The 50483-nt window shown below is 41.0% G+C and carries 33 protein-coding genes and 1 pseudogene; 15 read left to right on the top strand and 19 right to left on the bottom strand.

From position 1 onward, the window contains the following. Window positions 1-95: 95 nt before the first annotated feature. Entirely contained in the window at window positions 96-839 is a 744-nt protein-coding gene (locus tag VB732_RS00130; protein ID WP_104905330.1) for a response regulator transcription factor, read from the bottom strand. 156 nt (window positions 840-995) lie between these two features. On the opposite strand from VB732_RS00130, the gene VB732_RS00135 reads away from it, so the two are divergent. Next, window positions 996-2060: a YheT family hydrolase gene (locus VB732_RS00135; RefSeq protein WP_323228780.1), complete on the top strand. Its 1065-nt coding sequence runs from the start codon at window positions 996-998 to the stop codon at window positions 2058-2060. 91 nt (window positions 2061-2151) lie between these two features. Here VB732_RS00135 and VB732_RS00140 read toward each other — a convergent pair whose 3' ends face one another. Both VB732_RS00140 and VB732_RS00145 read right to left on the bottom strand, forming a co-directional pair. After that, window positions 2152-2319 carry a hypothetical protein gene (locus VB732_RS00140; protein ID WP_323228781.1) on the bottom strand — a complete coding sequence of 56 codons (168 nt, stop codon included), beginning with the start codon at window positions 2317-2319 and terminating at the stop codon, window positions 2152-2154. Window positions 2320-2396: 77 nt separating this feature from the next. Continuing rightward, window positions 2397-2624 (bottom strand): hypothetical protein, encoded by a 228-nt coding sequence (locus VB732_RS00145; protein ID WP_323228782.1) that lies wholly within the window; start codon window positions 2622-2624, stop codon window positions 2397-2399. A 459-nt stretch (window positions 2625-3083) separates the two neighbouring features. Here VB732_RS00145 and hetI point away from each other — a divergent pair, with 459 nt between their 5' ends. Next, the gene (hetI, locus tag VB732_RS00150; protein WP_323228783.1) at window positions 3084-3803 is read left to right on the top strand and encodes a 4'-phosphopantetheinyl transferase HetI; all 720 of its coding nucleotides are present in this window, start codon (window positions 3084-3086) and stop codon (window positions 3801-3803) included. A 62-nt stretch (window positions 3804-3865) separates the two neighbouring features. Here the strand turns inward: hetI and VB732_RS00155 are convergent, their stop codons facing one another. From VB732_RS00155 to VB732_RS00185, 7 genes and pseudogenes are all read right to left on the bottom strand, one after another. Then, window positions 3866-4669 (bottom strand): SDR family oxidoreductase, encoded by an 804-nt coding sequence (locus VB732_RS00155; protein WP_323228784.1) that lies wholly within the window; start codon window positions 4667-4669, stop codon window positions 3866-3868. A gap of 569 nt (window positions 4670-5238) precedes the next feature. Continuing rightward, window positions 5239-6753 carry a thioester reductase domain-containing protein gene (locus VB732_RS00160; RefSeq protein WP_323228786.1) on the bottom strand — a complete coding sequence of 505 codons (1515 nt, stop codon included), beginning with the start codon at window positions 6751-6753 and terminating at the stop codon, window positions 5239-5241. 2 nt (window positions 6754-6755) lie between these two features. After that, window positions 6756-8432, bottom strand: coding sequence for a PfaD family polyunsaturated fatty acid/polyketide biosynthesis protein (locus tag VB732_RS00165; protein ID WP_323228787.1), 1677 nt, complete (start codon window positions 8430-8432; stop codon window positions 6756-6758). Between the two features lie 142 nt (window positions 8433-8574). Continuing rightward, on the bottom strand, window positions 8575-13323 hold the full coding sequence (locus VB732_RS00170) for a PfaB family protein (RefSeq protein ID WP_323228789.1): 4749 nt from the start codon (window positions 13321-13323) through the stop codon (window positions 8575-8577). 304 nt (window positions 13324-13627) lie between these two features. Next, complete coding sequence (locus tag VB732_RS00175; RefSeq protein WP_323228790.1) at window positions 13628-15355, bottom strand: SDR family NAD(P)-dependent oxidoreductase; 1728 nt, start codon at window positions 15353-15355, stop codon at window positions 13628-13630. Between the two features lie 285 nt (window positions 15356-15640). After that, window positions 15641-21055 carry a polyketide synthase gene (locus VB732_RS00180; protein ID WP_323228792.1) on the bottom strand — a complete coding sequence of 1805 codons (5415 nt, stop codon included), beginning with the start codon at window positions 21053-21055 and terminating at the stop codon, window positions 15641-15643. A 223-nt stretch (window positions 21056-21278) separates the two neighbouring features. Then, window positions 21279-21558: pseudogene (locus VB732_RS00185) on the bottom strand (hypothetical protein). 1426 nt (window positions 21559-22984) lie between these two features. On the opposite strand from VB732_RS00185, the gene VB732_RS00190 reads away from it, so the two are divergent. The 7 genes from VB732_RS00190 to VB732_RS00220 all read left to right on the top strand — a co-directional run bounded on the left by VB732_RS00190 (window position 22985) and on the right by VB732_RS00220 (window position 31630). Continuing rightward, a complete protein-coding gene (locus VB732_RS00190) occupies window positions 22985-24193 on the top strand; it encodes an ABC exporter membrane fusion protein (RefSeq protein WP_323228793.1) in 1209 nt (402 codons plus the stop codon). A gap of 68 nt (window positions 24194-24261) precedes the next feature. After that, on the top strand, window positions 24262-25440 hold the full coding sequence (gene devC / locus VB732_RS00195) for an ABC transporter permease DevC (protein WP_323228794.1): 1179 nt from the start codon (window positions 24262-24264) through the stop codon (window positions 25438-25440). A gap of 169 nt (window positions 25441-25609) precedes the next feature. Then, a complete protein-coding gene (locus tag VB732_RS00200) occupies window positions 25610-26614 on the top strand; it encodes an NAD(P)-dependent oxidoreductase (RefSeq protein ID WP_323228795.1) in 1005 nt (334 codons plus the stop codon). Window positions 26615-26845: 231 nt separating this feature from the next. Next, a complete protein-coding gene (locus VB732_RS00205) occupies window positions 26846-27859 on the top strand; it encodes a glycosyltransferase family 2 protein (protein WP_323228796.1) in 1014 nt (337 codons plus the stop codon). A 50-nt stretch (window positions 27860-27909) separates the two neighbouring features. Next, complete coding sequence (locus tag VB732_RS00210) at window positions 27910-28374, top strand: DUF2141 domain-containing protein (protein ID WP_323228798.1); 465 nt, start codon at window positions 27910-27912, stop codon at window positions 28372-28374. Between the two features lie 161 nt (window positions 28375-28535). Then, window positions 28536-29795 (top strand): glycosyltransferase family 2 protein, encoded by a 1260-nt coding sequence (locus VB732_RS00215; protein ID WP_323228799.1) that lies wholly within the window; start codon window positions 28536-28538, stop codon window positions 29793-29795. A gap of 557 nt (window positions 29796-30352) precedes the next feature. Beyond that, window positions 30353-31630 carry a glycosyltransferase gene (locus VB732_RS00220; protein ID WP_323228800.1) on the top strand — a complete coding sequence of 426 codons (1278 nt, stop codon included), beginning with the start codon at window positions 30353-30355 and terminating at the stop codon, window positions 31628-31630. A 428-nt stretch (window positions 31631-32058) separates the two neighbouring features. Here VB732_RS00220 and VB732_RS00225 read toward each other — a convergent pair whose 3' ends face one another. Then, window positions 32059-32706, bottom strand: coding sequence for a response regulator transcription factor (locus VB732_RS00225; protein ID WP_323228802.1), 648 nt, complete (start codon window positions 32704-32706; stop codon window positions 32059-32061). Between the two features lie 287 nt (window positions 32707-32993). Next, window positions 32994-34367: a sensor histidine kinase gene (locus VB732_RS00230; RefSeq protein ID WP_323228803.1), complete on the bottom strand. Its 1374-nt coding sequence runs from the start codon at window positions 34365-34367 to the stop codon at window positions 32994-32996. A gap of 434 nt (window positions 34368-34801) precedes the next feature. Here VB732_RS00230 and VB732_RS00235 point away from each other — a divergent pair, with 434 nt between their 5' ends. The 3 genes from VB732_RS00235 (at window position 34802) to VB732_RS00245 (ending at window position 36170) form a co-directional block, all read left to right on the top strand. Next, a complete protein-coding gene (locus VB732_RS00235) occupies window positions 34802-35374 on the top strand; it encodes a CAP family protein (protein WP_323228805.1) in 573 nt (190 codons plus the stop codon). Window positions 35375-35485: 111 nt separating this feature from the next. Continuing rightward, entirely contained in the window at window positions 35486-35683 is a 198-nt protein-coding gene (locus tag VB732_RS00240; protein ID WP_323228807.1) for a hypothetical protein, read from the top strand. A 118-nt stretch (window positions 35684-35801) separates the two neighbouring features. Beyond that, on the top strand, window positions 35802-36170 hold the full coding sequence (locus VB732_RS00245) for a hypothetical protein (RefSeq protein WP_323228808.1): 369 nt from the start codon (window positions 35802-35804) through the stop codon (window positions 36168-36170). Window positions 36171-36295: 125 nt separating this feature from the next. Here the strand turns inward: VB732_RS00245 and VB732_RS00250 are convergent, their stop codons facing one another. The 5 genes from VB732_RS00250 to VB732_RS00270 all read right to left on the bottom strand — a co-directional run bounded on the left by VB732_RS00250 (window position 36296) and on the right by VB732_RS00270 (window position 39594). Further along, on the bottom strand, window positions 36296-36433 hold the full coding sequence (locus tag VB732_RS00250; RefSeq protein ID WP_323228810.1) for a hypothetical protein: 138 nt from the start codon (window positions 36431-36433) through the stop codon (window positions 36296-36298). Window positions 36434-36479: 46 nt separating this feature from the next. Continuing rightward, complete coding sequence (locus VB732_RS00255) at window positions 36480-37817, bottom strand: ferric reductase-like transmembrane domain-containing protein (protein ID WP_323228812.1); 1338 nt, start codon at window positions 37815-37817, stop codon at window positions 36480-36482. 162 nt (window positions 37818-37979) lie between these two features. Next, the gene (locus tag VB732_RS00260; protein WP_323228814.1) at window positions 37980-38786 is read right to left on the bottom strand and encodes a superoxide dismutase; all 807 of its coding nucleotides are present in this window, start codon (window positions 38784-38786) and stop codon (window positions 37980-37982) included. A gap of 61 nt (window positions 38787-38847) precedes the next feature. Then, a complete protein-coding gene (locus tag VB732_RS00265; RefSeq protein WP_323228815.1) occupies window positions 38848-39201 on the bottom strand; it encodes a phage holin family protein in 354 nt (117 codons plus the stop codon). Between the two features lie 27 nt (window positions 39202-39228). After that, entirely contained in the window at window positions 39229-39594 is a 366-nt protein-coding gene (locus tag VB732_RS00270) for a hypothetical protein (RefSeq protein WP_323228816.1), read from the bottom strand. Between the two features lie 450 nt (window positions 39595-40044). Here VB732_RS00270 and VB732_RS00275 point away from each other — a divergent pair, with 450 nt between their 5' ends. Further along, window positions 40045-40713: a hypothetical protein gene (locus tag VB732_RS00275; RefSeq protein WP_323228817.1), complete on the top strand. Its 669-nt coding sequence runs from the start codon at window positions 40045-40047 to the stop codon at window positions 40711-40713. Window positions 40714-40782: 69 nt separating this feature from the next. Here the strand turns inward: VB732_RS00275 and VB732_RS00280 are convergent, their stop codons facing one another. Beyond that, complete coding sequence (locus VB732_RS00280) at window positions 40783-41307, bottom strand: DUF2085 domain-containing protein (RefSeq protein ID WP_323228818.1); 525 nt, start codon at window positions 41305-41307, stop codon at window positions 40783-40785. A 40-nt stretch (window positions 41308-41347) separates the two neighbouring features. Next, the gene (locus VB732_RS00285; RefSeq protein ID WP_323228819.1) at window positions 41348-43459 is read right to left on the bottom strand and encodes a TIGR00300 family protein; all 2112 of its coding nucleotides are present in this window, start codon (window positions 43457-43459) and stop codon (window positions 41348-41350) included. A gap of 1103 nt (window positions 43460-44562) precedes the next feature. On the opposite strand from VB732_RS00285, the gene VB732_RS00290 reads away from it, so the two are divergent. Together VB732_RS00290 and VB732_RS00295 are read left to right on the top strand one after the other, a co-directional pair. After that, window positions 44563-46182 carry a glycosyltransferase family 39 protein gene (locus tag VB732_RS00290; RefSeq protein WP_323228820.1) on the top strand — a complete coding sequence of 540 codons (1620 nt, stop codon included), beginning with the start codon at window positions 44563-44565 and terminating at the stop codon, window positions 46180-46182. Between the two features lie 151 nt (window positions 46183-46333). Further along, window positions 46334-50317 carry a DUF2157 domain-containing protein gene (locus VB732_RS00295; RefSeq protein ID WP_323228821.1) on the top strand — a complete coding sequence of 1328 codons (3984 nt, stop codon included), beginning with the start codon at window positions 46334-46336 and terminating at the stop codon, window positions 50315-50317. Window positions 50318-50483: the final 166 nt, after the last annotated feature.

Raw genomic sequence — 50483 nt, forward strand, 5'->3', positions numbered from 1 at the left:
GATATGACTCCTGAATTCTGTTTGATAAAATTTGTAGGCTAGCACAGCTGCCTACAAACGTGGACACTCACCACTCAGTACTGCTTGGGTGATTTCTATTCAACGACTGTTACTGAAGCTCCTTCATTTGATGGAGGGATACCGGGTAACTCAAGACAGTATCCAGCACCATATACTGTTTTGATATAGCGGGGGTGGCGAGGATCTGGTTCTAGCTTAGTTCTCAAGTGGCGAATATGCACTCGAATCGTTTCTATGTCATCATCAGGATCATAGCCCCAAACTTCTCTGAGGATTTCGCTAGGAGAAACTGTTTGACCGTGGCGTTGTAGTAAGCAGTGAAGTAGCTCAAATTCCAAGTGAGTCAATTTCACCGTTTCATTGAACCATATTGCCTCAAATCTTTCGGGAACGAGGGTTAATGAGCCATAGTTGAGAATTTCACTGTGCTTTGCGGCTTGGGGAATCCGGTCAGTCCGCCGCAAAAGTGCCCGCACCCGCGCCAGGAGTTCTTCAACTTCAAAAGGCTTGGTGAGGTAGTCATCTGCGCCAGCATTGAAGCCTTCCACCTTATCCTGAGTTTGGCTCAAAGCCGTCAACATCAACACGGGAATCTCAGAAGTGCGATCGTCGCGGCGCAGGCGTTGGCAAACGGTAAACCCATCTACTCTGGGCAACATTAAATCGAGCATGATCAAGTCTGGTTGCAGCTGGAGAGCCAGCGCTTGACCTTTGATGCCGTCTTCAGCTTGACTAACATCGTAGCCAGCCATTTCCAAGTTGACGGCAACTAGTTCTGAAATCGCTGGGTCATCGTCTATGACAAGAATCCTCGGCATTCTTAAAAATTATTACTACTTATTAAGGATAATTAACAACCTTTGATAGATACAAAGATTTTTGAATCAATGATGAAAAAGTTTTTAAATCTTACATAAATATTAAGATTAAATGACTGTGAAATCAAGACTCAATTACACGAAATCTTATAGTCTATGATGTGTTATACTCCCCCCTACAATCCGTCTTGGTTTTTACAAAACGGTCTGATCATGACTGTATACACCGCTTTGTGGGGAAAGCGCCACTGGGAAAGTACTACTAAAGACCCAGAACCGTCTTATCACGAAAAAATATTCATTGGTGGTCAAGGTGTGCCAATTTTTGGCTTGGTTGCCATCCCGGAAAATGCTCACAGTACGATTATCGGTACTTATGGCATTACTGGAGAGCTAGAGACTGAATGGTTTTTGAGGGTGCTGGGACGTAAGGCTTACGCTCAAGGGTATGCGATTGTGTTATTTGATTGGCGAGCCCACGGCAAAACGGCCGAATTGTCCCCAACTCTAACTTCTGATGGTTTGTATGAGGGGGAAGATTTTGTTCGCATCGCTGCTGCTGCTAAGGAAATGGGATGTCCGGGTAAATTTTGGTTTACAGGGTATTCTTTAGGAGGGCAATTAGCACTATGGGCGGTGAAGGTTGCTGGTGAGGTGATTAAGGAGAATGAAGATTTAGGATTAGAAGATAGCGATATTGGCGGTGGTATGGTGATTTGTCCGAGTTTGGATTCGGAGCGATCGCTATCTTATCTAGTTAAACAGCCCTTTGGCAGATATTTGGAAGCAGGAATTGCAAAAAATTTAAAAAAACTGGCATGGCGGATTCATGATGCTCATCCTGGAAGCCTTGACTTTGCAGCAATTGAACGGGCAAATAGCATTTGGGGTTTTGACAATGAACTGGTAATTAAGCGACTAGGTTTTCCTTCCGTGGAAGCATATTACCAAGCTAGTAGTGCTTTACAAATATTGCCGCAAATCTCGAAACCGACTTTGATTTTATATGCTGCCGATGATCCACTTTTTGACCCAAGTATCATACCGGAATTAGAAGAAGCTTGCGATCGCAATTCCGCAATAGATTTGTTACTCACTCAGTACGGCGGCCATGTTGGCTATTTGAGCAGCAAAGAGTGCCAGCGTCAAGTAAACGATTCTGATCTTTGGTGGGCATGGAATCGGGTTTTACAATGGTTGGAGGAAAAGCGAATAGGGTAAGCGAGAAAATATTCTAGTTGCTAGGATACTCGACGGATGAAGTCGTATTGTTTGGAAGTCCAAAATAGAGAAAATAGCATTGGCTAAGAATTTACCACAATATTATTGGTAAACCAGCAATGACAGAAGCAATACCTGTCCAAAGAGTAAAGCGCTCAATATCTACTTCATCCAAAGCAACGCTCATTTCCTTAATTGCTAATACAAGCGCTGTCAGTAGCAGCACAAAGAAGGCAAGGTACTCAAAATTAATTATCATTCATCCTCGCTATCTCTAGAAAAAAGTAGTTCTAATAGGTTTTTAACAAGCTTTGGCAAGGGTTTTTTGTTTCGGATTTAACAATTCTGGCTAAAAATTATTGAAGAGATATCTACTTCAGATAGCCAAATCATAGTTTCATAGCCAACCCTACCCATTTCTGGCTCTGGCCCCATAGGCATCTCCACCAAATATTCCCATCTATCTGACTCAAATCGGTAGTTGTTGATGACACCTTCCCCACCCATAAACCTTACTGTTTGACCTTTGCAAAGCTTAGGTACTGACAAAATACTTGCAGACATTGCTCGTAATTCCTTGGAGTAATACTGTAATAGCTAATGTTCTAGCCAAAAGAAAATTTCTTATTCTCTGTCAAGGGTTTTAATGTATTCTATTTCAGAGGGTTTAGCCTTGAGTTAATGCTCATACATCTAAAGTAATAAAAATGGCACGTAAATCACGTAAATATAAAGCAATTCTATTTGAGTTGTGAAAAATATAGATTAGGAAACGAACCGCCAAGGACGCAAAGCAAAGAAAGAAGAAAGAGATATAATTTTCACGAATGATTTAGGACTGCTATAGAGCAATAAATCACGATATTAGTCAGCAAAAGCGATAAGCCTGACGGCATGGCTACGCTTACCGCGTTGGTCTGGCGCATAGTATAGTAGCGCTAAAGAATCAAACCAGATCCACCGATAATAATTGTCGTAATTAAACAAACTACTAGATTAAAATTCCCTTGACTTTTTGACTCAATGACCGCTTCTAATGATATTTGGCTACCTGCACCGACAGATTTAACTTTGTTACCGGATGAGATTCATGTCTGGCGCATAGAACTTGACCAACCAGAAGTACAGCTGCAAAATTTAGCAGCGACTCTTTCCAATGACGAAAAGGCTCGTGCTGAACGGTTCTATTTTCAGGAACATCGACAGCGTTTCATTGCTGGTCGTGGTATCCTACGAACAATATTAGGTCGCTATTTAAGTATCCAGCCTTTACAAGTGCAGTTTAATTATCAACAGCGTGGCAAACCAGTATTAGCAGATACATTTGCCGATAGTGGACTGGCGTTTAACTTGTCTCATTCCCAAGGGTTGGGTTTGTGTGCGGTGAATTGTACCCACCCAATTGGTGTAGACCTAGAATATATTCGCCCGATGTCTGATATTGAAGCTCTTGCCAAACGGTTCTTTTTACCGAGAGAATATGAGATGTTGCGATCGCTATCTCCCAACCAACAGCAAGAGGTATTTTTCCGTTACTGGACTTGTAAGGAAGCTTATTTAAAAGCAACCGGAGACGGACTATCCCAGTTAGAGCAAATTGAAGTATCGCTAACTCCCACAGAACCAGCCAAGTTACAGATAACTGAAGACTGGAGTCTTTTTGAACTAGTACCTGCAAACAATTATGTTGCTGCCGTTGCGGTAGAGAATTTTGGCTGGGATTTGAAGTGTTGGCAATACTGATGTTGACTAAGCTCATCTCCTGCATGAAACAAGAGAGATATTGTGGACAAATGACAACCAGCTTACTTATCCTCCTGCATATTTCGCACAATTTTTGTCACTAAGTTTCTAGGTACAAATCTGACGCTTTTTGCAAGTATTGCATTGAGCAAACCAGGAATGACGATGGTTTGACCCTTCATTAAGGCACGAAAACCAACTTCAGCTACTGTTCGTGCATCCATCATCCTCTTACCCTTGAGCAGCTTAGAGTCAGCCATTCCAGTTCTTTCATGAAAGCCAGATTCTGTTGAGCCTGGGCAAAGAACTGTCACAGTGACACCAGTACCTTCTAATTCATTAGCGATCGCTTCCGAAAAGGATAAGATATAAGCTTTAGTAGCAAAATAAACCGCCATCAAAGGCCCTGGTTGAAAAGCAGCAGCCGAAGAAACATTCAATATTTTACCTTCACCTTGCTTTACCATGTGCTTTACAAATAGCTTGGTTAAATGGGTGAGACACACCAAATTTACCTGTAGCATTTCCAATTCAGCAGCTAAGTCTGTTTCGTGAAATAATCCATAGATACCAAATCCAGCATTATTTACCAGTACATCAACATTAATATTGGCGAGTTGCAACTCCGTGAAAATTTCTTCAGGAGCAGTTGATATAGATAAATCCTTAACAATAGTTTTGACAAGATTTCCAAATTCTTTTTGGAATTTAGCTGCAATTTCTACTAGCTTTGGCCCGTTTCTGTCTACTAAGACTAGATTGTAATCATGAGTGGCAAAAATACAGGCTAATTCGTAGCCAATTCCACCGGCTGCCCCAGTAATAAGAGCAGTTTTTTTGCTCTGACTTTGATGTGTTTTGTTCATGTAAAAATATTGGTGAATTCAACTTGATGAAGCTGCCTTGCATTTACAGTGGTTCTCGTTCTACAATTAAGTACGCGTAATATTTGAACCGACAATAACTGTCTTAAGTTATTACCCTTTCAAATGCTTGTGTAATGCCTTGGATAAATGTAACAGTCCAAACGTAAATTTAGGACTTATACATCAAATAAGTGGAGCATTAAAATTGTTCGGTGATTTCAAACTACTAGCACTGGCTTTTGATTAATCACAGCAGCCAGCAGATAAAATCAAACTGTTATGCCCAACACTAACCATTCTATCCTCAATTGCTTCTGTCAAGGGGTGAATCCTGAAAGTTTACATTATTGAGCATAAAAAAACAGGGCAATTATATTGCCACTGTTGGTATATAAGTTGTTGCTGGCATTTGAAATATTAACTATTCAGCAGTACTGAGTTTTAAAAAAATCGACTAAATAAACTTGTTTTGTTGTAGTTGTAGGGTGTGTTACGGCTTCCGTAACGCACCGAAAGTATCCGGGATAGTGCGTTACGTTCCTAACACATCCTACGCAAGTTGTGAACTCCTAAGCGAGATTCAAGAAACCACTTTGAATCAAGTAGGCGGTATAAGTCATAAACAATTGAGAGTCAATTGGAGGACAAGCAATAGAACTACCTGCCAATGCGTGAAGAGTATCTTGGCAGCTAATATGAGGTCTTCTAGCTTGTAAATACAAATCAGGAATAGTTAGTTGTTCATCAGACCAACGTTCCAGCAAAAATGGTCGCAGAGTGTACAAAGGATTGTCAGCAGAAGTCACATTATTGATTAACTCAGATTGCCATTTTTCATAAGGAATCATTTCAACTGAATAACCAAAAGAGCGTATCCACTCAACTAGCATTTTCAAAGCGGCAGGTTGGGGATGTTGTAAATTGAAAGCTTTCCCGATGGATTCTTTCTGCCGTGATAGATAAACAATCGCTTTACTTACATAGTCCACAGGTGACATATCCAACATATAATCTACATCAGGGAAATATCCCATTTGTAGACAACCTTTGGTCATCAGATTGATAAAGTCGTGTGTGTTACAAATACCTGTTTTGCTATCACCAGAAATCAGTGGTGGTCTATGGATAGTTACAGGCAGTCCACGGTCACGAGCAATTTTAACTAACTTTTCAGCTACCCATTTTGTTTGTGAGTAACCAAGATAAATACCTTCCCAATGATTGAATTCATCCTGCTCTTTGACAACCTTGCCAGCATAAGCAGTGGATTCAAAAACAGCAACACTAGAAACGTAATGTACAGGTTTGACTTTAACTTGACAAGCTAATCTCAAAACTTCTTGAGTGCCTAAAACATTGGCTGCTTTCAGTGCTGAGTATGGGAAAACATAATTCAACAAAGCAGCACTATGATAAATGGTATCAATATTTGCAGCTAAGACTTGAAACTGTTCCGAAGCAATACCTAATAATGGCTGAGATAAATCGCCGACAATCGGAATAATTCTGGATGTAAATTCTTCCTGCCAAATAGCATACTGTTCCAGATTTTTTTGGAGTTTGCTTTTGCCTTCTTCGGCATTAGCAGCACGCACTAAACAATAGATATCCGCATTAGTTTCTTGTAGCAATTCCCGGATGATAAAAGCTCCTAAAAAGCCTGTTCCTCCAGTTAAAAAGATATTCTTAGGTTCACCCACAAGCACATTAGATGCAGCGCCGGGATGGATGGTGGGGTCAAGAACAGCCTCAGCACCTAAATCTAGAACAGTGGGTGCAGCGTTGGCATTAGAGGCTACTACCTTTGTATCTTGAACTGGTGAACCTTCTTGCACTTCTTCAGCTAAACGCTGTGAAAGAGCTTCAATATTTGGGTAATGCCACAGAAGCAATGGAGACGGTTGAAATCCTAGTAATTTTTCTAAGTTACTTACTAGAATCATTGCTTGGGCTGAATCCAACCCATAGTTTTCTAAATGTTCTTTGATATCTATTTCATCAGTTGCTACTCCTAGCAACTTAGCTAAGTTAGATACCAAAAATATTTGAATATCTTCTGCTGTGAAAGACTGTTTTATAGTCATTTTTAAATCTCCAACAATGATGTAGAACGAACAGGGTGATACTGACTGTAATAATCGGAAGCTTGCAGTCCTTGAATTTTCAAATTTTGGACACGGTACAAAAAGGCTGCACCAGTCATAATTTGATTAGCAACATCAACTACACCACGATTATTTGGTTCAGACAGATAGGAACCGCGTACCCAGTCATTGAAACCGCCCATCGCTGGGCCACACCAAATTTGATAATCGACTTCTCTACCTTTTTCACCAGAACTAGACCAGCGAGAAGATAATCCTAAATACCAACGGAAAATCAACGCCATTTTCAGTTTAGGATTATTGACTGCTTTCCCAAGTTTCTCAGGGTTCTTTTGGGACAGATAAGCCGCAGTTCCTTCCCATACTTCAGCAATAGTTTTGCGAAAAACTTGTTTTTCTAATTTCTGTCTTTCTGCCAAAGGAATCTCTTCGATGGAATCATAAGCGCGGTAGAGTTCAAATAATTTTTGCGCTCGCATGGGGAACATTGTACCCCGTTTGAGAACTTGCAATTTGACTCCCATTTCAAACATATCTGCTGCTGGGGCCATAATCATATCAGCCATTTCAGCTTGGGCTAGTAACTTTTTGGTATGTTCACAAGCCCCAGATTCAACGCATGACTGATTAATAGAACCGGTCATTATATAAGCAGCACCCATCATGAAAGCTGCTAATGCTGATTGTGGTGTCCCAATTCCCCCTGCAACGCCAATTCTAATGGGTGTTTGGTAATGATATTGTGCTTGAATTTCATCCCGCAAGGCAATAATAGAAGGTAACACACAAACTAGGGGACGGTTATCTGTATGACCTCCAGAATCAGCCTCGACGGTAATATCATCAGCCATCGGAACTTTGGCTGCAAGGGTTGCTTGTAACTCAGTAATTAATCCTTGTTCAAGGAGTTCTTTGATTATTCTGGCTGGTGCTGGTTGCAGAAATTTAGTCGCAACTTCTCGGCGAGAAATTTTGGCAATGATTTTATTTTTGATTTCAATTTGATTGGTGCTATTCAATCCCAATCCAGCAACACGGTAATAAACAATGTTGGGGGTCAAGTCGAGAAATGCAGATGCTTCTACTGTTCTCACTTGATATTTGAGATATAAATCCACTGCGCGGCGTTCAATCGCAGGTTCGTTGGGGCTGTGAATTAAATTAAATGCGTAAGGCCCTTGAGGTAAAGCTTCTTGAATGCGATTTATGGCTGCTTCCAAACGTTCTGGAGTTAAACCACCTGCACCAAAGGAACTCAAAATTTGTTCTTTTCCGAGTGCAATGACCATTTCTTCGGAAGCAATTCCGCCAGCCATTGCGCCGGTAACGTAGGCATATTTCACTCCATAAGAGGAGAGAAAATTCGGATCTCCAAATTGTTGAATGCGGATTGGGGCTGCAAATGTTAGCAGTTCTACTTGTGCTGTTGTGCCATTATCACCAGGGGATAAATAACCCTCATTAGTGACACCGATTTTTCCGGCAACTTTCACGATGTAGCAGGGTTTATTTAACACCATCAATTTATCTTTGATGGTTTGTTTCTCAAAAGATACTGTTTCTAAAGAACCTTTCCAAACTTGGTTTTTGTTATGCGACCAAGTGGAGAAGTTAAGACCATTATCGTGTTTACTTAGTACCGTATCTACGGTTGTCACGGTAGTTATCCCTCGGATTACAATTATTAAATAAGGGGAGTAGGGAGTGGGGAATAGGGAATGGGAAAGAAATATTTTCCTTTTATCAGTTCACCTTTCCCCTTACCCAAGGTTATTGACGGTTGAAGTATGTAGACTTATGTCAAGATTCTTCGTTAAGCAAGTTTTGGGCGCAAGCTAGTTGCAATTGAATGATTTCGCTCATTTGCTGACTGTAATCTTGTCTAGCTTGTAAGAAGGCTGTGTGTGCTTTAGTTATCTTTGAATTATTAGCATTGAGCTTTTGATACTGGGTCTTATTTAAATCGAACATGCTGATGATGCTACTAATTTTTTGAGTTCTGACGGGTGAGAAAGAAACAGGAATTGGCTGTCTTATTGCGCTTGACTCAGAAGATTGTAATTGTTCTCTCGCTTCAAAAACGTTATCAATGATATTTTTCGGTTTTACTTCTTCTGGCTGAGGCAAGATGTTAGGGGAATGACTTTCTTGTTGAGTTATGTGGTTGGAAGTGTGAAGAGAATCTGTAATTTCAGATTGTTGGAGATTAGGTATCTTTGGATGCTGTATTTTGAAGCGATCGCTCCTAAGATCCCCAGCAAAATCTTCAACAAGTTTACGATTTTCTTCGCTCAAAATTGTAGCTGCGATCGCTTTTCCACCCAAGGTAACTGTTCTCAATGTTGCTTTACTTGAATTAGCACTTTCTTGAGCTTTGTTGTACAACGGTGATAAATCCACATTCACCTGATGACTGAGTAGTTTTGCTAATGCTTTAACCATCGAAGCATGGTCATCCATTCCCCTACGATTCAGAGAAACTGTGATATGTTCTTTGTTGCCGAGAATTTTGTCAATCCATCGTGAACAGACACTACCGGCACCTGCTTCTAAAAATATTTTGACCCCATCACCGTAGACACGATTAACTAATTGCGGAAAATCAAGTTCTTGGCACAATCCTTTGGCGATATTATGCGCTATGGTATCGCTATCAAGTGCAACTGGTTGATAATCGGCGGCAGAATAAAACACAATCCCAGGAAGATTTTGCGATGGTAAGCTATTTACCTTCTTAATTTCCTCGAACTGCGATCGCATCGCCTCACAATGTATCACATGGTCGAAGGGAGCGGGGAAAGAATTACAACCTAAAGTTGCAATCACTCGCTTACAGGCTGCATCCTCACCAGCAATTAATACTTCTTCTGGTGTGTTGATTTGAGTTAAGTAGACGTGATTCTCATGTTTCAGACATTCTCTAACTTGAGATGGAGTAGCCATGAGAACATAAGTATTCCAAAAATTGTTGTTTGGTGAATCTGTTAATCCCCAATATTCACGCACAGCATTTTTTGGCCCAGATAACTTATCACCAAATAGAGGTGATGAGTTTAAGGTGTTACTTCCACCCTCAAAATCACTCCAAACTCCTTGGGCAACCATCATACTAGTTTCACCCAAGCTATACCCAAATACAGATTGCGGCTTGACTTTAAAATCATCTCGGAAAATTGCCGTCATGTATCTAGCAAAGGCGATTTCACTTTCAAACATTGCTAGGGAGTCATCTAACAATTGCTTTTCGAGAGTTTCTAGTTGCCTGGTTGTCAATTTAGGTAAGCTTCTGGGATAAACCAGCTTTTCAACATCGGCAGCCCGATTGTAGAGATTGTTACTTTTTAAGTCCTCGAAGACTTTCGGAAATAACCGGAAGACAGTTCGACCAATGCCGATATAAGAATTGACTGCTGCGGGGTAAACATAAGCAACTGCTCCAGTTTTACCCAATGGTTTCGCTGTGAAATAACTTCCTATTGGTGTTTGCCAATCTGTCCCTTTCTCAAAGGCATTATTTACACCTTTGCGGGCAGATTCAATTTCTTTGAGTAGTTCTTTTGTGTTACGTCCTGCGATTGATAAGACATATTTTGCATCGGATTGCTGCTCAAAGGTAGCAAATGTTTCGCTGGCGGTAGCTGATAAAGAAGAACTAGCTTCTATGGATTTTTGGAGATGGTTTAGGATATCGGGTATAGTGGAGCGATCGCTAACTGCGATAGGAAACAGATGAAAAGGCATTTGTTGCAAATATCTGTTGTCGCGCTCCTCTTGGCTGGGTTCCTCCGATAAGATTAAATGGGCGTAACTGCCATCTATACCCATGCTATTAATTGCTGCTATTCTGCGTGTGCCGCCTTTATCGACAAACCAAGGTCTTGATTCCATCGCCACATAGAAAGGACTACCTTCCCATACTTGCGGTGTTTTGACACCAGACCATTTGGGGGTGGCGGGAATATACCTGTAATAAAGACAGAGAGCGGTTTTGATTAAGCTAGCAATTCCCGATGCTGTATAGGTGTGGCCGATATTGGATTTAACGCTACCTAACGCACAATGCAAACCATTGCCCACTTTCGGATAAGCTTGCAGTAAACCTGTGATTTCGGCTTCATCCTCCTGGGGAACGCCGCTACCGAAGACTTCTACATAGTTAACCTCTGTGGGTTGAATCTCCGCCATCTCGAAAGCTTGTTTGCAGACATCACTGATAGCTGAAGCATCAGGTTTTACCAAAGCGTCACTCAAAGTAGAATTACCTTGTGCAAAACTCATGGCATCAATTACTGCATAGATGCGTTCATTATTTTCCTTAGCAGCTTCGTAGCGCTTGAGGACGACAGCACCCGCACCTTCGCCAACCGTCCAGCCATTAGCTTGTTGGTCAAAACCCAACGTGTTGACACCCGTATTAATTGGTGCAAATTGGCTGCGGAACAAGACGTTTTCCACACCGCCGGCTAAATCTACCGCACCCACAACGACTGCATCAACTTCACCCGTAGCGAGTAGCATTTGGGCAACTTCCAACGCTTTGAGGGCAGAATTTTCGCCAGCGCTGACGGTGAATGCAGGGCCAGTGAAATTCCATAAAGCAGAAATCCGACTTGCCATGATGTTGGCGATGTGACTCACATATTCGCCGATTTCTACTGGTTGGTGAATGCTATCTTTGACAATGGTTTCTAGTTGCGCCAGCTGTTCAGCAGGTAGAGAAATTCCTTGGTTGAGTAAGCCGTCTTTAACTTGCCAAGATAGATTCCATCTTTGCTGTAGCTGATGTACGGAAAATTCTGTCTCGGCGGCGACTATAACCGCTACATTGCCACCCTCCTGTAGTTTCGCATCTTTGACGGCGCGATCGCTAACCTTCAGGAGCAATAATTGTTGTGGGTTTAACTTTTCGATTTCATTCGGTGGGATTTTGCACGATAAAGTATCGATTTCAAAATCTTTGATGTATGCTCCTACTGGTGCTTTCCCGTCTGTTAAACCGTACTCTTTCAGGACACTTTCTTGATTTTCTATACCATGCCATCTTTGAGGCGGTAAAGAAGTAAAATGCTGTGTTCCATCATAAATACTGCGTTCAAAAGCATCTAAGCCATTGCAGTTACCAAAAAAGGCATCCATGCCGACAATGGCGACTTTAGTAGGTGGAACAGGTGGAGTTGATTCAACTGATTCTGCTGTATTTCCTTGTTCTAAAATCAGATGAGAATTAGTGCCGCCAAAACCAAAAGCGCTAATAGCTGCCCGTTTTATTGGTGCGTGATTATTAGGCCATGCTGTAGCTGTTCTAACAATTTTGTCGGCAGAAATCGTACCTTTTTCTGAAGTCAAAGGTTCCGAAACATTCATGGTTGCTGGAATTACACCATGAGACATACTCAAAATCACTTTAGTCAAGCCAACCATGCCAGCAGCAGTTAGCAAGTGACCTGTATTTGCCTTAGCAGAACCTACCAGAGGCGCAGCTTGATTTTGACCAAAAAATGTTTCGATAGAGTTGAATTCGGTTGTATCCCCTAGCAATGTGCCAGTGGCGTGACACTCTAGATAATCGATGCTTTTCGGACTAAATTTCGCCTCATTGTATGCTCGTTCAAAAGCTAAAACTTGTCCTTTAGGATTCGGACTCAGTAAGTGCTTACCTTTGCCATCATTCGAGAGTCCATTACCGCAGATAGTGGCGAGAATATTATCACCATCTCTAACGGCATCAGAATATCTTTTCAGCATCACCATCCCAACACCATCGGCGGGGATTAATCCTCTAGATGACTTATCTAAGGGACGGCTGATGCCGTTTTCTGCATACCCTTGAACACCGGAAAATAACATCCGCACAAATAGCGAATCTGCACAACTTATGGCTCCAGCTAACATGACATCAGCTTTGTGTGACCATAAGTAATGAGATGCTAGTTTAATCGCATAAAATGAGGAAGAACAAGCAGCATCCAGACATAAATTAATCTGGGATAGAGATAAAGCTTGAGCAACGATAGATGCTGGTAAACCAGATATCATCGCATTGTATAAAGATGCTTTGGTTGCCCTTGGTACAGCTAAATTAAAGTCTTCATACTGCAAAAGTTCTCTGACAGCAGGATTAATAGCTTGCTGGTAAATTGGAGAGAATAATTGATTAGATAATTTTGTTGGGAATGACAAATTACCTAAAATTACGCCACATTTTGCTAGAACAGTTTGATTACCCCAATAACCACTTTGTTCAATTGCTTGTTTAGCGGCATATAATGACCATTTGAAGGTGTTATCTAAACCAGCAACAAATTCTGATGGTAGATTGTATTCAGATGGATTAAAATCGAAGTTGCGGATGTATCCGCCTTTGAGGGAATAAGTTTTGTCTGGTGTACCTTTAACTGGATTGTGAAATATTGTCGGATCTACTCCGATTTCTTCGACGGTTGCAGAGGATGTCGAATCTTTTTGATTAACAATGTTTTGCCAGTATTCTTCAGGATTCTTTGCATCGGGGAATAGGCATGATAATGCGATGATGGCTATTTTTTCCACGATTTATATGCTCCGAGTTTGGGTATTTAGCAAGAGATAATTAAAAGGCAGGATTTACGCTGTTCCCCAAACTTCAAACGAGGCAAATTATAACAATCCTAAGATTAAGCTAGCCCTGATAGTTCGTAGTAAAGACTTTAGTACTTAGCACAACATTTCATGAATTCTCTGCGAACCTTTGCGTTTCCCTTTGCGCCCCTTTGCGTTTAAAATTTAACCCTCAATTCGCCACAAGTTCACACAAATCTGTACTTATAAAACAAGGACTAAAGTCCTTACTACAAACTTTGAATTTCACAGATTACTAGCTTCTGAGCATTTTCATTGACCAAATAATGGCATGAGCGCCGAGCATTCGTGAATATATTTTACCTTGGCGGTCGTGTATGATAAAGTTTGCGATCGCACTACTTGGTGTCTTAGCTAGTACTTCACAAGAAACGTAAAATGTTTCATTATGTGGTATCATCGCAAATTGTTCAAATTTTTCTACTTTTCCAGGTAAACAACCTTCTTCATGAAAGTGTTGTGTCCAAACCCATAAGGCGTGCATACTCAAGTCAGTGGTGTAAGGATTTACCCATTGGACTGGGAATTGTCCTTGTTGCTGTGCGCTGAGTTCTGGCCAAAGACATTCTGTAGTGATTTTTTCAGGACTGATGTTTAAAACTCTTTTAATTTCTTGAAAACCAGGGCCGTGAAATAATGTAGCCCCACCATTTTGGTAAAAATCTTTTCCTGTAGCGGTGATGATATTATCTTCTTCGAGATTGAGAGATTCATAAGTGGGTACATCTGGGATTTCTCGCTGGAGATTGAGTTGAGCGCTAAAATGAAACTGGATTCTGCCTTGTGGGTTTTTACTCGAAATTTTGGCTTTAAGTTCGATTCTTTCAAGGTTAACTTTAGAAATTTCTTCTATTTCTAAAAGATGTTCATTCGCTAATGTCTCATTGAAAGTAATTCCCTTCAAAACTTTGAAATCTTGGTAATTAAACAACCGATAACCGGGATATAATTGCTCACAAGCATTGATAATCCAGGTCATTGCACAAGTTGCTGGTAAAACTGGAGAACCAGCAATCGTATGATCGTGCAAAAATGGATTAGCCTCTAATGTCATTTGGCGACGAATACGATAAGTTCGTAGTTCTGAATCTAGTTCTGTAGCCATTGGAACTAGCGGACTACCAATAACAACTTGTGCGGTTGCGTGATTGGCGTTATCCATTTCTTTAACGAGCATTTGTGCCCCGACTGCAATGGGAATTATATCAATTTTCCGCTCTTGAAAAATCTTCTTTAATTCTGCTGTCACCATCCCACTATCCCAAGCGCCCCAGTTGATAGCCACTACATGACATGAGGGATAAGTTTGCTTAAATATATGGGCTGATTTGTTCAGAATTTCATTTGCGATCGCATAATCAGATTGTCCGGGATTTCCATAAAATCCTGTGACTGAAGAAAACAAAACTAAATGCTGAAGTTGATTAGGGTTAACGCAAGTTAGCAGGTTTTCTAAACCTTGAACTTTGGCGGTGTAAACCTTTTCAAAATCCTCTTCTGTTTTCTTTTCAATTAACTTATCAGCTAAGTTTCCAGCGCCGTGGATGATTCCGGTAATTGGGCCGAGATGTTGCACAGCAGTGGCAAGTTTTTCTTGCAAAGCTGGCGTATCTGTGACATCGACGCTGATATATTCTGCTTTAGCTCCGGTTTTTTCAATTGCTGCTAGAGTCTTTTTGATTTCCCGGCTGGAGGTTATTTTGTTATATATTTTTTGTACATTCATGGGTGTAGGCTTCTCTCCTTGGGAAAGAAGATTTTCCATGATGCATTTTTTCAATGCGGATTCATCAGAATTTTGAGCATAATCTGGCTCGGTTTCTAATAGTTCGGAGCGACCGAGGAGGATGAATTTGCAGGGTTGCTGTTGAGCTAATCTGATAGTACACTCAGCCGTAATCCCTTTTGCACCGCCGCTTACAACAAAGACAGATGATGGACTAAGCTGGGCTGTTTGTGTCATAAATCCTCTTGTATTAATTCGTAATTCGTAATTAAAAGATGCTCTAGAAAACTGGTTACAAGTTGTTTCCTATCTTCTTCTCTGTCTCCTCTGCGGTTCTGTAAAAAGTTTAGTAGAGCTTTGCCTCAGTTCGTAGCGAATCGACTCAAAACTTACTTTGCGTTCCTCTGCGCTTTACTCTGCGCCCCTTTGCGTTTAAAATCAAACCCTTAATTGTCCACGAATTGAGGAAACTACGTACAAGGGAAATTTCACGCAGAGGCACAGAGGCGCAGAGAGAAGAGATTAATCGGCAATAATGGTAACTCGTCCCTGTGAACCATACCCAACTTCACTTATATAAAGGTTGGGGTCGTGAAGTTCGGCGATGATGTTTTGTACTGATTGTTTAGCATCAAGTCTGGGGCTTAGGTCGATCGCACGAGTAAACACCTTTGGCCATTCCCATCTGAGAGTTTTGGTTAAGCCGAATAAACCAGCGCCGATCGCACCGAAGTTGACTTTGTACTCTAAACCGAAGGCTCCATCAAGGTGAGCTACTGTGCAGAAACAACTACGTCCATGCTTTGCGGCTTCGTTTAGAGAGGGTTTGAGGTGTTTCGCCATCAAAAATACGTGCTTGACGATCGCCTTTTCTGATTCGTTATAAGAAATACTCCCGGTGTGATTTCCTACAAACATCGGATGTAAGTGGATGAAGGCCCCAATCGTTCCGCAGTGAGATGCGATCGCTTGCAATTGTTGTTGAAGATGTTCTTCACTCAAGTTTGCTAAGGTGACGCGGGTTACTCCTGTGGGTAAGGGCGCTTGTTGAGCAATGAGCGATTGGGGGAAGCTGATAACTACTACTTTCCAGCCTTTCTCGATTAGGGATTCAGCTAATTTGTAAGTGGTGAGGGAACCATCATCGGTGATTAAACCGATGTGTCCCTCTGGTAACGTGAAATCCAAATAATCGGGCTGTGGTAAGCTTCTGAGTTTGACCGGATGGCGCTGGATAGTATGCTCTAGTTCCGGTGGTTGTTGGACAAACTCAGGCTCAGACTTTTTTTTTTCACCTCCAGCCAACTGCTGTAGGTAATCAACTATTTGACCGATGGTGCGGAGATCGCCGAGTTCTTCAATATTCGGTTTGGGTAAGTTGGGGTACGTTTCTTGCATCGCCCCTAAGATTTCTACCCGTTTAATCGAGTCAATCCCTAAATCGGCTTCCATGTCCATTTCCAGTTCCAGCATCTCTACTGGATAACCGGTTTTATCGCTGGTGATCGCTAACAGGGTTTCGCCTAAGTTTGCAAATTCATCACTTGTAGCGGGAGCAACTTCTGGTTCTGGGGTGAATGCGACAACTACGCTTGGTTCCGGTGCAACGGCTACCTCAACAACTGGTGCAGTCTCTACTGGAATCTCGGTTGCTGGTTGTACTTCAGGAATTGCAATTTCTACCGCAACACCTTTAGAAGCGTGGGATTGCAGATACTCTACAACTTGACCGATGGTGCGTTTTTCTGACAGTTCTTCTAAATTGGGCTTGGGTAGGTTGGGGTACATCTCTTGTAGCGCCCCTAAGATTTCCACCCGTTTGATAGAGTCAATCCCTAAATCAGCCTCCATGTCCATGTCCATTTCCAGCATTTCGACTGGGTAGCCGGTCTTGTCGCTGGTGATGGCTAAGAGGTTTTTATCCAAGTCAACAATATCGATAGTTGCGTTAGATACAGGTGCAGCAGTTGTGGGTGCTGGTTCTGGGGTGAATGCAACAACTTCCTCAGCTGGAGGTGAGCTAATTTTGACTACAACTTCAGGTTGGGGTTCTACTACTGGGACAGGTGGCGCGACTACAGGCTCTACTGTCTCGACAGTGGCGAAGTGAGGGGTGGGAAGTGGGGAATAGGAAGTTTCAACTACAGGCTCTACCACCTGGGGAGTGGGCGCGAGAGGTTCTTGGGTAACATTTAAGCCATTTTTAGCTACAGGCAAAGGCTGGCTTTCTACTATCTTGGTAGTAGCGGGTACGGGTGCATCACTAACAGTTGTTTCTGTTGTGAATGGAGTGAAATTGCTGAGTTTCTCTGTTAGTTGAGTTGCTCCATCACCAGAGATGATTTGAGAATATTCTTGCTGGATGAGTTGGAAAAAGCTCTTAGTATATTCCAACTGCTCTTGAAGATATTGCTCATGGATGCGTAGAGTTTCACCTTGTTGGGAATGAAACTGCATCATGCTGCGCTCTAGGCTTTCCATGACAACTAGCTTCATTTTGGCAGTTTCGGCTGTTGATTTACTTTCACTCAACAAGGAATTCTGCTGCTGCATCAGTTGGAAAAACGCTTTAGCGTATTCCATTTGATGGTTGAGATAAGTACCGTGAACTTGTAAATTCTCGGCTTGATTTTCCTGGAACTGTGTCAGGAGATATTCTAAACTTGCTAAAAGTTGTTCGTAATTTGTAAGTTTTTCTGGTGTTGGTTGCATCTTAGATTCCTGGACTGGTTGTGACAGGGTAACAGGATTCATCTGTTGCTCTGGCTGGGTGATGATACTAGCAGTCACACCGTTCATTACTGGGGTAAGTTTTTTATGTCCGTTAGTTTCTATCACTGCTACAGGTGGAGTTACACCTGGGCTGCTAAATAAAGGAGCCACAGTTTCAGAAGATTCAGGAGTGGGTAATGTGACTTTATGCCCATCCTGCAAAGCTAGAGCGAAGGCATTTTTCGTTTTTTCGGATCTGTAGTTGATGCCGTTTAGACGTACATTTAATGTCTTCTTCGTCTCAATTGGGGGGATAGTTTGGGGAAGTTGGTAAGGATCGAGGTTATTCAAAGCCAAACCAATTACCCGTAACTGCACAACTGCTTCTCGCAAAGAGCGATCGCTATTCTTTTGAACGCTAGGGTTCAGAGATACAGTAATATGAGGGCGATCGCCAAGAATCTCTTTCACTAAGTTGCTAAGAATTCTCCTCGGCCCAAATTCCACAAAGCAAGTACCACCCGCCGCATAGATATTTTCAATTTCCTGTTTAAACAGCACTGAGTTAGAAAGGTGCGTTTCCAGGATTTTTTGAATACCTTGGGCTTCCTTGGGATACTGCTTACTGGTAACGTTGCTGTAAACAGGGATTTTGGGACTTTGGAATTTGACAGACTTGGTTGCGATCGCAAAGGATTTTTGAGCAAAGGCGATTAGCGGTGTATGGAACGCTGCTGATACAGGTAGCAATACAGCTGTATATCCTTTCTCGTGTAAAATCTCTCTGACTTTTGCGATTTCTGCGGTCGGCCCAGCCAAGACAAATTGAGTCGGAGAATTTTGATTAGCGATCGCAACTTGCGGAAAATGTCTGATTACTGCTTCAACTTTGCTGATGTCTTCTTTGACAGCCAGCATACTTCCCGCATCATGATCCGGGTCTTCTGGAGCCGCCATTGCTTGACCCCTAGCTTTCACTAGAAACAAGTAATCTTCCGTACTCAAAACACCCGCAGCCCATAGCGCTGTTAGTTCACCAAAGCTATGCCCCGCCACAAAATCTGACTTAAATCCAGCTTGTTGCAGTATGCTGTACATCCCTGCACTCAACACCCCGATGGCTGGTTGAGCATATTCTGTGCGTTGCAAGGCAGCAATTTGGACATTTTTTTCTGCTTCCTCAAACACAGGATGAGGAAAAACAATTTCTGAAAGCGGCTGCAAATTATCTTTGAGCAACAGGCTATCCATATAACCATGAAGACGGCGCATCAAAGGGAAATTCATTACCAGTTCGCGTCCCATCTCCAAGTATTGCGAACCTTGTCCAGAAAACAGAGAGACAACTTTTCCACCCAACTCCATACCAGAAGCGCGATAATAAATCCCTTGGGGATGCTCCCAAGATGCTGCTGACCCTTTGAGTTTCAGCCAGTCAATGCTAGTTTGCAGAAACTTGCAAGCTTCTTCGAGATTTTCAGCGACAAACCCAAATCTGGGAGCAGAGAGGGGAATTTGTTGTGATTTGCACTCATTGACTAATTGTGAGTAGTGTCTGGGTGCATCTGGCGATCGCAACTTACCTAAAATCTCTTCCGATTTGCTCAACAATTGCTCTACTGTAGGAGCAAACAACAGCACTTCACTAGCATCACTGTGTAAGCGGTAAGCTGCGTTTTGGTCAGCTTCATATTCTTCCAAAACAACGTGATAGTTGGTTCCACCAAATCCAAAGGAACTTACACCCGCGCGTCTTGGTGCTTCCCCTTCTGGACGAATCCAAGGTCTGGTTTGGGTATTCAAATAAAAGGATGAATTTTTAATGTTGAGTTTGGGATTTGGCTCAGTAATGTTAATTGTCGGCGGTAATACTTTGTGATGTAAAGCCAAAGCTGTTTTAATCAAACTCGCCGCACCCGCAGCCGCTTTTGTGTGTCCGATTTGTGATTTCACACTACCCAAAGCGATGTGCTGCTTTTTGTCATCATGCACATCAAAGAAGTCTTTTAAAGAACCGAATTCTGTCGGATCTCCAGCCATTGTGCCAGTGCCATGTGCTTCCATCAAACCAACAGTAGCAGGAGAGAAGCCGGCATCTTCATAAGCACGTTCTAAGGCTTTGACTTGACCTTCTTTGCGCGGAGCATAAATACTCTTGTAACGCCCATCGCTGGAAGTACCAATACCTTTAATTACGGCATATATTTTATCGTTGTCCCGTTCAGCATCTTCTAACCGTTTGAGGACAATCATCCCGATACCTTCACCCAGCATCATCCCATCAGATTTAGCATCGAAAGGTTTGACATTTTCACTGGGAGTAACAGCCGGTGTTTTGCTGAAGGAAATGTAAGCCATGATGGTGTTATCGGTATCAACGCCACCAGTCAGCATCATGTCAGAACGATGCTCAACTAGTTCGCTGATTGCCATTTTCAAAGCACCAAAGGAACTAGCACAAGCGGCATCAACTACGCAGTTCAGTCCGCCAAAATTTAGGCGATTGGCAATTCTACCCGCGACTACGTTAGCTAACATTCCAGGGAAAGCATTCTCATCCCATTTCACGTAAGCGCTTTTGATTTTATCAACGATTTTTTTGGTATCTTCGTCAGATAAACCACTGCTTTTAAGAACTTTTTCCCAAATCGGATATTCCAACCTGGCAGAAAGCGGCATTCCTAATTGCTTGGCCATAGCCACGCCTAAGATTACACCAACAGTCTCGCGGCTAAACTCACGTTTTTCGCCATAACCTGCATCTTCCATCGCCTCTTTCGCAACCACTAAACTTAATAGTTGCGATACATCTGTGACTTCCAAAATGCTGGGTGGAATGCCGAATTCCATCGGGTTAAAATCTACCTCTGGAATAAACCCACCTCTTTTGCAGTAGGTTTTATCTTCAGTAGTTCTCGGATTCGGATCGTAATAATCTTCGACACTCCAGTGAGTGGAAGGAACATCAGTAATACAGTCAATTTTGTTTACTATATTTTGCCAGTATTCCCGTAAATTTCTGGCTTGAGGCAATAGAGAAGCCATCCCAACGATGGCGATAGGATTGTGTTGTAATTGTCTGTTAATTCTGTTGATTGACACTGATTTATCTGATTTATCTGACTTCATGCTTTTTTCCTCTATAGACCTCATCACAGCCTTTTCACAATTATTGATAAGGCTTTCTAACTCCGCTAAGGCAGTATCAATTGAATAAGCAGACATAGGGCATAGTTAGTACTGTGGATTGTGTAGTTACAGTAATTCTGTTGCCTACTAATTAATGGAAAACTCTGGTTTTGTAAGCAGTTAGCTATCTTAATTTTGCTAAATACTTATCTCCAAATCGACACCACACGATACATACTGCCGGGGTAAAGCCTTATGTTTACAGGCGACTTTGGCATACTGCGTAGGCGTAGCCCGTCGTAGACATCGCACAAAAATGTTATCCAACGCTAGACTCTTGATATTGTGGCAATAGGTCGATGACGTTGTTAAAACTGGTAAAATAGTCTTGGAGTGTAATAGCTGCTTGACCAGTTAATTTAATCCATTTGTAATGGTAAAGATTTTGAGTAATGGTATCCTACTGGAGTGATGGAAACTGAGGAGTAGCGAAGAGAACAGAAACGTTTTTTTCACCCGAAAGCTTTTGGTTATCTAGCCTAAACACAGCCAGCAAAATAACTGTTTTTAATGACAACGTTCTGTATCTCTAAAGTCATAGCCAATTTCAACGTTCGGGATAATGTATTTTATGCTATTTGAACCAGCAAAGTTGACAAGTTCGTTACACAAAAGACACCACCTTTAATCCGAGCTTATGCAAGTTGAGAAAGTCATCAAACGAGCAAACAGTGATAGAAAAGCAGTTATCTTTAGTTATTTTTAATTTCAAAATTTCAATTAAATAACTAGTTTGTACAACCACTTTAAGACATTGGATTAATAAAAATATTAACATGCTTTACAGAAACTAAATCATTTCTTTAAAGTTATTTTATAAAAAAACATCCACAATCACTGATGTTAATTTGAATAAAGTTAAGCAAAAAAGTATAATTTATGACTCTATAAATGTACGAGAGATTTTGTTATCTACGGGTTAGCCATAAGTTTGTGCTGAATTAAGTTAACAATGAAAATCTGTTGTCTAGTAAGTCACAATTGAATGAATACATAGATGAATTGAATAGCCATAAGTATGTTTTCTCAGAGAAACATCATAATTTAGTCAAAGTTCTTGGTCATTTTTAAACATAAGTCAAGTTAGAAAGCAAAGTGGTTATTTATAAAGCAAATATTAATTTTTAGTATGTTACTTGATAAACATAATCGTGATTGCATCAGTTAGGGCGAATAAAATAGAGCCTCCGGCACGCTGACGCGTTAAGCGAAGCTATGCCGTTGGCGAAGCCTCTCGTAGAGAAGGCTTTACGCGGCTACACAAACAAAGTCCGCCTCCGCGGACTAAGAACAATTGGGTATTTGAAACCCACGGAGGTGGGTTTTGCCTGTGTAGACGCGGTTTCTAACCGCCTTTTTAACTTCATGCATTTAATTAGTAGAATCAAAAGCAATAATAATGTCTTATAGTACACAACCTTGCTAATAATAATCTGTTAGTAATATCAAATCTGCTTAATAACTAACTATCTGTTGGTATTCAATTGCTAGAGAAGAGATTAGTGATAAGTAACTTTTGCAGCATCTAATCTTACTGTGATGAAATAATTTAGTTAAAGAATCAGGATTTATGCAAAGTTGTTTGGTTGACAATATTCAACTTTTACGTCATACTTAATGACAAGTTTATCCCAATTCTGAGTTCATTTTTATTAGCGCTTCATTGGTCTTGATAGTTAAGTTTTCTGGTTAGCGCTATTGTATTTTACGCTACTGGATTAGATGTCAAATTAGGATATAACTTAGGAAGCTTTGAAGTAACACATCATTAATTTTCACGCCAAAATAGTGAGCTTGGGCGGCAAAAGCGTACAAGAATTCATATAAAACCAATTTAGATTCATCCATTTTATTAAGGTAGGAACCCTAGAGGAAAAGCCCTCTTGGTAATTTGCGGATGAGTCTATATTTAATCGACTAAATATAACCAGGCTATCCCCTAGAAAACAGAATTGGAATGAAAATATGGCAGTAAATAAAGAAAGCCGATTATTCACAAAACCCGTGGGGCGATCGCAAGTAATTTTAGCTGCTTCTCTAACCTTAGCAGCCGGATTAATAGCTTTTTATAGTTTAGTGCCGTTTTGGTCTAAACCGAAAGTTGTTACACCAGCAGCAAATTCTCCCAAGCCTGTCGCTCCTGCGAAAGTTGCTGTAACCGCCTTGGGACGTTTAGAGCCAGAAGGTGAAGTTACTTCTTTAAATGCTCCCAATGCCAATAATGGGGTGCGAGTAGAAAGACTGTTGGTAAAAGAAGGAGATGCAGTTAAAGCTGGGCAAATACTGGCATATCTAGAAAATTATGGTCGTTCTAGAACAGCTTTACAACAAGCTTTAGACCAACTGCAAGTTGCGAAAGCGAAACTAGCGCAGGTTAAATCTGGAGCGAAAACCGGAGATATCGATGCTCAAAAAGCTGCGATCGCCCGTTTAGAGTCACAATATAAAGGGGATGTTGCTACTCAAGAGGCGACAATCGGCCGTATCCAGGCGGAAGTAGACAATGCCCAAGCTGAGAACGATCGCTATCAGCAATTATATAGACAAGGTGCGATCGCGGCTTCAATAGCAGATACTAAAGCTTTGCAACTAAAGACTACCCAACAGCAACTTACAGAAGCCCAAGCCACCCTCAAGCGGACTCAAGACACATTCCAAGAACAACTCAAGCAAGCACAAGCACAACTCACCAGTATTAGCGAAGTGCGTAGTGTAGATGTTCAGGTTGCACAAACCGAAGTCAACAGTGCGACAACTTCTGTTCAACAAGCAAAAGCCGACTTGGATTTAAGCTACATTAAATCTCCCATAGATGGCAAAATTTTAAAAATTCACGCCAAAACCGGAGAAGTAATCAGCACCAGCAAAGGATTTGCTGAAATCGGTAAAACATCTCAAATGTATGTGATTGCAGAGGTATATCAAACCGATGTTCAAAAAGTGCGTGTAGGACAAAAAGCTACAATTAACAGCACTGCATTTACTGGAACAATAAAAGGAACTGTAAAAGAGATTGGTTGGCAAGTTGACAGGCAAAGCATCTTCAGCATCAATCCTGGTTCAGATACAGACCGCCGAATAATTGAAGTAAAAATCTCTATCGACAATCCCGCAGATAGTGAGCGCGTAGCTCGTTTCACTAACTTACAAGTAGATGTCGCCATTCAGATTTAGTCATAGAGCATAGGTCATTCACAAATGACAAATGACCAATGACAAATGACAAATGAGAAAATAAATCCATGAATTTCAAAATTCCTTTAGGTTGGCTACAGCTAGCGCAGCAAAAAGTTCGTTTAATAGTAGCTGTAGCCGGGATTGGTTTTATTGTGCTGCTAATGTTTGTGCAACTTGGTTTCCAAGATGCTCTTTATTCCAGTGCAACCGCAGTGCATCAAAATCTCAAAGGAGATTTATTTTTAGTGAGTTCGCAATATAAATCTTTGACATCAAATCAAAGTTTTTCGCGGACTCGTTTATACCAATCTCTGGGGTTTAATGGCGTAGAGTCAGTCAGCCCCATGTATTTGCAATTTGCCAAACTAAAAAATCCGGCAACTAGTGAGAAATATTCAATATATGTTATTGGTTTCGATCCAGGTAGACCGGTAATGAATCTCCCAGAAGTGGAGAAAAATTTAGATAAACTCAAAATTCCTGATGTTGTGCTTTTTGATCGGGGTTCTCGCCCAGAGTTTGGCCCAATAGCTGAAAAATTTAATGCGGGAGAGACTGCACAGACAATTGAAATATTTCCCTACAGTTCATTAATTGGCTATAGAGTCAGAATTGGTGGATTATTTAGCTTAGGGCCTTCATTTGGGGTAGACGGAAATTTACTTGTTAGTGACTCCACTTTTTTAAGGATAAACCCCAATACTCGCCCGGCGGATATGATAGATATCGGTTTGATTTCACTCAAACCTGGTACTAATGTCGAAAACGTACTGAAAAATTTACAAGCAAATTTGCCTAATGATGTCCAAGTTTTCACCCGTCAAGGCTTCATTGACTTTGAAAAAGAATATTGGGCTGTTAGAACCCCCATTGGTTTTATTCTTAACTTGATGTTGACAATGGCTGCGGTTGTTGGTGTGGTTATTGTTTATCAAATTCTTTACAGCAATATTGCTACCCAATTTGTTGCTTACGCCACTTTGAAAGCCATCGGTTATGCCAATAGCTACTTACTGAATGTGGTCTTTCAACAAGCTTTAATTTTGGCAATCTTAGGTTATATCCCAGGATTTATTACTTCTGTATTGTTATACAGTTTCGCAGCAGAAGCCACTAAACTACCAATAGTTATGACCACTAATAATGCAGTGATTGTCTTAACTTCAACAGTTTTAATGTGTATAACATCAGGAGCGCTTGCTATTAACAAACTCCGCTCCGCAGATCCGGGAGATATTTTCTAGCTATTCCTAGCAGCAAAATAATCAAATTACTTGGCCCTGATACAGAATCATAACGAAGCATTGGGGCAGTTTCTCTACAGAAAAATTCTTCTTTATACCAATTTGGTATATATTTTCAGTCTTTTATCTAACAACTCAAATTCACCCATTTAACAATAATTTCGATTTTATGAACCTCAAAGACAAAACCCTGCTAATTACCGGGATTGATCAATTCGTCGGTTTACGTACAGCCGAGTTAGCTATAGCGCAAGGGATGAAGGTTCGTGGATTGCAAAGTTCTACAGAACAGAACAAGCAATTACAGAATTTAGGTGTTGAGATAATTATTGGTAGTATCACCGATTCTACTATTGCTCAAAAGGCTTGTCAGGGAGTAGATATCGTTTTACATACAGATCAACTTGCCGAAGAAGCTGGTGCAATTAAGAATTTTCGTGATGTCAATGTTGGCGGTACTGTCAACATGGCTAAAGCTGCTAAACATGCTGGTGTCAAAACATTTGTGCATCTTTCCAGTGTAATGGTTTACGGTTTCAACTATCCTAATGGTGTTACAGAATCCGGGCCACTTTCTGGTGCAAATAATCCTTATTGTGAAACGAAAATAGAAGCCGAAACAGCAGTTTTAGAACTGAATCATTCTCCAGATTTTGGCATAATCGTTATTCGAGCCGGAGATATTTATGGGCCAGGAAGTATACCCTGGATAGTCAGACCAATCTTGATGATGCGTCAAAAATTATTTGCCTGTGCCAACGATGCTAAAGGAGTAATCAATCACGTATATATAGATAACCTGATTGATGGCATCTTTCTAGCGATAGAAAAAGAAAGCTACGGTGAAATATTTAATATCACTGACGGACAAGAAACTTCTTGGAAAGAGTATTTTATGCGTTTAGCAGCAATGGAAGGTTTACAAGCACCCCTTTCATTATCGAAAGATGAAATCAAGTTGTTTCTAAAGCTACGTGTTCAAGGACAAAAACTTTTTCGGAAAAAAGTTGATATTTTACCAGAGTCTATAGATTTTATGACTCGTCCTTATGCTTGTTCTATTGTCAAAGCACAAAGCCTGTTAAATTATAAACCAACAGTTGACTTAGAAGAAGGAATGCAGCGAACACATGAATGGCTGCAAAAAACAGATATTCAAAACTTGATTAAATAGTCAACAGATTTTAAGAAGTCAGAATTCAGAATTCAGGAGTCAGAATGGGCTAAACGTCCTGCTAACGCTAACAGAACGATGGGAAAATCAAGAGGCTACAGCATGGTTGATTGATTTTATTGAAATTATTCTGAATTCTGGATTCTGGATTCTCAATTCTTCCGTTGCATCTGCCTAACAATTAACTGCAATTAAACATAAAGTAATCTACAGATTATCCGCATACTTCTTATGAGTAGCAATCAGCCACGACTGAGCATCGGATTACCTGTATACAATGGTGAAAAATTTCTTAAAGAAGCCATAAATTCACTCTTGAGTCAAACCTTTGAAGATTTTGAGCTAATTATTTCAGATAATGCATCTACAGATAAAACTGAGGAAATTTGTAGAGCTTATGCTGAGAAAGACCAACGTATTTGTTACTACCGCAATGATAAGAATATTGGTTGCGCCGGTAACTTTAATCGCGTCTTTAAATTGTCTTCAGGTGAGTACTTTAAGTGGGCAGCTTATGATGATCTACATGCTCCAGATTTTATCAAGAAGTGTGTTGAGATACTTGACCAAGACCCTAGCATAGTCTTGTGTCATTCCCAGACATATTTTATTGATGAACAGGGTAATTTTCTCCAAAATTACGATATCAAACTTAAGGCCGATGCACTAAAACCACACGAGCGTTTTCACGAATTACTGGCGAAACATTTATGTTATCAATGTTACGGAGTAATTCGTGCCAGTGCCTTGAGAAAGATACCACAGATGGGTGGTTACGGTAATGCAGATGGAATTCTCTTGCTAAGACTTGGTATTCTCGGCCGATTTTACGAAATTCCTGAATACCTGTTTTTTGCCAGAAGCCATCCGCAGCAATCAATGAGTATGTATTTCCCTAATTATTTGTTGTTTGCTAACAACGCTAAAAAACACTCATTGAGTATACTGCCTGATTTTTATGCCTATACAGTGTGGTTTGATTCAGCAAAGAAAGGACGAATTTTATTGCCGCATTGGAGAATAATTTGGGAGTATCTACTTTCTATATGGCGTAGTCCCCTAAGTTGGAATGATCGCCTGTCTTGCCATAGAAGTCTATATCGGCAGTTAAAAGGAACAGAATATCTTTTGCTGAAAGATTTACTAAAAGCGCTGCAATTAGTTTGGAAAGGTTGGCAGACAGCATCAATGAAAAAACATCAAGTCATCCATTTAACAAATCGATTTAAAAATAAAAGCTGGTAAGTACAGCTTTTTGTCAGCCTCAAAGTCACCTATTTTATCACTACAAAACTATGCTGAAACTATCTCAAATCTCTAAGGCTTTACTTGCTACTTTAGTGAGCCTCAGCTTTGCTAAAACAGTGAATGCAGAACCAACTGCAACACTTAGTGTTGTAGTAAATGGGATACAACACAAAAAAGGTGAGATTTGCTTTAGAGTTTACGCAACTGAACAAGGATTTCCGATGAATAATTCTAAGGGATCTCAAAGTGGCTGCGCTAAAATTACTGGCAATTCTGTAAAAAAAGAATTCTCCGGTTTGAAGCCTGGAACTTATGCTGTTGCCGTAGTTGATGATCAAAATGGCGATCGCAAACTCAATAAAGACTTTTTCGGTATTCCCAAAGAAGGTTTTGGTATTTCCAAAAATCCAACTGTGTCTATACAAACAGGTACACCAAAGTTTCGTGATGCGAGTTTTGTTGTAAATAAAAGTACAACAGTTAACATCATCATGAAATATTCGCTGGATTAATAAAGGCTATTGGGGGCTGGGGACTAGGGACTGGGTACTTGGTACTTGGTACTGGGGACTCCTTCTCTAGGAGATACTTCTGATTTTCAATCCCCAATTCCTAATCCCTAGTCCCTAGTCCCCAATCCCCAACCCCTAATTCACCGGAGACTAAAAATTTAATGGAAGATTTGGCGATATTTCTGTCTAAGTCTTTGACGGGTTGGTTGGTTATTCAGGTGTGTTTAACGCTTGTTTTTATATGGTATCTGCGCTCATCTAAAAAAAACCTATTACCAGATGATCAGTTACCCAAAACGGCAGTGATTCTTTGCTTACGCGGAGCCGATCCGTTTTTGCCTAGATGTTTGCGATCGCTCCTGAACCAAAACTATCCACACTATGATTTAAAATTGATCGTTGATAGTCACGAAGACCCCGCTTGGAAAATTGCCAGTGAAACCATCACAGAGCAAGAAGCGACCAACGTTCAAATTAGCCCTTTGAGAATAGTACGCAACAATTGTAGTCTCAAATGCAGTTCTTTAATTCAAGCTGTCCGTGAGTTGGATGATTCCTACAAGGTGGTTGCCTTAGTAGATGCTGATACCATAGTCCATGTAAATTGGCTGCGAGAATTAGTCAGTCCTTTAGGTGATGCCAAAGTAGGAGCAACAACAGGTAATCGTTGGTATGTACCTACAGGTAGATATTGGGGATCTATAGTGCGGTACATCGGTAATGTATCCACAGTGGTGCAAATGTTTGTCTTCCAGATTCCTTGGGGTGGAAGTTTGGCTGTGAAAACAGAAGTGCTTCACCAAACAGAACTCCTAGATAAGTGGGGACAAGCTTTAGGCGAAGATTTTATGATGCACGACATTCTCAAGAAACATGGGTTTCAGGTAAAGTTTGTGCCTTCGCTGCTAATTGTTAATCGTGAAGAGACTGATTTATCCAGCTTAATCGACTATCTTAAGCGCCTGATACTTTATTCTCGACTGTATCACCCGCGTTGGTTAGCTTTAGTTAGTGAAGCTGTTTCTAGTATTTTGTTTCCTACTGCACTCATCATCTTAGTTTTAGAGTCCTTCTTGCAGGCGAAATGGGAAGCTGCGATTCTTTTATTAGGCTGCTACAGTGTCTATACTGTGGGATTACTCTTGATTATGCTCGTGTTGGAATTAGAGGTACAGCGAGTGGTTCGCTCTAATGACCAGGCGATCGCCAAATTATCAGGTGCTACAATCATCAAAATGCTGATTGGAATTCCGCTAACGCAGTGGGTTTATGGGTTAGCGATGCTATCATCCATTTGGATCTCAACAGTTACCTGGCGCGGTGTCTCCTATCGAGTTCAAGGGCCTTGGAATGTCCGACTAGTGGAATATCGTCCTTATCAATGGTTAGATCAGCCTATTGATAGCAAAGTTTCTCTTTGAATTAAATCGCTAAAATATTAACTAGGGTATGAAAGTTATTACACTAAACATTCCCTAGTCTTCAAATTATATTATCTTATATTTAGTACAACTATATTAGCTATAACCCTTGTCAGAATACACGTTGTTTCTCGTTGATTATCAAAATGTATTTGCATTAATGACAAGGGTTTAGATAAATATATTAAGGGGAATTTTGACTTAGTAATTTGGATGTTTTGATAGTTTCAATCTAGGTTTATATAGAGGTTTCAGTTGAGTCTAATACAGACCAAAACCCTCAACCCTTTTTTATAGATAAGGGGAGTAAGCCTCAAAGCCTCTCTCTTTTTAGGAGAGAGGAATGGAGAGAGGTCAGAGTCTATTAGACACAAACGAGAAGCACTATAAACATCCACTTCATAATCGAGAATTTCGGCTGTTTGAAAATGCGTAAATCCTTAGTCTAACCGTATTAATGGGAATTTCTGAGCTAGATAATCAGGATGTTCATGAAACATTAGCTGCGTAAATCCTAAATTGAAAACCAGCATTTTCGTGAAAAATTCCCCTTTATTATGACTAAGCAAAAACTTCGCATTGCACTGTTTACAGGATTGTATGCTCCTTTCTTGACTGGTGTTTCTGTCGCAGTTCACCAACGAGTTCGTTGGTTGCTAGAGCAAGGACATGAGGTTTTTCTAGTTCATCCGCAAATCAGCGATCGCTATCCCAAAAATGTTGGCGATCGCCCCATGCCGGGTTTGAATGAAATTCAGTCTTTTCCAAATTTCTCTGCTTACGCATTTCCCACAGAACCACTGTTATTCTATAAGTCTCTCCCTCAACCGTTAAATCATCGGCATTGGAGTGATACCAAGTTGCTGGAGAAATTTAAGCCTGATATTATTCTGGTTGAAGAAGCAGCCCAAATGAGAGGTTTGTACTCATTTTTCTTGCAAGGCTATGGTCGTCCAATTGGTGTCGAATACGCAAAACGAACAGGCACACCAATAATCTCACTTTTCCACACTGATATCGTTGCGTATATCAAATATTATTTTGGAGATAAATTCTTTAACTTTGTTCGTCCGATTGTTCCCATTTTAGTCAAGCAGTTTAGTGAGTCTTATGACTTTAATTACTTTTCTTCTAAAGAACAACTCACTAAATACGAAGAACTGAAATGTCAACGTGCCGAATATGTCCCTTATCAAGGCATTGATTGCGAAAAATTTCATCCACGCAACATTTGTTACAATCCAATCCCTAACGATAACCGACCAACTATTTTGTTTGTCGGACGCATTACCCCGGAAAAGAATGTCAATCAATTGCTTGATATCTTTCCAGTCATAGCTGCCAAAATTCCTGATGTTCATCTGGTGATTGTTGGTAGTGGCCCGATGGATGAAGAGATTCGTGAGCGTGCTAAAAAGTTTGGATCGGGTATTACTATATGGGGCGAGTCACACGGTACAGAACTTTTAGGTTGGTTTGCGAGAGCGGATATTTTTGTCAATCCTTCCGTCACCGAGAACTTCTGCACTACAAATAACGAAGCGCTAGCATCTGGAACCCCTCTAGTGGCTGTTTTTGCACCCTCAACTTCAGAACAGGTGTTTCCTGGTCGGAACGGCTTTCTTGCCCAACCCAACAACCCCACAGACTTCGCTCAAAAGGTGATTACGATTCTAGAAAATCCCGATTTGAAAGCAGATATGACTCGGCACGCTCGCCCCTCTATACTCGAATTTGATTGGTCGGCATGTATGCAAAAACTTGAAGATAAACTTTACCAAATCGTTGAAGGATCTCAGAAGGTGAAGGTAAGTACAGGCAGGATGAGACGATAGAAATATACCCAGTAGCGATCGCTAGTATTTAGAATATTAGCGATCGCTAACACCGTAACTTTTTGCACCAACGAGTTTTAGTTGCATTCTCCTCGTTGCAGCTAGTAGAAGCTGTGAGTTAATGAAACTTTGAATTCTTCCCTTCCCTATCAGGCTGCAACTTAGATGCATCGACCTGCAATTTAGTTGCATCGACCTGCAATTTAGATGCATTGACCTGCAATTTAGTTGCATCGACCTGCAATTTAGTTGTATTGACCTGCAATTTAGATGCATTGACCTGCAAAAATTAAACACCTTACTGGCGTGACAAGAGTAGTAGCGTTGACGTAGCCCACCGTGGGTATTGCTACTACTCTTGTTAAAATCAATTCTCTTAAAACTTTGCAATATAAAATATTCAAAGTAATTAAGTTCATTCACCAACACTAAACACATCCAACTCGCACTGCTGTAGTTGCAGCTTGAGTGCGGTTCGTTACTCCTAACTTATTCAGTACGTGGCTGACATGGTGTCTAATGGTAGAAGGACTCAACTTCATTCGTTGAGCGATCGCTTCATTACTCAATCCTAAAGTCAGCAGTGCTAACACTTCTCCTTGTCGCTTGCTCAGTTCATAGACAGGTGGGGATGATGGTTGACTTGGTTGCAGCAACGCTTGAATCACCTCTGCTGCCAACATAGAACGACCGATCGCAGCAGACCTTATGGCATCTGCTAACTCATCAATCGAGATACCTTTAAGCAAGTAGCCAATAGCACCAGATTGCATTGCTTGTTGTACCAAGTTTTTCTCTAAAAAACTGGTCAAAATTAAAACCTGGATTTCTGAGTATTTTTCGCGGATAGCTCTTGTTGCATCTACTCCATTCATCCCCACCATCATCAAATCCATTAGCACTACATCTGGTTGCAACTGTTCGCACAAACGTACTGCTTCTTCTCCATTACGCGCTTCACCCACTAATTCAATGTCATCAAACGCCAGCAAGAGAAATTTAATACCTCCCCGCAGAATTTCATGATCGTCAACAGTAATCACGCGAATCGGTTTCACTGATTTATCTTTTTCCATAAATAAATCCGCAATATTAAAACTATTTTTAATACATTGGCATTATTGTTCCATTTTCAGTATTTATACGCGAGATTCTTAATCTTTAATTTTTTATTTCCCGCCAGTCAATCACGGACAAATCCCACAACATAATATGTAAACCTGTTTGTTATAAGTAAATCGATATAAATAAGCATAACTATGTTACAAAAACAAATATGCCCAAAACCCTTACTAATGGTCAATCAAAAATAATAAATTACGCTTTTAGTAGTTAACTTTATTTATGCACAATGCCCAAGTCCCTAGTCTCTACTACCTATTTCATTTACAGCCATTGACCAACTCAGGACAATTTCAGTCCCCTCTCCTGGATAGCTTGACAAGTAGAAAATAGCGCCAATGGACTCAGATCGCTCTCTCATAATTCCTATACCCAAATGACCAGATGGTATCTTGTTGGAGTTAAAACCACAGCCATTATCATTGATACGCAAGACTATTTCCTGTGAATCGCCGTGGAAGCTGACTGATACAAGCGTTGCTTTGGCATATTTAATAATATTATTTAGTGCTTCTTGAGCAATTCGGTAGAAGACAAGCTTTACTTCATTAGACACAGGCTGATCGCCTTCCACCGTCGTTATTACCTGAAAACTTGCCCGTCCTTGAATTCCCTTGGTTAACTGTCGTAGCAATTCACCTAAAGGTTTATCTGCTAAACCACTAGGACGCAACTCAATTAGTAAATTCCGCATTTCTGCTAACGCCCCTTGTGTCAATTGGGCAAGTTCCTCTAATCCCTCTTGGGCTACCTCTGGGTTGCGTTTCCAGACTCTAGGCAAGGCTTCGGCAATTGCCGCTACAGTAAACAATGTCTGCGATACTGAATCGTGTAAATCGCGGGCGAGACGATTTCGCTCCACTTCCACGGCAATCTTCCGTAGCCGTTCGCTTTCAATCAATTGTTCCCCTAGCTTCACCGCTTGGATCAACTCCTTTCTTAGGCGTAGACTCATAATCACCACAAAGGACATAAATCCAAATCCAGCCAGGTATATGAATTTGATTCTCCCTAAATCCACTTGGCGATCGTGTTGAACAGTTCCTACCAAAATCACTATGCTCAGACACAGAGTCAACGCTGCTTGCTTTTCACCACGTCGGTATTGACGGTAACAGGCGAAAAACAAGAAGACAGCACTACTGTTTAAAGCTAATAATTGAAAACTGAATAACGGATTGAGTGTACCTTTTGGGTGAGTAATCGATTCGCCCCAAGGCAAAGAAATACTTGATAGGCTACTGATATGAGAGTAAAGAATCCCCGTAGTGGAAATTTGGTTCATTAACAAGCTGATGACGTAGACGCTATTCAGTACCAAAATTAAACGCATCGGCTTAACATTAGTATATAAAGCTACAAACCAGACAATAGTAATTCCGTCAATATATCCTATAGAAGATGCTAATTTTTTAGCAATTATGTAGTTTTCTACATTAGTAGTTTGATATGTGAGTATCAAAGCCAGGATATAGGCACAAACTCCTAAGCCAACTAACCCAAAGCAGAAGTGAAGCGCTGTTTGTAATCGCCCATAGGCAATCAGCAAATGTAACAGGCCGATATATAGGCAAATGCCAGCAATGATACCCAAAATGGTTGCAATAAGAGTCATTATTTGTCGTATTAAAAATTTATATCTAACAACAAACAAGTAATATCACCTGAATAGAGACTTTTCACTTCTCTATATACATTCTCTATTCATAACTAATAGTTATATAGGTCATTGATCCTAGTCAAAAATAGGACACTTGTACGATGTGCTTACCCAGGCGATCGCTGTACAATCCATTACGTCAATGATTTAAGCAAAGTTTTAGCGATAGCGTACCCGCCCTTTACGGTGGCGATCGCCTTGCCTCTGTAGTCAAAAGGCACAGGTGTAGAAGTTTATGCGCCTATACGGTTCAGTAAAAGTGTTGCATTGGTAAAGATGTTGTATCGCAATATCTCTACACAATGCTTAGTTGATAATACTTACAAATTCGCTGAATCCGTGTAATCAATTAACAAACAAACAAAAGTTAACTCAAGAGATACGAAACCATGAATAAATTCTTTTCAACTCTAACCCTAACAACAACTACAGCTTTAACCATTGCAATCACAGCAGGAGCAATGATCGGTAACTCCGTTTTAGGAGAGACATCTATTGACTTAGCCAAGTTGCGTAGCGATGTGGTACCTGCACACAACACTTATCGAGCCAAGCATAAGAGTCCTAACGTGACTATCGATGATACTCTCAACCAGAGCGCCCAAGCTTGGGCACAAACCATAGCAGCTAAAGGTGACTTAGAACACAGTACTAATCGAAACAATGTAGGAGAAAATATATACTGGAGTGGAGGTGGAGACTCAACAAACTTAGGTAGCGCAGCAGTTCAAGACTGGTACAGTGAAATTGAAAACTATGACTACACCAAGCCTGTATTTTCTGGTGACACCGGGCATTTTACTCAGGTAGTCTGGAAAGGCAGTACCAAAGTAGGCTGTGGTGCTGCACCTGGCCCTGCAACAATTGAGGGTACTAAGTACGATGGTTTCTATGTAGTTTGTCAGTATTCTCCCGCAGGAAATGTGCAAGGACAGTTTGCTGATAACGTGCTGAAACCCTAGTTGTCTGCTGTTTGCTCAACTTGTCTAAATAAGGTGGGCAAATGTTTGCTCACCCTACAAATTGGCTAAATGCATCGACTTGCAACTTTGATGTATCGACTTGTAACTTAGATGCATCGACCTGTACCTTTATTGGATTGGCTTGCAACTAAGTTATATCAACTTGCACCTTTGATGCATCGCCCTGTACCTTTGATGCATCGCCCTGTACCTTTGATGCATCGCCCTGTACCTTTGATGCATCGCCTTGCACCTTTGATGCATCGCCCTGCACCTTTGATGCATCGCCCTGCACCTTTGATGCATTGACCTGCAAAAAAGAACTTATCCTTTGTTTAACCTTGTTTTAGCTAAAAATTTCACCTTACTGTTAGTTTTAGGGTTGCAATGGGCACATTAAATATGTAGATTACAACAATATACTGATATGCCTATTCAAGATAAAACACGCCGTTTGCGCCCTCAAGTAATTAGTGAAGATGTGACTTCATGGCATGGTTTGCAAACGATCGCCACTTATGAAACAACCCGTGCTGATGCCTCTGCTACTAACTTACAGCAAACTTATCAAGCTATGTTAGCCCAGCAACAATCCGAAACTGAGAAGCTAACTTTATACCGTGCTGCTGCTGATGCTGCGCGATTAGCAGAATGGGAATTTCATAATGCGGTATTAGCGATGAAAGAAGTTGTGCGCGGGCAATATGGTTCGGATAGCGATCAAGCCCAAGCGGTAGGATTGAAGAAAAAATCAGAGTACAAGCGTCCCAGCCGCAAAAAATTAATGGCATCATGAGCTAGGAAAGATTATCACATTTTAGATGTGCGATCGCTAGGACTGTAGATACTAGCGATCGCTTATCGTAAATTCAAGGGTTTAAGACCCCGAAGTAATGAGTAATAAGTATTACTCATTACTCATTACTTGTTACTTATTCCTAGTTCTTGAGCATTATTAGTTTCAGGAGGACGGTTTTGTATCCAAGCAAATAAGGCAGCACCACTAACTAAAATTAAAGTGATGGCTGTTAAAATTTGCAGCATAATACTGTAACGCATAATAGATTATGGATTTTACAAGGTTTAGCAGTCGAATATTGAGGAGTTAAACAAGGTTGAAGTGTTCCATGTGGATGTTCATCGGTGGAACTTCAAGTTGATGCAAGGCTATTTCTACTTGATCCATCATCTTTGGTGATGCACAGATGAAGTATTGCCGTGTTGCTCGTCTTTTGGGGACATAACCTTGCAAAAGTTCCTTGTCTACGTAGCCAGTTTCCCCTGGCCAATCTTCGGGTGGTTTCTTAAGTACATGAACCACAGTTAGGTCTAACTTTTCCTTGAGTTCATTGAGTTCTTCGCGGAATGTGATATCTTCCCAAGTTTTACTGGCGTAGATTAATAGGTAAGGGCGTTCATCTTTTCGTTCAGCGTGGGTAATTAACATACTGATCATGGGAGTAATCCCAATACCCCCAGCAATCAGCACAAAACCGGCTGTGTCTTCATAGCGGTCTGTGGTAAACACTCCATAGGGGCCATCTAAGAAAGCTTTGGTTCCGGGTGGCACATCTTTGATGGTGTTGGTAAAATCTCCTAAAGCTTTGATACTGAACTCTATTTTTTCAAAATTGTCGCCATTGGAAGACATAGAAAAGGGATGTTCTCGCATCCGAAACGGAGAGATTTCCAGAGTAATCCAGGCAAATTGGCCAGGTTGGAATTGAAAGCCTTTGTGTCCTCTTGGGCGGAGTGCGAGTGTCCACACATCACCACGTTCGGAACGCACTTCTTCTACTAGATAAGGCTTTTTCAACATTAACCAAGGTTTTACCAGACGCACATAAACTAGTAACCAGAGAGCAATTAGTGCGATCGCAGTCCACAATACTGCTTTCCAAAATAGCCCTAAATAATTACCCACGCCAATAGCGTGTCCCAATCCCAAGCTAACTGTTAAAACTGCAAAAACACCATGAGCAGTGCGCCAAGGTTCGTAAGGGATATTCAGTTGTTGTCGCCAGACGGTGGTGACAACCAGTGCTATTAACGCCAAAGTTGCCGAAACAGCCATTTTTGCTCGCCACGGCGCTGTAAAAATGTTCAATAGTTGCAGTGTTTCTGGCTGAACTACAAACAAAATCAACGGATGAATCAGGACAAAGGTAAATGCTACTAGCGAGATGTAGCGGTGAAACTGAAGAATGATATCAACGCCGTAGGAGGCTTCAATCCGATTAATCCGGGCGGTGAGGGCAAATTGTAATGCCATCATCGCCAAAGCAATAAAACCCAATGCAACTGAAAAATCAATCCAAAATCCTCTTCCAGACAGTGGAGGATAAATCAGCAAAATTAGCAAAGGTAATAGGGTGATGAATATATACGCCCCAATCCAACCAAATGCGATCGCAACTGGACTATGCATTAATAGACTTTTCATCAGCCACCTCCTCTAAGAGGACTCCAAGTAAAAAAATGCTCAATTGTCATTGCGAGCCAAGCGTTCGCGGAGCGTCTCGTAGAGATAGCAATCCTAGCCCTTGCGATTGCTCCGCGAACGCTCGCAATGACGGGTTTTAGATCATTTATTTTTTGGAACACTCTAAGTTTGTTGGCGTGAGGCTTGGGAGCGTCTATTTACTTCCGACCAGTTGACTACATTCCACCAGTTATTTAAATAATCAGCACGGCGATTTTGATATCTCAGGTAATAAGCGTGTTCCCACACATCATTTCCCATAATCGGATACAAGCCTTCTGTAATTGGGCTATCTTGATTTGGCGTACTGGTAATTTGCAACTGACCTTGAGGATTACGCACTAACCAAACCCAACCACTACCAAAGCGATCGCCTCCCGCTTCATTAAATTGTTTTTTAAAAGCATCAAAACTACCAAAGTTTTGGTTGATTTCTTGAGCGATTTCTCCTGTTGGTTGTCCGCCACCTTGAGGACTCATAATTTGCCAAAAAATCGTGTGGTTCAGATGACCGCCACCATTGTTACGTACTGTCGTCCGAATCTCTTCAGGGATGCTATTCAAATCCCGTAGCAAAGTTTCTACACTGCTATTTTGCAGTTGCGGATATTTTTTTAAGGCATCGTTGAGGTTATTGACATAAGCTGCATGATGCCGATCGTGATGCAGTTTCATTGTTTCTGCATCAATAGCCTTTTCTAAAGCGTTATAAGCGTAAGGTAATGGTGGCAACTGAGCCGGATTTGTGCTTAGTTGGCGATCAACATAAGCTACGGGGCGGGTATTTGTTACAGGCGCAGTCGTTTGTACAGGAGTTGCTGTAGAAGTTGGGGGCGATGCTACCTGTTGAGGTTGACAAGCAAATAGAGTAGAGATTAGAAAAAATCCCACGCAAAACAAAATAACTGGTTGCCTAAAATATGATTTCATGATCAAGCTTTTCCTAATGGTTATACAATCAATAAAAACTGTTAATACCGTTGTCTTTTTTTCAGGTAAGTGGAGCCAAAATTCTTAATAGGATTGAGTTAATGATTGCTAAAGTAATGGAACCTAGCAAAGCGCTCCAAAAGCCATAACGTAATCTAAAACCTGGGACAATTAAAGCCGACAATCCAAAGATGATGGCATTTAAGATAACGAAAAATAATCCCAAGGTAAGGATAATGAATGGAAAAGTGAAAAAGGTAAGGACAGGTAGCAAAACAGCATTTAAAATACCAAAGACTATAGCAGAGATTGCTGCTTTAGCAAAACTATCTACTTCTATTCCCAAAAATGGGATTCTAGAAATAATCAAAAAGCTAATAGCGGTGACTAACCAAGTGACGATGAGACCTAACATAATCAGTCCTCTCTTTGTTAATGATTTTTACTTATGCTCTGAACTTTTGAAACCACGATTTTTCTTGTTTTTTAACGGATGATAATCATGACAATTAATTGCTGCTTCTGTAAAAACAGCAGAAGGATTTACGGCACACTTAAGATAACTACTGTTGCAAAAAAAATGACAATTTCGACAGGGGAATGGATCTGAATTATTTAGCTTGTTAGTTTGCTCAGACAGCTTGAATTTATGAAAAATAACTACCATGCTCACTGCTAACAAGGCAATAGGAGCTAAAAGCAAAGACGGTTCTGGAGTTGTTGCAGCATTTGTATTCTCTCCACGCAGCGTTTCGCTATCACGCTTTTCTGTACTTAAGCTGACTCTAGATAAATTTGTTTGGCTCAAGTTTAAAAAATGAGTATTTAATTGTGGTATCTGTTGTCTTGAAATTCTATCCGCGAACATATCATTTACCTCTTATATAATTTACTTGCTCCTATTTTGTTGTCTGTTGATATGAAATTGAAGGTACTTTAGTAAGTAAACATACTAATTTATGAAAAACCACTAAAAATTTGATTTATATCCAATTTATAAAAAGAATGTGAACAGAAAGTGACAGCATAGCTGTAAATATTAGCACCTACTTACTTAGTACTATAATTACTAGCGATCGCTAATTGTTGCGTGCGAAGGAGTTCCTTGGCATCCTACATCCTAACTTAGTATGATTTTTGTTAAAAATTTTGTAAAATTATCATGAAAATTCAGTGAAATTACTGCGATAGCAGTTAATTAATGTGTTAGTGGCTGTATTGTTTTGATGTCATACTACGGTTACAAAAAGCAATTTTTATGATGAATCTGCAAAAATTCTCAGTCTCTATGGTGGGAGCAGCTTTAATTGCCTTGGGCACAGGGCAAATAGCGCAAGCAGTACTATTAGTTGAATCAGAGTCAGCCGTGGTAAATTTTGATGCCAAAGAAGTTTTATTTACTATAGATTTTAATAGAGTGCCAGACTTTTTCACAGTTGATGAATTCAATAGACAAGCCGACTCTTTTCAATACTTTATTGAAGCAGATGGGGAATTTCCTATATTCAGAGGCTCTCCATACTTTAGTGAACTTGAGTCAATTATTCGCGGAGAAGAAATTAACGTTGCAGGTGACATTCGGATACGTGATGTCTTCTCAGTTGGCCCATCGGAACCAAATTCAGGAGGCTGGGGTAACATCCGTGGTTCAGTACCATACAGCCTTGACGGTACTGTGCTGAAATTTTCAGCACCTCTGCAATTTATCGGTGATTCAGACGGTTTGTTTAGCTATGGGTTAGAGTTGTACGAGTTTGGTGGAACCACCGATAGTTTAGAAAATAAATCTACTATTGCCAGTGTTCCCGAACCTAATTTTGCATTAGGTGCATTAACTTTTGGAGCATTAAGTGTAGGCTTACGGCAAAAACGTAAACACAAATCAGCCCTCAGTCCTGTAAATCAATACGGTTCAGTTAAGGCTTGATCCCCCAACCTAAAAAAAAGGGGAAACTATACTAATACTGTTCAGTAGAGACATTGCAACGCAACGTCTCTACAATTCATGCAAACTAGTTTTAGCACCCTGCCAACCATGCAGGATTGGCATAGTAAACAATCCCCACGCCAAACCCGTAATCAACCCAAAAGGCGTAACCAAGTAATTATTGAAACTCCATAAACCAAAAATCTGTGCTGCCAACTCCAAAGGATAAGCCATCATCAGCAGACTAGCTAAAGCCACTCCACTTAAGCCATACTGACTCAACCAGTAAAATCCTTTACCACCAGTCAACCCATACAGCAAACGAGTAATCAACAAACCCGTGACAGTGCCGTAGCAGCGCATACACACAGCCATAATAAACGGGGGAGCTAAATCTAATCCCATAGATGGTTGCGGACATACATGATTACCCATGAAATAAATGATGTCCGCAATCCCAGTCAGCAAAGACACTCCAGACGCAGCCAAAAAGGGAGCGATAGGCGGGCCAAAAACCATTCCTACCAACAAGAAATCAGCAATCAAACTTACCCAATTAACCTGCAACTGTTCACTAAAAGCTACTCTTGTCATTTCCTTTCTTCGCGCCCTTCGCGTCTTCGCGGTTCGTTTCTTAACCTACCTTATTTACATAAGGACTTGTCAACGTATCCAACTGCTGAATCAACAGACTAAGGAATAATCCCACATCTGTCACCACACCCACCGATTCTACAGAACCGCGATCGCTTAATTTAGTCACCACAGCTGGATTAATATCCACACACACCATTTTCACACCCGCCGGGGTCATATTCCCCACGCCAATGGAGTGCAGCATCGATGACAGCATCAAAATCATCTCCGCACCTTCTAGGTGTTTAGCATATTCCTCCTGCGCTTGAATCAAATCCATTACGGTATCAGGCAAAGGCCCGTCATCCCGAATCGATCCTGCAAGCACAAAAGGTATATTATTGTGGACGCACTCATACATTACGCCACTTTTAATTGCCCCCGCTTCCACAGCTTTCGGAATGCTGCCATATCTCCGAATACTATTAATTACCTTCAGGTGATGGCGGTGTCCACCACGAACGGCGATACCCCGCTTCATGTCTACACCCAAGGAAGTGCCCATGATATTTTGCTCGATGTCGTGAACTGCGATCGCATTTCCACCCAGCAATGCCTGTACATATCCTTCCCGAATTAGTTGCGCCAAGTGTTCGCCGCCACCAGTGTGAATCACCACAGGCCCAGCCGTGACAACTACTTTACCGCCAGCATCGCGGATTTTACGTAATTCCCAAGCTACTTGTTCAACCACCAACTCCACGCGCCGTTCGCTGGAAACGCCCGCCGACATGAAGCTAAATTCTTGGGTGTTGCGGAGTTCGCGCGATTCGGTTTTGCGAATGGTACGGATACCTAATACATCCACAATTACCTGTTCGCCAACTTTTAAATCCCGGAGTATTTTACACCGAGCAACTACACCAGAGGGAGTTTGAGTAATTGCGATCGCGCCATCCATGCGCTGATTTTCTACCTTGATCCACTGTCCCTTAATTCGGACTTCGGTAGGATAAATTGTGCTGACGTAAAAATCATCAGGTGCAACACCATCTTGGATCACAGGTTCCAAGATCGCGTCTCGCTCATCATGGGGTAAATCTACTGCACCCAAATCAATCAATAGAGAGATGATTTCTTCCATCACCTCATGAGATGGTGCTGATACCTTCACTTCGGCAGCAGAGGTACTTTGGCGCTGTTCTCCCAAGTTGAAATTCAGGACTTGGAAACTTCCCCCGGCATCTATAATCAAATCCAAGGCGCGGTTAATTAAGCCAGCATCAAGTAAGTGTCCTTCCATGCGAATGATCCGGCTTTCTACCGAGACATTGGCATGAATTTCATCTCTAACTGGTTCCGTTACCCGCAAAGTTAAACATTTAGCTGCACCACCAGCTTTCAGAAATTCCGTAAGCGGTGTTTCCAGCACTTGAAAACCCACCTCTGCAAGGCGGGTTTTCAAAGCTTCACTTGCTTTGTTCATGATCACAATGCTGTCCACATTCACCGTATTACAAGCAAAGTTGACTGCATCGGCTTCAGCAATTGCGATTCGCTTTTCTGGTGCGACTCGCATTTCAATTAAGCGGTTGGAGTAAGAATCAAAAGCGCCTGGATAGTAGAGCAAATAGCCATTTGCTAAGGGACAAAAACAGGTATCGAGGTGATAAAAACGTTCGTCGATGAGTCGTAAAGAGAGAACCTCAATATCCAGCCATTTGGCTAGATAAGGGTGAGAATCTAATTCTGATCGGAAACCGTATCCCGCCCATAACCAGCGTCCTTCTCGATCTAGCAGTGCGTCTCCTGCACCCTCAAAGGGCAAATCTTTGGGAAGTTCATTGACTGTATAACCATTTTCCTCAAACCATTGTTTGAAGTAAGGTTCTTCTCCCTGACGTTCTTTGTGCAAAAAGCGACTGAGGACGACATTATTCCCCAGTACTAAGCCAGCGTTGGCGGTAAAAACTAAATCTGGCCAACCTTTTTGAGGTGGTACTAAATCTACAATGGCGTGTTTTTTAAGAATCTGGTGTAATCCCTGCCACTGTTCTACGGCGCGATCGCGCGATGATTTATGAATATTCCCTTCCATCCAGGGATTAATCACATAGTCTACATCGTAGTGGTCAGGAGGACACATCAAAAAGCGAATACGGGAAGTCATAAAAATCTTACAAGCGTTTTATATGCTACAGGCCCATTTTAGATACAGATTTTTGATTTACTAACTAGAGGTAAAAGGATTCTAGAAGATTAAGGTGTACCGATTTTCAAAAATCAAACAGGAGTTCTATATTACTGCAAGATGGTGATTCAGTTGAGAAGGTTACAAAATGCTCTACACCGAGGATATAGAAAAGACATCGTGTTTGCTAAGTAGGTAAACATAATTAATTACACAATGTCATTGCGAATGCAGCGAAGCGAAATGAAGCAATCGCAAGGGCTGGGATTGCTATCTCTACGAGACGCTCCGCGAACGCTTCGCTCGCAATGACTGTAATTAATTTTGCGTAGTTACTTATGTGCGATCGCGGTTGCTACTCATTGAAGAAGAATTCAGGAGTCAGAATTCAGGAGTCAGAATCAATCAGTCGAGGATTCAGATCGGCGCAGGAATTGTTGCGCCACCAAATTTTCAATTTCAACCCGATTATTCATCCGCTAGTCATACAGAATACTCATTCTGACTCCTGACTCCTGAATTCTGTTCGATAAACCAAATTCCAGAATCTTCCACTGTTGCAATATTCTATTTAAACAAGCATTAACGTGCTTTTAATCACAATCCTGCCCGAAACCATATTTATACTATCTTCACATAAAATTTATTAAATCTTTTTGTTTTTAACATAATTATTTTACATTTAGATTAATCCATACTGTATGATTTCAAGTGAAAATTATATTCAGTATGGTATTTCATCACTATAAAACTGGAAACTTTTTGATCCTTATTTGTTGAACATAAGATACCTTTAGCCCAATAATTTTTGATAGAGATAGGACTTACGCAAAACTACAAATGGTAGGGGTAATTCATGAATTACCCCTACCAAATAATCAGGGTTTTGATTATTGTTTGCGTAAGTCCTAAGAGAATTTAATTCTGATGAAGCGTTAATCTTAGATCAGTTATGTAGACGTTTACTTGCTAGCTTATAACTGATATGCTAAATTTAAATATTTAGATAAACTGCAATCGAAACTGCTTTTAATTTTTGCTGATATTGTTTTGCTAGTGTTCCTACTAATTTTATAACCTGTATGGAAAAGCAATCATCACAGACCCGGATAGAAAAGCAATCATCACAGGGCTGGAACATTTCTAAGTCTGGATTACGTTTTTTACTTATCATCCTATTAGTAATAAGTGTCTTTTTTCGGTTTGCCAATCTTGACAAAAAAGTTTATTGGGGCGATGAAACTTTCTCATCATTACGGATATCTGGCTATTTGCAGGCAGAAATGAATGAGCAGTTAAGTGATGGCCGCGTGTTCACTATACAAGATTTGCATAAATACCAGTATCCCAATGCAGAACGAGACGCAGGTGACACAATTAAAGGGATTATGGTAGAAGACTCACAAATTCTGCCATTGTATATTTTAATGACCCGGTTTTGGGTGGAGTGGTTTGGCGATTCTGTAGCAGTGGCGAGAAGTTTTTCAGCATTTATTAGTCTGTTTACTTTTCCTCTTCTTTATTTGCTATGTCTAGAATTATTTGAGTCTTCACTAGTAGGGTGGATGGCGATCGCGTTGATAGCCGTTTCACCCATTCATCTCGTGTATGCACAAGAAGTAAGAGCATACAGTTTATGGATAGTAACTATTTTAATGTCGAGCGTAGCACTGTTGCGAGCTATGCGCCTAAAAACAAAGGTTAGTTGGGCTATTTATGCAGTAACATTATCATTAGGATTTTATACTCATCTATTTTTTGCCTTAGTTGCTTTTGCACAAGGAATTTATCTAATAGCAATCGAACGCTTCCGATTGAGTAAAACATCGATTTATTATTTGATTTCATCACTTGCTGGGCTGATGAGTTTTGTACCTTGGATTTGGGTTATTATTACTTATCCTCAGCCAGAAGCAGCAAGTTGGGCAAGCACTAAACAAACATTCTTAGAGTCAGGCATGAGGTGGGCTGGGCTTTTTAGCCGTCCATTTCTTGATTTAGGTGTTAGTCCTAGCACTCCAGGAATAGTTAAGATCACCTTAATTCCTTTTATTTTAATTATTTTAACTTTAATTTTTTACTCAATTTATTTTATTTGTCGAAAAACCCCTAAAAAAGTTTGGTTATTTGTCTTAACCTTAATTGGATCGGTAGGTATTCCTCTACTGATAGCAGATTTCATCTTTCAAGAACGATATGCGACTAGTCGATATACACTTTCTTCAGTTTTAGGTATACAGGTAGCGATTGCTTACCTATTGACGACTAAGATCGCATCCATTAATACTAAAGCTTGGCAAAATAAGCTCTGGTCGCTTATAACGTTTATATTAATTATGAGCGGAATTGTCTCTTCTACGCTCAACTCTCAAGCCCAGATGTGGTGGAACAAATTTCCTGAAAAATATGAAGAATTTCCTAAAATTGCTAACATTGTCAGTCAAGGTAGTAAACCACTATTAATAAGTAGTACTGCTAACATATTGCCACCAGTACAAATACTTAGTTATTTGCTCGATCCAAAAGTGCAATATCAAATTGTAGGAAAAAATCAGTTACCAAAGATAACTAGTGGCTTTACTGACATATTTTTGTTCTTGTTCGAGCCATCTGATCCCTTGAAAACTGGAATTGAAAAAGTTTACAATTCAAAGTTACAGCAGATCAACCAGTTTCTCTGGAAAGTCACAAAATCCACCTAAACCCAAGAATACATCGCATCTAGCGGTTGGGATTCTGACTTCGTAAGAACTTAAAAATTAACATCAACTAGCCTAATAAGTGGCATAATTAGAACCAAAATATACTTTAATTGAGATTTACTTAAAGTATATACCGATACTGCTGCCGCTTATGTCATCGCCCCTTGAGCGCCCGCTAAAATTTGAAATTAGACTACCATCCTCACATCCTCACTTGCTAGAAGGATTAGATATATGGCTGCGTTTAGGTTTGATATCCGATACCCAAGTTAAGGAGTTATGCCAAGAGTTTCTGGTGTGTACGGTAGCGTTGCAATCCCAGCCTGAAACTAAAAAAAAGGTAACTTTTTTAACTGATGAATCCGAAGAGTTAACCCTAGCAGCTTCACAATCGAATCGTCGTAGACAGCCGCAACCAAAAACAGCCAAACCCAACTTTGTCAGTACAATGTTGCAGTCTTTGGGGGCAGAACTAAGTGTACGCTGGCTGCTTTTTCTAGGGGTATTCCTGGTAGTGGTATCCTCTGGAGTACTGGCTGCGAGTCAGTGGGAAAAGTTTCCTGCTTCTGGACAGTATGGAGTTTTATTGGCTTATACTTTGAGTTTTTGGGGGTTAAGCTTTTGGGCGACTAGGCAAAACAACCTCAGATTGACGGCTCAAACTTTGCTGATTGCGACTCTTTTGTTAGTTCCAGTCAACTTTTGGGCAATGGATAGCTTTGGGTTGTGGCAAAATCCTGTGGATTTGATTGTAGTTGCGATCGCCTGGCCTACCCTCACTGCTATAACTGTCTTACTTTGCAAAAATCGGACTATTTTTCCCAATTTACGTACCGGGAAATTACCTTTAGTCAATATTCTTGGGCTGAGTTATCTGCATTGGGGTTGGCAATTAAGAGGATTCCCCTTAATTGCCGTTTATGTGGCAATGATTGGCACAACTATAATTACCGTTTATCACAATTACCAGCAGCCTCAGACTGTAATTGAGGAAGATAGAAGCGATGGCAGTAGGTTAAGTATTAGCTTACCTGCTGCTGTGATTATTTATGCCTTAATAGTGCTGCTAGTGCGGACGATTTTTGTTGCTAGGGTAGATGTTACGCAGCTAGGGTTAGCAATTGGTATTTGCGGCGCTCTTGTAACTTGGTTAGCACAAGAGAGGGTAGGGGGCAGGGGGCAGGGAGCAGGGAGCAGGGAGCAGGGGGCAGGGAGCAGGGAGCAGGGGGCAGGGGGAGCAGAGGAAGTAACTTTAATATTCGCCTCATCTCCTCCATTTCCTTCATCTCTCTTCCTCTGGGAAAAACTTGGTGGGATTCTCCTGTTTTTGGGTTGGCTGGTTTCGGTAGTAAATTATCCTTGGCAAGCAATAGCCGTCAGTGGTTTGGGTTTGTGGTTTGTGGGAAGTCGCTTGTGGCGCTACAGTTTAAAGCTAGACTTCGCTGCGGTTTTCTTCATTGGCTTACAGACGATTTGGCTAGGTTGGCGATTAGTACCTGATAGCTTACAGAAATTAGCGATCGCAACTAGCACCCAACTCACAAATTCTCAAAATGAACCTTGGGCATTGCTGGGTATCGCTTTATTTCCCTACATAATTTTAATGGTGGCGCTTACAGATAGCCTACATCGCAGCGAAAAGCGAGAATTAGCGAAATTTGGCGAATTGCTCACCCTTTTACTTGGATCTTTTTTAACAACGATCGCTATAGTAAATCCGATATTGCGATCGCTAAATCTGCTATTTTCTACCATCACTCTGGCATTCGTCACTCAACGCCGCTCCCCCTCATCCCTTCCCCTGGTATATCTAACCCACATCATCGGGGTACTGACATTTTGCTCTACTATTAATTGGCTAGCACCAACCTTGAGTTATCAAGTTTGGGCAAGTATATTATTAGCTCTGATGGTTGCAGAATGGCGATTTAGCGTCAAACAAGGACTATGGCGAAGTAGTGCATGGGATGTTGGTTTAGCATTAGCCGCCGCTAGTTTTTTCCTATTGTGGATGAATGCAGAATCGTCTTGGCATGGTGTTGCTGATAGCAAAGCTGATTGGGGAGCATTATGGCTAGTTACACCTATAGCCCTTACAGGCGTTGCCAATTGCACAATTACAGAACGTCGCACTACTACCCGTTACTTGAGCGTTTTGGCTGTGGGAGTTGCCCAGCTACTTACTTTACAGTTACCAGGAACCAGATTAATTGGTTTGGCGGTAGGTGCGGGCTTAATGTTCGTAAATACGCGCTATTTACGAAACCAAATATCTGCGGTAATTACAGAAGGATTTGCTCTGAGTTTCATCGCGGCGCTGCTGTGGATGGGTGTACCTGGCTTACCTCACCTCGTTCTAGCAGGTTGGTTTATTGTCGGCGCGATCGCAACTCTAAGTTTATGGTTAGCGCGGGCAGTTTTGAACCGGCGCGGTAACGAATTAGCCCTTATTTATGCAGCCGCCAGTGATAAATGGGCGATCGCATTGTGTGGTTTTGAGTTGTTTGGTTTGACACTGCACTCAATACTGATTTACTCAGGGTTTTTGTCTTCGGGATTTTTGTATATAGCTGCCACTGCAATCACCTTAGCAGCCATTGTTTATCGCAGTTGGCGAGAACCGACAAATTGGGCATTTTATGGCATCGGTTGGTCATTGGAACTGTTGACTGCCCAAGTATTGGGATTTGGAGAACGCTCAACTGTTAAAATTGCGATCGCTAACATAGCCTTGGGTTTAATCGCTCAACTTTTCGGAGAGTGGTGGCGACGACGATACCAATTAGAAAGGCTTCCTAGCAGCTTTCACATATTGCCATTAATTTATGGTCTATTCAGCATATTGCTACGTTTGTATACCTTCACCGAGTGGACAGGTTTGTATTCCTTGGGTGTAGCTTTAATAATCATTGGCGTGGGGCGACGGCGTGAGAGTTTTAAACCCCTGCTTTACTTGGGCATCATTGGCGTATCAATTTCTGCTTATGAACTTTTGTTCTATCAAATGTTACAAGCTTCAGGAGGAGCATTAGGTGATGGATTGATTGCCATGTCTGCCCTTGGTGCGAGTATCATGTATGCATATCGGATTTTGTCGCCTTGGCTTGTAAGTTACTTACGCCTGACTCCCCAAGAACTTAGAGGAATTGCCCATATTCACTGGGCTTGGAGTAGCTGCTTATTAATGGCTGCGATTCCTCTTCCCATTGGAGTTAACCGTTTAGTGGGACTGGGAACTGGGGTATTTTTGATTCGCTATGCCATCTTTCAAGGACGAAATTCGCATACTTCCCCCAGCATTTTGGGAGGAATCACAATCGGCGAGATGTGGGTTTACCTCGGCTTATTAGAGGTAGCCGGCATGAGGGTTTATTGGCGCGAGACAGCAGTAGGACAATTTTGGGCTGGGCCTTTAGTTCCCTGGAACGGTGCGATCGCTTGTGTGGTAGCCTATTTTCTGTACATCCTACCTTGGGAAAGTTGGGGTTGGTCTAAAAAACCTTGGCAGCAAGCCGCCTACATCATCCCACTGATAATTTTATGGGAAACCAGACTGCAAACTTACCCCATTACCTTGTTACTCGCGGCTGGGTTTTACATTTTCTTAGCAAAGATAGGTGAAAACATCCGTTTTACCTATATTAGTGTGGCGTTGATTGATTGGGCACTTTACCGTTGGTTTGATTCCTTACGCCTGACTGATGTTTTATGGTATGTAACACCAATTGGATTATCACTGCTTTATATTGCTCAAGTAGATACCCAACTTAAGCTACCAGAATACAAAACACCTCGCCATATTCTGAGATTACTAGGTAGTGGTTTAATTTGCGGGTGGGCAATTTTATTTAATCAAAATACAGCCTGGATACCTGGAATTTTCAGCCTCATCGCCATTTTTGCCGGATTAGCTTTACGAATACGGGCTTTTCTCTACATTGGTACAGCCACTTTTTTAATCACTACAATCTATCAATCAGTAATTTTTAGTTTGCAGTATTCCTTCTTAAAATGGATTGTTGGCTTACTAGTTGGCATCCTCCTGATTTACATCGCCGCCAACTTTGAAACCCGTCGTACTCAAATAACTACCTTAATTCGTAGCGCCATTGATGAATTTCAATCATGGGAATAGAAATAAGTCAATACAGTTCAGTTAAGCATTTCTTTGTTATACCAATTTGAAAAAAGAATACGAAAGATGGGTAGGGGCACAACAATGTTCATTGGTGTCAACTTAACGTGAAACCCTTGTCAAGATGTGATATTGAGTTCTCTGGCTTCCTATCACTCACCGCGTT

The organism is Nostoc sp. UHCC 0252 (assembly GCF_034931145.1).
Lineage (GTDB): Bacteria > Cyanobacteriota > Cyanobacteriia > Cyanobacteriales > Nostocaceae > Nostoc.

Excerpts from the sequence above, each read along its gene's own strand:
- VB732_RS00180 (WP_323228792.1), bottom strand. The coding sequence starts at position 21,055 with ATGTCTGCTTATTCAATTGATACTGCCTTAGCGGAGTTAGAAAGCCTT.
- hetI (WP_323228783.1), top strand. The coding sequence starts at position 3,084 with ATGACCGCTTCTAATGATATTTGGCTACCTGCACCGACAGATTTAACT.
- VB732_RS00135 (WP_323228780.1), top strand. The coding sequence starts at position 996 with ATGATGTGTTATACTCCCCCCTACAATCCGTCTTGGTTTTTACAAAAC.
- VB732_RS00225 (WP_323228802.1), bottom strand. The coding sequence starts at position 32,706 with ATGGAAAAAGATAAATCAGTGAAACCGATTCGCGTGATTACTGTTGAC.
- VB732_RS00280 (WP_323228818.1), bottom strand. The coding sequence starts at position 41,307 with ATGACAAGAGTAGCTTTTAGTGAACAGTTGCAGGTTAATTGGGTAAGT.
- VB732_RS00290 (WP_323228820.1), top strand. The coding sequence starts at position 44,563 with ATGGAAAAGCAATCATCACAGACCCGGATAGAAAAGCAATCATCACAG.
- VB732_RS00130 (WP_104905330.1), bottom strand. The coding sequence starts at position 839 with ATGCCGAGGATTCTTGTCATAGACGATGACCCAGCGATTTCAGAACTA.
- VB732_RS00140 (WP_323228781.1), bottom strand. The coding sequence starts at position 2,319 with ATGATAATTAATTTTGAGTACCTTGCCTTCTTTGTGCTGCTACTGACA.
- VB732_RS00250 (WP_323228810.1), bottom strand. The coding sequence starts at position 36,433 with ATGCGTTACAGTATTATGCTGCAAATTTTAACAGCCATCACTTTAATT.
- VB732_RS00240 (WP_323228807.1), top strand. The coding sequence starts at position 35,486 with ATGCATCGACCTGTACCTTTATTGGATTGGCTTGCAACTAAGTTATAT.
- VB732_RS00220 (WP_323228800.1), top strand. The coding sequence starts at position 30,353 with ATGACTAAGCAAAAACTTCGCATTGCACTGTTTACAGGATTGTATGCT.
- VB732_RS00285 (WP_323228819.1), bottom strand. The coding sequence starts at position 43,459 with ATGACTTCCCGTATTCGCTTTTTGATGTGTCCTCCTGACCACTACGAT.
- VB732_RS00255 (WP_323228812.1), bottom strand. The coding sequence starts at position 37,817 with ATGAAAAGTCTATTAATGCATAGTCCAGTTGCGATCGCATTTGGTTGG.
- VB732_RS00260 (WP_323228814.1), bottom strand. The coding sequence starts at position 38,786 with ATGAAATCATATTTTAGGCAACCAGTTATTTTGTTTTGCGTGGGATTT.
- VB732_RS00235 (WP_323228805.1), top strand. The coding sequence starts at position 34,802 with ATGAATAAATTCTTTTCAACTCTAACCCTAACAACAACTACAGCTTTA.
- VB732_RS00175 (WP_323228790.1), bottom strand. The coding sequence starts at position 15,355 with ATGACACAAACAGCCCAGCTTAGTCCATCATCTGTCTTTGTTGTAAGC.
- VB732_RS00230 (WP_323228803.1), bottom strand. The coding sequence starts at position 34,367 with ATGACTCTTATTGCAACCATTTTGGGTATCATTGCTGGCATTTGCCTA.
- VB732_RS00275 (WP_323228817.1), top strand. The coding sequence starts at position 40,045 with ATGATGAATCTGCAAAAATTCTCAGTCTCTATGGTGGGAGCAGCTTTA.
- VB732_RS00245 (WP_323228808.1), top strand. The coding sequence starts at position 35,802 with ATGCCTATTCAAGATAAAACACGCCGTTTGCGCCCTCAAGTAATTAGT.
- VB732_RS00145 (WP_323228782.1), bottom strand. The coding sequence starts at position 2,624 with ATGTCTGCAAGTATTTTGTCAGTACCTAAGCTTTGCAAAGGTCAAACA.
- VB732_RS00200 (WP_323228795.1), top strand. The coding sequence starts at position 25,610 with ATGAACCTCAAAGACAAAACCCTGCTAATTACCGGGATTGATCAATTC.
- VB732_RS00205 (WP_323228796.1), top strand. The coding sequence starts at position 26,846 with ATGAGTAGCAATCAGCCACGACTGAGCATCGGATTACCTGTATACAAT.
- VB732_RS00160 (WP_323228786.1), bottom strand. The coding sequence starts at position 6,753 with ATGACTATAAAACAGTCTTTCACAGCAGAAGATATTCAAATATTTTTG.
- VB732_RS00190 (WP_323228793.1), top strand. The coding sequence starts at position 22,985 with ATGGCAGTAAATAAAGAAAGCCGATTATTCACAAAACCCGTGGGGCGA.
- VB732_RS00215 (WP_323228799.1), top strand. The coding sequence starts at position 28,536 with ATGGAAGATTTGGCGATATTTCTGTCTAAGTCTTTGACGGGTTGGTTG.
- devC (WP_323228794.1), top strand. The coding sequence starts at position 24,262 with ATGAATTTCAAAATTCCTTTAGGTTGGCTACAGCTAGCGCAGCAAAAA.
- VB732_RS00210 (WP_323228798.1), top strand. The coding sequence starts at position 27,910 with ATGCTGAAACTATCTCAAATCTCTAAGGCTTTACTTGCTACTTTAGTG.
- VB732_RS00265 (WP_323228815.1), bottom strand. The coding sequence starts at position 39,201 with ATGTTAGGTCTCATCGTCACTTGGTTAGTCACCGCTATTAGCTTTTTG.
- VB732_RS00295 (WP_323228821.1), top strand. The coding sequence starts at position 46,334 with ATGTCATCGCCCCTTGAGCGCCCGCTAAAATTTGAAATTAGACTACCA.
- VB732_RS00155 (WP_323228784.1), bottom strand. The coding sequence starts at position 4,669 with ATGAACAAAACACATCAAAGTCAGAGCAAAAAAACTGCTCTTATTACT.